Source organism: Trichococcus sp. (assembly GCF_055118575.1).
The window spans coordinates 1-57671 of record NZ_JBSQPW010000013.1 but is presented as its reverse complement, the minus strand read 5'-3'; the positions used below and the strand labels follow the sequence as shown (position 1 = coordinate 57671).

Below are 57671 nucleotides of genomic sequence, written 5' to 3'. Positions count from 1 at the left end.
ACATCGTAAAGCGCCCGGCTTTCGAAAGGCGTTCCGGCAGAATAGGAATAGCCTACTTTTTCGAAAGTAATGTCCATAGCCAGTTCACCATCCCTTCTTCGGTCAAATATTCTTCAGGCACTTCCAGCCCCTGCCTCTTCAATTGGTATTTCAGCTTCTCGGGGAACGGAATATCCAAACCGATATCGATGATTTCCTTGCCCAAACTGAATATCTCTTCCGGTGTGCCGATTCGTTTCAATTGCCCGGCTTCCATCACAAAGATGCGGTTCGCTTTCGCGGCCTCGTCGATGTCATGTGTGATCGAAATCACCGTCAAATTTTCTTTTTCCTTGATTTCCTGGATGGTCTCGATGACTTCATGACGGCCTTCCGGATCCAACATGGTCGTCGCCTCATCAAGGATGATGATGTCTGGAGACAGCGCCACGATTCCGGCGATCGCCACGCGTTGCTTCTGGCCGCCCGAAAGACGTGCCGGTTCCTTATCCATGAAGTTGGCCATATTGACAGCCGCAACCGCATCGGCTACCCGCTTGACCATTTCCTCACGGGGAATGCCGACATTCTCCAAACCAAAAGCAACGTCGTCCTGCACGGTCGAACCGACAAACTGATTATCCGGATTCTGGAAAACCATCCCGATTTTCTTGCGGACATCCCAAACCGTTTCCGCATTCAGTGTTGTCTCTTCAATGATCACTTCTCCTGAGTTCGCCTCAATCAAGCCGTTGATCGTTTTGGCCAGGGTTGACTTGCCTGAACCATTGGGTCCGATGATGGCAATCCATTCACCCTGATTGATCGTCAACGAAACGTTGTTCAAAGCCGGCCGTGCATCTTCTTCTGAATAGGAAAAAGTCACATTGCGCAACTCGATAATTTCATTCATAATTGCAGTCCTACTTTCTCTTAGTTGTATCTTTAAGTCCGTATGCCATCGCCATTACCGCAAAAGTGCTGAGGATAAAAAAAAGATGAAAATACGGAAAGGAAACGTCTACTTTAGTAAGTATAAACTACTCTCCCGTATTTTTCATCCACTGTCTTGACACAACACAAAAATAAAACGCTTTTATTTATATATCAAAAGAAACTAGAAAATTTATTGGCATTTTCTAGTTTCTTTTGATAAAAAAAGCACTTTTTTTGATGAAAAAATGCCCTCCCGAAGATCATGCGATCTTCGGAAGAACCTTGAGCTAGACTAGGGATGCCAGTGGCAAACCCATCATCATGACACTCTATTTCATCTAAAAGTGAACGTTTCATCTTTGTGCGATTGAATTATACTAATTCAATGATAACCATTTGTGCAGCATCGCCACGACGAGGTTCTGTCTTCAAGATACGTGTGTATCCGCCTTGACGTTCTGCATAGCGAGGTGCAATGTCAGTAAACAATTTTTGTAGAGCTGATTGAACGACGATTTTGTCATCTTCTTCACGTACAGCTGCTACTTCGTTACGAACGTATGCTGCAGCCAAACGACGAGCAGCTAAATCTCCACGTTTACCCAAAGTAATCATTTTTTCAGTAGTTGAACGGATTTCTTTAGCGCGAGCTTCAGTTGTAACGATGCGTTCGTTGATGATTAAGTCAGTAGTTAAATCACGAAGCATTGCTTTTCTTTGGGCGCTTGTGCGTCCTAATTTACGGTAAGCCATCCTAGGTTTTCCTCCTTTGCTACAGTACTAGTCGTCTTGACGCAAGCCTAGATTAAGATCATTCAGCTTGTTTTTCACTTCTTCAAGTGATTTGCGTCCTAGATTACGTACTTTGATCATCTCTGCTTCAGACTTGTCTGTCAATTCTTGGACTGTGTTGATGCCTGCGCGTTTCAAACAGTTATAAGAACGTACTGATAAATCCAATTCTTCGATAGTCATTTCCAGCATTTTCTCTTTATGTGTTTCTTCTTTTTCAACCATTATCTCGGCCTTGCGGGCTTCATCGGTCAGATTAACAAAAATATTCAGATGTTCAGTTAAAATTTTGGCAGCCAAGCTGACTGCTTCTTCTGGGCTGATGGAGCCATCTGTCCAGACATCCAACGTTAACTTGTCGTAAATATTTTTTTGTCCGATACGAGTGTTTTCAACCTGATAATTCACCTTGCTGATCGGAGTATAAATGGAGTCGACTGGTAAAACACCGATCGGCATATCTTCCGTTTTGTTATATTCGGAACGAACATATCCACGGCCATTTTTTACATCCAAGCGAACATGAAAATGTGCTCCCTCTGAAACTGTACATATATATAAATCAGGGTTTAAGATTTCCACATCGCTGTCATGGGTAATATCCGCTGCAGTCACGACTGCTGGACCTTTTACGTCAATCTCGATTGTTTTGTCTTCGTCCGTATACAATTTCAAAGCTAATTTTTTGATGTTCAGAATGATTTGTGTAACATCCTCGACAACACCATCAATCGTTGAAAATTCGTGTAGAACACCATCGATTTGGATAGTTGTTACAGCTGTACCAGGAAGTGAAGATAATAGAATTCGACGTAATGAGTTCCCAAGTGTTGTTCCATAACCGCGTTCTAGTGGTTCTACAACGAATTTACCGAATTTGGCATCTTCGCTGATCTCAATCGTTTCAATTCTTGGTTTTTCAATTTCGATCATTTATCAATTTACCCCTTTCAAAACGTGAAGTTCATGTTAGTGAGTCCATTGCGTTTCGTTACATATCAGTACAATTCTCAATTAAACACGACGACGTTTTGGTGGACGGCATCCATTATGAGGAATAGGCGTTACGTCGCGGATTGCGGTAACTTCCAAACCTGCTGCTTGTAATGAACGAATGGCAGCTTCACGTCCAGAACCAGGACCTTTAACAGCTACTTCAACTGTTTTCATGCCATGTTCCATAGAAACTTTAGCTGCTGCTTCTGCAGCCATTTGTGCAGCATAAGGAGTAGATTTACGTGAACCTCTGAATCCCAATGAACCTGCTGATGACCATGAAATAGCATTTCCATGAACATCTGTAATCATAACAATAGTATTATTAAAAGTTGAGCGGATATGTGCTACACCAGCTTCAACATTCTTTTTCACGCGGCGTTTGCGAGCTACTTTTTTAGCCATGAAGTTTTGACCTCCTTCACTTAATTATTATTTTTTCTTACCAGCGATTGCTTTAGCTGGGCCTTTACGAGTACGTGCATTGTTCTTAGTGTTTTGTCCGCGAACAGGCAAACCACGACGGTGACGCATTCCTCTGTAAGATCCAATTTCGATCAATCGTTTAATATTTAGGTTTACTTCACGACGAAGGTCACCTTCAACCTTTAATTTATCCACTTCAATACGGATACGGTCTAATTCATCATTCGTTAAATCACGAACACGTGTATCTTCTGAAACTTCAGCTGCAGCCAAAAGCTTTTGAGCTGTGTTCAATCCGATACCAAAAATATAAGTTAATGAAATAACTACACGTTTGTCACGCGGAATATCTACTCCTGCGATACGAGCCATTTATAGGCACCTCCTTGTTATTATCCTTGGCGTTGTTTGTGTTTGGGATTTTCGCAAATCACCATAACACGACCATTGCGGCGAATGACTTTGCATTTTTCGCAAATGGGTTTTACTGATGCTCTAACTTTCATTTAAATTCCCTCCTACTTTAGTGATGGAGTGCAATTATTTAAAGCGGTAAGTAATGCGTCCACGAGTAAGATCGTACGGAGATAATTCTACCGTAACTTTATCGCCTGGCAAAATGCGGATGTAATGCATTCTTATTTTACCAGATACGTGAGCTAATACTATGTGACCATTTTCAAGTTCGACTTTAAACATTGCATTGGGCAAAGTTTCAACGACTACTCCTTCAATCTCAATGACATCGTCTTTCGCCACGCCTGCTAACCTCCTAACATTCTGTTGAGCTGATTAATCTCATGTCTTGGCAATTTTTACTCTAACTGCTAGATTATATCATAGCAAGTATCGATTGAAAAGAAAAATTCGATTAACTTAAAATGACATCTGCAACTATTCTATAATCTTTTGGATTTCGGTAAACAAGTTGTCGATGCCGATTCCGCCATCCACATTATGTAACAATCCTTTTTCGCTGTAAAATGCAATGATTGGTTGAGACTGTTCAAGATTAATCTGAATGCGATTTTCTACGGTTTCAGGCTTGTCATCTTCGCGTTGATAGAAATCGTGTCCGCCACAACGATCGCACGTTCCTTCCACTTTAGGAGGATTGTTTGTTTTGTGGTAAGTCGCTCCGCAAGAGCGGCAAATGATTCTACCTGTAAGACGTTGCATCAAAACTTCAGGGTTCACATCAATGTTAATAACAGCATCGATTTTTTTGTCGAGTTCATCCATGATAGCTTCAAGTGCTTTTGCTTGTACGAGGGTTCTTGGAAAACCATCCAACAAAAAGCCTTTTTCAGTATCAGATTCTGCTAATCTCTCTTTAACGATTCCGTTTGTAACTTCATCTGGAACAAGTTCGCCTTTATCCATATATGATTTTGCTTCCAGGCCCAAGGCTGTTTCATTTTTCATGGCAGCTCGGAACATGTCCCCTGTAGAGATATGCGGAATATTGTATTTCGCGATGATCTTTTCAGCCTGTGTTCCTTTTCCAGCACCGGGAAGACCCATAATAATTAGGTTCATCATTTTACTGCCTCCTAAAGATGTAAGCATATGTGACGAGGAAATCACTTTCCCCCTCACAAACTTACTATTGAATAAATCCTTGGTAATTACGTTTAACCATTCGACCTTCAATTTGTCTTGCCGTTTCTAATGCAGTACCAACTACAATCAGAAGACTTGTACCGCCAAGGGCGAGCGAGTCCGGCAAATCCCACAAACCTGAGGCAATGATTGGCAATAGCGCAATCAGTCCAAGAAATAGCGCGCCGACCGTACTTAATCGCATAATCATGCCGGAAATGTAATCTTCTGTCCCTTTACCCGGGCGTACACTTGGAATATAGCCGCCTTGCTTTTGCAAGTTCTCTGCCATTTTTTCAGGATTTATCTGAATGAAGGCATAGAAGTAAGTGAAGACAACGATCAATACCGTATAGATTGTTGCACCGATGGGTTCACGGTAATTAAAGATGGTAGACAAAATTTGATACCAGCTGGCCTCACTTTGACTTGCCGCGAAAAACCCAAGGATCGTCTGCGGTGTCATCATGAAAGAACTGGCAAAGATTACTGGAATGACTCCAGCGGAATTGATTTTTAAAGGCAAATGCGCAGATTGATTAGATCCGGATGCACGTTTGGAATATTGAATGGGGATTTTACGTTCAGCTTGTTGAACGTACACAACGAGTATGACCACCAATAATATTGCTATCAATAGCGCAACCGAGAACAAAATGTTGTTCATCAAATCGGATCCTGCATCAACAAAACGATCATTGTAGTAAGTGTAAAGATCTGATGGGATTCTAGCGATGATACCTGAGAAAATGATCAATGAGGTTCCGTTTCCGATACCGTGCATTGAGATGGATTCTCCGATAAAAACAACCAGCATCGAACCTGCAGTCATCACTAACGCGATGATCATGTAGGTCGTCAGACCCGGATCATTTACCAGCCCAAATGCTGAGAGTTGGTTGAAACCGATCGAAAGACCGACAGATTGTACAAATGCTAAAATGACTGTTAAATACCTTGTAACTTGATTTAATTTTCTTCTACCTACTTCACCCTGTTTGGACCATTCCACAAATTTCGGAACAATGTCCATTTGTAACAATTGAACAACAATAGAAGAAGTGATGTATGGCGAGACACCCATAGCGAAAATGGAATACTGACTCAGTGCTCCACCTCCGAATGTGTCCAACAGACTGAACAAGCCCGTCGATGCCAAGTTTGCGATGGCACCCGCATCAACACCTGGTACAGTAATATGTGTTCCAAGACGGAACACAATCAACATACCTAGAGTAAAAAAGATTCTATTTCTAATGTCCTTCGCCTGAAATGCATTTTTCAGAAGAGCAAACATTAGATCACCTCAACAGTCCCACCTGCAGCTTCGATAGCTTTTTGTGCTGCTTCGGAGAATTTATTAGCTTTAACTGTCAGTTTTTTCTCAACGCTTCCGTTGCCTAAAACTTTGATGCCTGATTTTTCATCTTTGACAATACCAGTTTCAACTAATAAAGCTGGAGTAACTTCTGTACCATCTTCGAAACGGTTTAAGATTTCTAAGTTGATGACAGCATATTCCTTACGGTTGATGTTCGTGAATCCACGTTTTGGAAGACGACGGAACAATGGAGTTTGTCCACCCTCGAATCCAAGTCTCACACCGCCGCCTGAACGGGCTTTTTGGCCTTTGTGTCCACGACCGGATGTTTTACCATTACCGGATGAAGATCCGCGACCGACACGGTTACGTTCTTTGCGTGAGCCTTCAGCAGGTTTTAATTCATGAAGTTTCATAGTAACTTGGCACCTCCTTCAATCTGATATTTATTATTTAACTTCTTCTGATGTTACTAAGTGGCTTACTGTGTTGATCATGCCCAAGATAGCTGGGTTAGCTGGTTTAACAACAGTTTTGCCGATTTTGGACAATCCCAAAGCCTTGCAAGTATCTTTTTGGTTTTGAGGACGTCCGATCAAGCTGCGTGTTAAAGTGATTTTTACTTCTGCCATGATGTAGTCCTCCTTATCCTAGTAATTCTTCAACTGATTTGCCGCGTAGTTTCGCAACATCTTCAGCGTTTTTCAATTGTTTCAAGCCATCGATTGTAGCACGTACCATATTGATAGGTGTGTTCGAACCAAGGGACTTGCTTGTGATATCAGCGATACCAGCTAATTCAACAACGGCACGGACTGGTCCGCCTGCAGAAACTCCGGAACCGGATTTAGCAGGTTTCAACATTACGTTACCGCCACAGAAAGTTCCGATAACTTGGTGAGGGATTGTTGATTCGGACATTGGAACTTCAATAAGGCTCTTTTTAGCACTTTCGATAGCTTTACGAATAGCTTCTGGAACCTCGGCAGCTTTACCAGTACCGAATCCTACATGTCCGTTTCTGTCTCCTACAACAACTAAAGCAGCAAAACGCAGACGACGTCCACCTTTAACAACTTTTGTTACACGATTGATTGCAACAACGCGATCTTCTAATTCAATATGAGCTGGGTCAACATAAACCATGTGTGGTTATCCTCCTTTTCCTAGAAATCTAGTCCATTTTCGCGGGCAGCTTCAGCTAAAGCTTGCACACGACCATGGTACAGATAGCCACCACGGTCAAAGACTACTTCTTTAATTCCTTTTGCAGTAGCACGTTCAGCAATCAGTTTTCCAACTGCAGCAGCAGCTTCAGTTTTAGTACCGTTTGCGATTTCTGATTCTTTTGTAGAGGCACTTGCTAGCGTCACACCCGCTACGTCATCAATTAATTGAGCGTAGATGTTTTTGTTGGAACGAAAAACGTTCAAGCGTGGGCACTCTGCAGTACCAGAGATTTTTCTTCTTACTCGTGCGTGTCTAGCTTGGCGCACTTTGTTTTTATCTGGTTTAGTAATCACAATTGTCACCTCTTTATTTTTATTTTGTTCGGCCGTTCAGGAAGCAAGTAATAATAGCGGACTATTATTTACCTGTCTTACCTTCTTTACGACGGATGATTTCGTTAACGTATTTGATACCTTTACCTTTGTAAGGCTCTGGTGGGCGTACGCCACGGATGTTGGCTGCCAAAGCGCCAACTTTAGCTTTATCGTAACCTTTAACGATGATTTTAGTGTTAGTTGGTACTTCCACTTCAATGCCATCTTCAGGTGTGAATTCCACTGGATGAGAATATCCTACGTTCAATACAAGTTTTTTGCCTTGTAATTGAGCACGGTACCCAACCCCTACTAAGTCCAATTCTTTCGCGAATCCTTCAGATACACCTACAACCATGTTGTTCAACAATGCGCGTGTAGTACCGTGAATGGATTTAGTGAATTTCTCTTCGTTAGGACGAGTGAAAGTAACAGTGTTTCCTTCGATATTGATACCGATCATTTCATTAAATGTGCTAGTTAATTCGCCTTTAGGGCCTTTAACCGTAACAGTGTTACCTTGTTGAGTAACGGTTACGCCAGCTGGGATTTCGATTGCTTTATTACCAATACGACTCACAGGGCTGCACCTCCTTTATTTTCTCTGATTTTTTTAAAATTACCAAACGTAAGCTAATACTTCGCCGCCGACGTTTTTAGCTCTTGCTTCTTTATCGGTGATAACACCTTCAGAAGTAGACACGATTGCGATTCCTAAACCATTCAATACTTTAGGGATTTCGCCGGTTTTAGCGTAAACACGCAAACCTGGTTTAGAAATACGTTTCAGACCAGTGATAACGCGTTCGTTGTTTGGACCGTATTTTAAGAATACACGGATAACACCTTGTTTGTCGTCTGAAGTGTAATCAAAGTTTTTGATGAAACCTTCAGCCTTAAGAATGTTAGCGATCTCTAATTTTGTCTTTGATGCAGGCACTTCTAAAGATTCGTGACGTACCATGTTGGCATTACGAATACGAGTTAAGAAATCTGCGATTGGATCTGTCATGACCATTTACATTATACCTCCTTTTGCGAGTATGGTTAAATTACCAGCTAGCCTTTTTCACGCCGGGAATTTGTCCTTTATAGGCAAGTTCACGGAAGCAAATACGGCAAAGTTTGAATTTGCGATAAACTGAATGTGGACGTCCGCAACGTTCACAACGAGAGTAAGCTTGAGTAGAATGTTTTGCAGGACGTTTGTTTTTAGCAATCATGGATTTTTTAGCCAATTATTATTCGCCTCCTTAGCTTATTTTTGGAATGGCATTCCAAGTTGAGTCAATAATTCTCTTGATTCTTCGTCAGTGTTAGCAGTAGTTACGATAACGATATCCATACCACGTACTTTGTCGACTCTATCATAGTCAACTTCTGGGAAAATCAATTGTTCTTTGATACCTAAAGTATAGTTTCCACGACCATCAAAAGATTTTTTGCTGATCCCACGGAAGTCACGTACACGTGGTAATGAAACTGTAACTAGTTTATCCAAGAAGTCGTACATTCTTTCGCCACGTAAAGTAACTTTAGTGCCGATAGGCATACCTTCACGCAAACGGAATGCAGCGATTGATTTTTTAGCTAATGTGATGACTGGTTTTTGACCAGAGATCAAAGTTAGTTCTTCAACTGCTTTATCCAAGTTTTTTGTGTTTGAAACAGCATCACCCACACCCATGTTGATGACAATTTTGTCAATTTTAGGTGCTTGCATGATTGAGCTGTATTCAAATTTTTCCATCAATGATGGAACGATTTCTTTTGTATATTTTTCTTTTAAACGGTTCATTTAGAATATCCTCCTTCCTCTAATAATTAATCAATGATTTCGCCGGTTTTTTTGGAAACGCGGACTTTTTTGCCATCTACGACTTTAGATCCTACGCGTGTAGGTTCGCCAGTTTTAGCATCAATTAACATAATGTTAGAAACATGGATAGGTGCTGCTTCTTCAAGAATTCCACCTGTTGGGTTTGTTTGGGAAGCTTTGCGATGTTTCTTGACAATATTAATGCCTTCGACAATAACACGATCTTTTTTAGGGAAAGTTTTAAGGATGACTCCTTCTTTACCTTTATCTTTTCCAGTAATGACTTTAACTTTATCACCAGTTTTTACGTGCATGCTTTGTTGCACCTCCTTCATTTATGACAGTTGCTTACAATACTTCTGGAGCAAGGGAAACGATCTTCATGTAGTTGTTGTCACGCAATTCACGTGCAACTGGTCCAAAGATACGTGTTCCACGAGGGCTCTTGTCGTCACGAATGATTACACAAGCATTTTCGTCGAATTTGATGTAAGAACCATCTTTGCGGTGTGCGCCGTGTTTCGTACGAACGATAACAGCTTTAACTACATCACCTTTTTTGACAACACCACCGGGTGTAGCTTGTTTTACTGTGCAGACGATTGTATCACCAATTCCTGCAAATTTGCGGTTTGAACCACCTAAAACTTTGATAGTTAACACTTCTTTAGCGCCTGAATTATCGGCAACTCTTAAGCGGGATTCTGTTTGTATCACGTCAGTATCCTCCTTCCGGATATAAAAATATTTATTTGTCTGATTAGATGATTACTGATTCTTCAACAACTTCCAGTAAGCGGAAGTTTTTAGTAGCAGATAGAGGACGAGTCTCCATAATTCTAACTACATCTCCCATTTTAGCTTGGTTGTTTTCATCATGTGCTTTGTACTTTTTAGAGTACTTAACGCGTTTGCCGTAAGTAGGATGTGTCTTTGTTGTAGATACTTCTACAACGATTGTTTTGTCCATCTTATCGGAAACAACAACACCTTGGTAGACTTTACGTTGGTTACGTTGTTCAGTCATTTCGTTGTGACCTCCTTTGCTGATCTACTATTTTTGCAATTCTTGTTGTCGCAATACAGTTTTAATACGTGCAATTGATTTGCGTACTTCTTTCAAGCGGGCAGTATTTTCTAACTGGCCGGTTGCAAGTTGGAATCGTAGATTGAATAATTCATCTTTGAATTGTTTTTCTTTTTCAATCATTTCAGCAGTGGATAACTCTTTAAGTTCATTAGCCTTCATTCGATTCACCACCAATTTCTTTACGTTTTACAATTTTTGTTTTAACTGGCAATTTGTGGGATGCTAGACGTAGAGCTTCACGTGCCACTTCTTCAGGGACGCCTGCTACTTCGAACATGATCTTGCCGCGTTTAACTGGAGATACCCAACCTTCAGGTGCCCCTTTACCAGAACCCATACGGACTCCGATAGCTTTGGATGTATATGATTTGTGAGGGAATATTTTGATCCAAACTTTCCCGCCACGTTTCATGTAACGAGTCATAGCGATACGAGCTGCTTCGATCTGACGGTTTGTGATCCAGTGTGAATCCACTGCTTGCAAACCAAATTCACCGAAAACTACTTCTTTTCCGCCTTTAGCTTCTCCGCGCATTTTTCCACGGAACTCACGACGGTGTTTTACACGTTTAGGTACTAACATTGGTTATTTCCCTCCTTTCTCAGTTGTTTTTTTTGCTGGTAAAACTTCACCACGGTAAATCCAAACTTTAACGCCTAATTTACCATAAGTTGTGTCTGCTTCTTCCCAAGCGTAGTCGATGTCCGCACGCAATGTATGCAATGGAACAGTTCCTTCAGAGTGAGTTTCAGCACGAGCGATATCTGCACCATTCAAACGACCAGAAACTTGCGTTTTGATCCCTTTAGCGCCAGATCTCATTGTACGTTGGATAGCTTGTTTTTGCGCACGACGGAAAGCTACACGGTTTTCCAACTGTTTAGCGATACCTTCAGCAACCAATTTAGCATCCAAGTCTGGTCTTTTGATTTCCACGATGTTGATGTGTACTTTTTTACCAGTCAGTTCATTTAACTCTTTACGAGTTTTTTCTACTTCAGAACCGCCTTTACCGATTACCATACCAGGTTTGGCAGTATGGATTGAAACGTTCACGCGGTTAGCGGCACGTTCGATTTCGATTTTAGAAACAGAAGCTTCGCTTAAGTTCTTTTCGATATATTTACGGATACGTAAATCTTCATGTAAGAAAGCTGCGAAATCTTTTTCAGCGTACCATTTAGCATCCCAGTCACGGATGATGCCGACACGCAATCCTAATGGATGAATTTTTTGACCCACAGATTATCCCTCCTTCTTTTCTGATACCACGATTGTGATGTGGCTAGTACGTTTTAAGATTGGTGAAGCTGATCCTTTTGCACGTGGACGGAAACGTTTCATCGTTGGTCCTTCGTTAACATAAGCCTCGCTTACTACCAAGTTTTCGATATCTAAATCATAATTATGTTCTGCATTAGCAATTGCTGACATCAACACTTTTTCTACAACGGGCGAAGCGCCACGCGGTGTGAATTTCAGAATGGAGATTGCTTCTCCGATGCTCTTGCCTCTGATAAGATCCACTACTAAACGAACCTTACGAGCGGCAATGCGAACAGTTTGTGCAGATGCTTTTGCAGCTGTGATTTGTTCTGGCATGTTATTTCCTCCCCTCGTAATTAACGGCGACCTGTTTTCTTGTCGTCTGCGGCATGGCCACGGTATGTTCTTGTTGGAGCGAATTCTCCTAATTTGTGTCCTACCATGTCTTCTTGAATGTAAACTGGAACGTGTTTTCTTCCATCATAAACTGCAATCGTTTGTCCGATGAATTGTGGGAAAATTGTAGAGCGGCGAGACCAAGTTTTGATTACTTGTTTCTTTTCGCTAGCTAGAGCAGCTTCAACTTTCTTAATTAAATGTTCATCGACAAAAGGTCCTTTTTTCAAACTACGACCCATGGTGAAGCCTCCTTTCGATTATGTGTTGCTTCAGTCAATTATTGTTGTGATAATTATTTTTTGCGTCCACGAACGATCAGCTTGCTAGATTTAGCTTTCTTGCTGCGAGTTTTGTAACCCAGAGCAGGTTTACCCCAAGGAGTAACTGGCGCTTTGCGTCCGATTGGAGATTTACCTTCACCACCACCGTGTGGGTGATCGTTAGGGTTCATTACAGAACCGCGGACAGTAGGGCGTTTACCCAACCAACGGTTACGTCCGGCTTTACCGATGTTGATCAATTCGTGTTGTTCGTTACCTACTGAACCGATTGTCGCACGGCAAGTTGAAAGGATTAAACGTACTTCGCTTGAGTTCAAACGAACTAATGTATATTTACCTTCTTGTCCAAGTACTTGAGCACTTGTACCAGCTGAACGGATCAATTGACCGCCTTTACCTGGTTTTGTTTCGATGTTATGGATAACAGTACCGACTGGGATGTTTGCCAATGGCATTGCGTTTCCGATTTTGATATCAGATCCTACTCCAGATTCGATTTGTTGGCCTACCTCGATGCCTTTAGGGGCAATAATGTAAGTTTTGATTCCATCAACATATTGGATCAACGCGATGTTTGCAGTGCGGTTTGGATCGTACTCGACAGCTTTGACGATACCAATAACTCCATCTTTATTACGTTTGAAGTCGATCACACGGTAAGCACGTTTGTGTCCACCAGCTTGATGACGAACGGTAATTTTACCTTGGTTGTTACGACCGGCTTTTCTTTTGATTGGTTCGATCAAAGATTTCTCAGGTGTTGTTTTTGTGATCTCTGCGAAATCAGAACCAGTCATATTACGACGGCCGTTTGTGGTAGGTTTGTATTTCTTAATCGCCACGTTTTTTCCCCTCCTATTTGATTATTTCAGAAAATTAATTTTCGAATAATTCGATTGTTTTAGAATTTTCAGTCAAAGTGATGATTGCTTTACGGCGTTTTTTTGTATAGCCTTTGTATTTGCCCATACGTTTAAGTTTGCCGCGGACATTCATGATGTTCACGTTTTTAACATCTACGCCGAACAATGCTTCGACAGATTGTTTAACTAACGTTTTGTTAGCACGTACATCTACTTCAAAGGTATATTTCTTTTCATCCATCGCAAGCATAGAAGCTTCCGTGATGATTGGGCGTTTGATAACGTCTGTTGCTTCCATTATTTAAGAGCCTCCTCTACCTTAGAAAGAGCAGCTTGTGTCAAGACTAATTTGTTGTTTGAAACAACATCCAATACGTTGATTCCTGTTTCGTTAACGACTGTTACGCCAGGAATGTTACGTGCAGATAATGCTGCAAAATCGTTGTCGTTTTCAACAACAACCAATACTTTCGTATCAACGTTAAGGTTTTTCAACACATTTGCAAATTCTTTTGTTTTTGGTGCATCGAAGTTCAATGTTTCAACTACGATCAAGTCTCCTTCAGCAACTTTCGTTGAAAGAACTGATTTGATAGCTAAGCGACGAACTTTCTTGTTTAATTTATAGCTGTAAGAACGAGGTGTTGGTCCAAAGACAACTCCACCGCCAACCCATTGTGGTGAACGGATTGAACCTTGGCGTGCACGGCCTGTTCCTTTTTGTTTCCATGGTTTACGACCACCACCGCTGACAGCGCTGCGGTTTTTCACTGCGTGAGTTCCTTGTCTTAATGAAGCGCGTTGCATGATGATTGCATCGTAAACAACGTTCTCGTTAGGCTCAATCCCAAAGATTTCTTCATTCAAAGTCACTTCACCGTTTTGTGTTCCATCTTGTTTAAATAAGGCTACGTTTGGCATTATTCTCGTTCCTCCTCTCTTTTTTTATTATTTTTTAACAGCTTTGCGAGCTGCTTTGATTTCGATTAATGATTTTTTAGAACCAGGTACGTTACCTTTGATCAGGATAACGTTTTTCTCAACGTCAACCATAACGATTTCAAGGTTTTGGATAGTAACGCGATCGTTACCCATACGTCCTGCTAATTTTTTGCCTTTGAATACGCGGGATGGGAATGAAGCAGCACCCATTGAACCAGGACGACGGTGGTAACGAGATCCGTGGGCCATTGGTCCGCGGCTTTGTCCGTGACGTTTGATTACGCCTTGGAAACCATGTCCTTTAGTGGTACCAGTGACATCAACAATGTCGCCTGCTTCAAAGATATCAACTTTGATTTCTTTTCCTACTTCGTATTCTCCCAGCTCAACATTGTTAAATTCACGAATGAAGCGCTTAGGAGCAGTTTTTGCTTTTGCTGCATGACCCTTAGCAGGTTTGTTTGACAATACTTCACGCATTTCTTGGTAGCCTAGTTGTACCGCTTCGTAGCCGTCTGTTTCGTTGGTTTTAACTTGTAAAACAACGTTTGGAGTAGCTTCGATAACTGTAACTGGTACTAACTCACCGTTTGCAGTAAAGAATTGAGTCATTCCTACTTTTTTGCCTAAGATTCCTTTGGTCATGGTAACACCTCCGTTTGTTTTTTATATGATAGGTTTGATTATAATTTGATTTCGATGTCTACGCCGCTTGGTAAGTCAAGCTTCATCAAAGCGTCAACAGTTTTTGTTGTTGGGTTGATGATGTCGATTAGACGTTTGTGTGTAAGCATTTCGAACTGCTCACGAGAATCTTTGTACTTGTGAGTAGCACGGATCACTGTGTATAGTTGTCTTTCAGTCGGCAATGGAATCGGACCAGAAACGGTAGCTCCCGTTCTTTTTGCTGTTTCCACGATTTTATCCGCTGATTGATCAAGAGCACGGTGTTCATATGCTTTTAAACGAATACGTATTTTTTGTTTTGCCATGTTGTTCCCTCCTTCGTCAGATGTAATTCATAAGACTAGCTCCACGAAAATTCCCCGGCACACCCGCCGTGACAAAGCGACCGGGTGTGTCGCAACCTCTCGTCTCTTAGCTGCGGTTTCCGTTTGAACGGTCACCAATACATTATTCATAAACATGAATGCCGTACCAATATATTATACATAATCCCCTCAGTTAAAGCAAGTCTTTTCTGAAAATAATCTGCAATTTCCATTCTTGCCTAAAAGACCAGTATCGCCGGCGCACTAAGAAGCATTTAGTCCCTTAACTATTATACTGAACGGCAAGAAGAATGCAAGTCCATTAGTAACGTTCCTTACTCATGATTGTCTTTTTCTTTTCGGTTGCCCTCTCTGCCAATCTCGAATTGCCTATATAATAGAAGAAACAGGATGTCCGGATCAGTTCGCTGGGTTTATCCATCGGCAGGACGCATGAAATTTGCTGATATATTGCTCTTTTTTCAGTCTTTTTAATTGGGGAACCGTTTCATGTCAGCTATCTTCGCGCATTTCACACGCTCAAACCGGTTTTATGACGTCCACGCAGGACTTATTGCGCGCGCATTGGTCTTTTTTTACTGCAAGCGCATCTCGCAGCACATCCAGCCGCAACAGCGCCTCGTTCATGTAACATTTCATGACGCGACTCGTCATCATTAGGATGCTTTTATATTTTTCAGGGTGTAAAGTAAGGAACATCACAAAGTACTCAAAAAAATATTAAGCAGCAGAAGGAGAATCTACATGGAGAACATTAATTATGCCGACACAACTTTCGTCTTCCTCGCAACGATCTTAGTCATGATGATGACGCCCGCTTTATCCCTATTCTACGGAGGGATGGTCCGGAAGAAAAATATCCTTAGCACAACGATGCACAGTTATACAGCCATAGCCGTCGTTTCCATCCAATGGATTCTGTTCGGTTATTCATTTGTATTCGGCGGACACGGGCCGCTGATCGGTGACGGCTCTTTCGCGCTGCTCAACAATGTAAACTTTGCGCCGATCGACTATGCACCCACGATTCCCCATCAGCTATTCCTGATGTTCCAATTGGCATTCGCCATTATCACACCGGCTTTGATATCCGGAAGTATCGCGGAGCGCATGAAGTTCCCTGCATTCCTTTCCTTCATCCTGTTATGGACGACATTCGTCTATGATCCGATTGCACACTGGATTTGGGGAAATGGCGGCTGGATCCGTGAATTGGATGCACTTGATTTTGCAGGCGGTAGTGTCATCCATATCAGTTCAGGTGTTTCGGCGTTGGTGGCAGCCATCTATATCGGCAAACGAAACAACCATGATTCAATCAAACCTCACAATATTCCAATGACGATGATCGGTGCCGGTCTTCTGCTCTTTGGTTGGTACGGTTTCAATTCGGGAAGCGCCCTGGCCATCAACGATATCGCCTTGAACGCCTTCATCACAACGAACACTTCCGCAGCTGCCGCAGGATTGAGCTGGATGGTGTGCGAATGGACGCTCCACAAGAAGCCGACTGCACTGGGATTTGTCAGCGGAATCGTGGCAGGCCTCGTTTCCATCACTCCAGCCGCAGGTTTCGTCAGCCCGTTTGCTTCCCTTTTGATCGGACTCATCGGTGGGATTGTTTGTTTCTATGGTGTCACTGTTCTAAAGAAAAAATTCGATTATGATGATGCGCTGGACGCATTCGGTTGCCACGGCATCGGCGGAATCTGGGGCGGAATCGCAACAGGAATATTCGCTACAAGCGCAATCAACCCTGCTATCGAAGGTGGCTTAGTGGACGGAAATTTCAAACTGCTTATCGCAGAAGTCATCAGCATCGCTGCCGTAGTTGCTTACGCCGGCATCGTATCCTACCTCTTGTTGAAATTGATCAGCCAATTTATGCAACTGCGCGTCTCTGCTGAAGAAGAAGAAATCGGATTGGATTATGCCATCCACGGCGAAACTGCGTACGGCAGCATCGCTATAGCCTTGAGCGAACCGACTCATTCAAATAAAGATAGATCTGTCGTGCCTGGCGAATTGAGAACGGCCTTTCAAAAATTCCAGGAGCGCGCTTTCGCAGGCAATGGTCCCGAACTGGCTTTCGCAAATCCATCCCTTGAAGACCTGAACAAATCAGTGGTTGTTGAGTACCAGGCATCCGGCGCCACAACAGGGGTCTACGATGCAGATAATAAAATCACCAAACTAGAAATCATCACGAACGAAAGCAAATTCGAGAGTCTGAAAAAAGCGCTGAACAGCATCGGTATCACTGGAATGACTGTTTTCGACGTATTCGGCTATGGCATGCAAAAAGGCCACTCCACTTATTACCGGGGTGTCGAAACCGAAGCCGACCTGCTGCCGAAGATCCGTGTCGAAGTCGTTGTCAGCACAGTACCAGTCCAAGAGGTTGTCGACGCTGCCAGAAAAGCATTGTACACCGGCAACATCGGTGACGGAAAAATCTTCATCTATAATGTAGAGAACGTCATCCGAGTCAGCACCGGGGATGTAGGCAAGGAAGCGTTGGAATATCCAAACGAATGAGCAACACAAAAAGAAGATCATCGGGTCAGCCCTGATAATCTTCTTTTTGTCTTATATCCTGAATTCGGTTGATGAATACTCCATTTTTACGGTCGGCCAGCATCTGACTTAAGATGAACCTTCCCGCTTAACCCATGACTGAATTAACGAGAGTGCGGCGGCACTTATTTCAAGTTAAGCACGATAGCGCTGAACAGCACTGCAACTAATGCAGCGACATTCGAACCAGTCATAATCACGAACATATATTTCATCGCATTTTTATGATTGAGTTTGCAAACCGCAAAGAATGTCAACACGATGCCACTATGAGGCATCGCAGTAAAAGCAGCTGATGCAATCGCAACTACACGGTGGATAACTTCAGGATGTATCCCCATATCAATATAGTTCTGGGCAAAAGCAGGAACGATGATAGCCGATGTTCCTGATGATGATCCAGTTATGATCGACATCAATGCTGTCGCTATCGACAAGCTGATGAGCGGATTTCCAGGTATAGACAATATATATTGGGAAATAATTTCAAATCCTGCAGCGGCAGTGACGACAGTACCAAAACCAACCGCTGCAGCAGTCAATCCGCCTGATCCGATGATTCCCAAGCCACCCGCTTCTGATACAGGACCGGCTAATGCGGCGGTAGCGATACGAGCCATGGCTCCTTGGAAAATTGGATATTCGATTCCTAATAAGTTTTTTAGTGACATTTTTCATTCCTCTTTCTGTTCAGATTTATTTTTTGAGATTTACTTATTTTGATAACAAGGTTGTCTTTTCTCTCGGAAAGCAGCAATACCTTCATGTGCATCATGGGTATGGAAATTTTCAACAAAATGACTTGTTTCGATCCGTAGCGCCGCTTCTATAGTGGCATTCCGTCCTTCTTGAATCGCGCGTTTTGCAGCCTGCAGAGCAAGCGGAGAAGTCATTGCCATTTTTTTGGCAAAAACTAGAGCATCTTCCAACAAAGTCTCAGAGGGATATACTGCATTCACGATATTCAATGCCTTCAATTCGTCCGATTTCAATGCTCGACCAGTCATGATAATTTCTTTCGCTTTGGCCTCTCCGATCAAGCGGGTCAAAGTTTGTGTTCCGCCACCACCAGGGATGATCCCAATAGTTATTTCAGGCAGTGCGATATTTGTTGTTTCCCCGCAGAACCGGAAATCAGCAAAAAGCGACATTTCAAACGAGCCACCACGGACAATCCCATCATAGACATAGATGGTTGGTTTTTTGACCGCTTGGAGCGTAGCGAATATTTCTTTTGATACTTCGCAGTATTTTCGGATGTTTTCGTAGGCCAGCATTTCATCCAGATCCATCCCTGCGCAAAACACTTTTTTCTGCATCGGCATCGAGTACAGGATGACATGTGCCTCCGGATCTCTATCCGCTCGTCTGAATACTTCTTGTAATTCGGCCAGACCAGCCATCGTCAAGATATTGAGCGGCGGGTTCGAATACATGACCACACCTACATGGTCCTTCACTTCATAATTAACAGTATGCATAACTTCACTCCTTTGTGTTTTAATTCACATTCGTTATGTACTTATTATCATCCGAAAAGGCTAAAGAGTAAAATTCATAATACAGCATTCTTTAATGATAATTTGGTTATGGTATTCGTTATTTTTTTCAATAAAATCCATTGTACAATAGTTTTTTATGGGACCATTTTCACAAAAACTATTCGTAAGGATAAACAGGCATAACAAAAGATTCCAAAAATCAATTACAAAAAAGTTATGTCAGAGATGAAATTGTTCATTTACGCACTAATGGAATTCGACATCTGAACGAAGAAAAAAGACTGCCTCGAGGGCAGTCTTTTTTTCGTGTTAAATTTTATTCGGAAATAAAATTATTTAGAGATTGAAGCTACAACGCCAGCGCCTACAGTACGGCCGCCTTCACGAATAGAGAACTTAGTTCCTTCTTCGATAGCGATTGGGTGGATCAGTTCAACTTCCATAGTAACGTTATCGCCAGGCATTACCATTTCAACGCCTTCTGGTAAGTTACATACGCCTGTAACGTCAGTTGTACGGAAGTAGAATTGTGGACGGTAGTTTGTGAAGAATGGAGTGTGACGTCCGCCTTCTTCTTTTGAAAGTACGTATACTTCAGCAGAGAAAGTTGTATGTGGAGTGATTGAACCTGGTTTAGCCAATACTTGACCACGTTGGATTTGATCACGTGTAACACCACGCAACAAAGCTCCTACGTTATCGCCAGCTTCAGCGTAATCCAATAATTTACGGAACATTTCAACACCGGTAACAACTGTTTTCTTAGTTTCTTCAGCAATACCGACGATTTCAACTTCGTCACCAACGCGAACTTGTCCACGTTCAACACGGCCTGTAGCAACAGTACCACGTCCAGTGATTGAGAATACGTCTTCGATAGGCATCATGAATGGTTTGTCAGTGTCACGAGTTGGAGTTGGGATGTACTCATCAACTGCAGCCATCAATTCCAAGATTTTTTCTTCGTAAGACTCGTCGCCTTCAAGAGCTCTCAAAGCTGAACCAGCGATTACAGGAACATCGTCGCCAGGGAAATCGTATTCTGTTAACAGGTCACGAACTTCCATTTCAACTAATTCCAATAATTCTTCGTCGTCAACCATGTCGACTTTGTTCAAGAATACTACGATGTAAGGAACACCAACTTGACGAGACAACAGGATGTGCTCGCGAGTTTGTGGCATTGGACCATCAGCAGCAGATACTACTAAGATAGCGCCGTCCATTTGTGCAGCACCAGTGATCATGTTTTTAACATAATCCGCGTGGCCTGGGCAGTCTACGTGAGCGTAGTGGCGAGTTTCAGTTTGGTATTCCACGTGAGAAGTGTTGATCGTGATACCACGTTCTCTTTCTTCTGGAGCGTTATCGATTGCAGCATAGTTAGATGCCTCAGCGAAACCTTTTTTAGCTAAAACTGTAGTGATAGCTGCTGTTAAAGTTGTTTTACCATGGTCAACGTGTCCGATTGTACCAACGTTAACATGGGGTTTTGAACGGTCGAATTTTTCTTTTGCCATTTTAAATCATTTCCTCCTCATATTGAGTGCTTATAATTTGTCTAGACTCTAATCGTCTATCGTATAAAGTATACCGATTTGTGCTTGAAAAAGCAATATACAAGCTAAGCAACAGCGAGATTACTCTTCGCTATTTTTTCCGCTCTTCTTGATGATTTCCTCTTGAACAGCTTTAGGAACAGCTTCGTAATGATCGAATGTCATTGAGAATGTTCCACGGCCTTGTGTAGAAGAACGTAAAGTCGTAGCATATCCAAACATTTCTGATAATGGAATGCTGCTCTTAACGATTTGTGCGTTTCCGCGTGCTTCAGTACCTTCGATACGTCCACGACGAGAACTTACGTGTCCCATTACATCTCCCAAATAATCATCAGGAACTGTAATTTCTACAGCCATCATTGGTTCCAAGATTGCTGGATCAGCTTTTTTGGCTGCGTTACGCAAAGCAAGTGAAGCAGCAACTTTAAATGCTGTTTCAGATGAATCGACATCATGGTATGAACCATCATACAATTTAGTCTTAACGTCAACCAATGGGAAGCCCGCCAAAACACCATTTTCCATAGCGTCTCTCAAACCAGCTTCAACTGCAGGGATGTATTCACGAGGAACAACCCCACCGACGATAGCATTTTCGAACTCAAAGCCTTTTCCTTCTTCATTAGGAGTAAACTCAACCCATACGTGACCGAATTGACCTTTACCACCTGATTGACGAACGAATTTACCTTCAGCTTGAACGGATTGACGGAATGTTTCACGGTAAGATACTTGAGGAGCACCTACTGTAGCTTCAACTTTGAACTCACGTTTCATACGGTCAACGATGATGTCCAAGTGCAACTCACCCATACCAGCGATGATCGTTTGACCAGTCTCTGGGTTAGTGGAAGCACGGAAAGTAGGATCTTCTTCAGAAAGCTTCTGTAGCGCGATACCCATTTTATCTTGGTCAGCTTTTGATTTAGGCTCAATAGCAACTTCGATAACTGGTTCCGGGAAAATCATGGATTCAAGGATTACTTGTTTCTTTTCATCACACAAAGTATCTCCTGTAGTCGTATCTTTCAAACCAACTGCAGCAGCGATATCTCCAGCAAATACTTCTGGGATTTCGTTACGGTGGTTAGCATGCATCTGCAGGATACGGCCTACACGTTCGCGTTTGCCTTTAGTAGCATTCTGAACGTAAGAACCACTTTGTAAAGTACCAGCATATACGCGGAAGAACGTCAGACGGCCCACAAACGGGTCAGTCATAACTTTAAATGCTAAAGCTGCAAATGGCGCTTCGTCGCTTGCAGGGACAGCAATTGGTTCTTCAGTGTCTACGTCAGTACCTGTGATGGCAGCAACATCCAATGGTGACGGAAGGTAGTCAATGACTGCATCAAGCAATAATTGAACGCCTTTATTTTTGAAAGCAGAACCGCAAAGCATCGGGAAGAACTCTACATTACATGTAGCAGTACGGATACCTTGTTTCAATTCTTCTTTCGTAATTTCTTCACCATCAAGATATTTTTCCATCAAAGCTTCATCAGTTTCAGCGACAGCTTCAACTAATTTTGTATGCCATTCTTCAGCTGTTTCAAGATATTCCGCAGGGATATCTTCTTCATGGTATTCAGTACCTTCATCGTTGTCATAGATTTCAGCCTTCATTTCGACTAAATCGATGATCCCTTTGAATGTATCTTCTGAACCAATCGGCAATTGAATCGGATGCGCATTAGCATTCAGACGGTCGTGGAGAGTGCCTAAAGAGTATAAGAAATCTGCACCCATTTTATCCATTTTGTTAGCGAATATGATACGAGGAACACCATAAGTTGTAGCTTGACGCCAAACTGTTTCAGTTTGAGGTTCTACACCTGATTGTGCATCAAGTAAAGCGACAGCGCCATCCAATACACGCAGGGAACGTTCAACTTCGATAGTGAAGTCAACGTGTCCAGGAGTATCGATGATGTTTACGCGATACCCTTTCCATTGTGCAGTAGTAGCAGCTGAAGTGATGGTGATACCACGTTCTTGTTCTTGTTCCATCCAGTCCATTTGTGAAGCACCCTCGTGGGTCTCACCGATCTTATGGATTTTACCGGTATAGTACAAAATACGTTCAGTTGCCGTTGTTTTACCAGCGTCAATATGAGCCATGATACCGATATTTCTCGTATTATGTAGAGAAAATTCTCTTTGTGCCATCTTCTTCAAACACCTCTTTCTTTTAAAAGTAATTGCAAGTCCATTTTATTGGAAAAATGGGGACTTACGCAACCATAAAGCAAATTTCTTGCAAGAAAAAATTCTTGCAAGAAAATTTTACCAACGGTAGTGAGCGAAAGCTTTGTTAGCTTCTGCCATTTTATGTGTATCTTCACGTTTCTTAACTGAAGCACCAGAGTTGTTAGCAGCGTCCATGATTTCTTTAGCAAGACGCTCTTCCATAGTATCTTCACCGCGTAGACGAGAGTAGTTTACCAACCAACGCAAGCCTAAAGCCATACGACGATCTGGACGTACTTCGATAGGAACTTGGTAGTTAGAACCCCCTACACGACGTGCTTTTACTTCTAAAACAGGCATGATGTTTTTCATAGCTTGTTCGAAAACTTCCAACGGGTCGTTTCCTGTAGATTCTTTAATCATTTCAAATGCGTTATATAAAATGGTAGCAGCTTTACCACGTTTTCCGTCAACCATGATACGGTTGATCAAACGAGTCACCAATTTAGAATTGTAAATCGGATCTGGCATTACTTCACGTTTTGTGACTGGACCTTTACGAGGCATTCAAATTCCTCCTTCCTTAACTTTTCTTTTTTCGTTTATTGTTTAATTATTTTTTCTTAGGTCTCTTAGCACCGTATTTAGAACGGCTTTGCAGACGGTTGTTTACGCCGGCTGTATCAAGAGCTCCACGAACGATATGGTAACGTACCCCTGGCAAGTCTTTTACACGGCCGCCGCGGATAAGCACCACGCTGTGTTCTTGTAGGTTATGTCCGATACCAGGAATGTAAGCTGTAACTTCCAATAAGTTGGACAGACGTACACGAGCGTACTTACGTAACGCTGAGTTAGGTTTTTTCGGAGTCATTGTACCCACACGAGTACAAACACCACGTTTTTGAGGTGAGTTTGTATTTGTTTGAGATTTTTTGAAGCTATTGTAACCTTTTCCTAAAGCAGGAGATTTTGATTTTTCAATAGCGGATTGGCGTGGTTTACGCACTAATTGATTGATTGTAGGCATTGATTTTCCTCCTTCCTCGATGGGATAGCTAGGTCCACACATCCAGGTGGTTCCTTTTTTGTCAAAAAAATAAATAAATCGAATATTTCGACCTACTATTCTTTCTGTGACTCTCATACACCAGTCAGCACGACTGAAAGATATGTTCAGGGATCTGTGTATAAAATCACCTTTTGAATCATAACATGTATATTTCTGTCCGTCAACAGTTTGTCTTGTTTTATTTGAAATAATTCTCGTTTTTCCATTGATTCACGCGCGTTGCTGCCCACAAACGAAAGAAGGGCTGACGCGATTTTGCGGCAGCCCCTCACTTATGTACTATTGAATATCCAAATTTCTCATTGTCGGGAACAGCAGGACGTCTCTGATTGATTGACTGTCCGTCAACATCATCACGAATCTGTCGATACCGATGCCCAAACCGCCTGTCGGAGGCATACCGTATTCCAAAGCCTCGATGAAGTCTTCGTCAACGCCATGCGCTTCGTCATTGCCTTGTTCTTTTTCCATCGCTTGTGCTTCGAAACGCTCTCTTTGATCGATCGGATCCGTAAGCTCAGTAAAGGCATTCCCGTACTCCTTGCCCATGATGAAGATTTCAAAACGGTCCGTGAAGCGCGGATCTTCTTCATTTTTGCGCGCCAATGGAGAAATCGCCAGCGGATGACCATAAATGAAAGTCGGTTGAACCAACGTATCTTCCACAAACGCCTCGAAGAATTCATTGATGATGTGCCCTACTGTCATGTTCTTCGTGAACGGCACATTGTGTTTTTCCGCCAAAGCTTGCGCTTCTGCGTCCGTCATCGGAGCCCAGAAATCAACACCCGTAACTGCTTTGACTGCATCAACCATGTGGATGCGCGGGTATGGTCCGGCCAAGTTGATTTCGGTACCGTCATAGACAACTGTTGAGGATCCTTTGACTTTTGTCGTAACCGTCTCAAAGATGCCTTCAACCACTTCCATTACATCGTGGAAATCGGTATAAGCTGTGTACATCTCGAGCATCGTAAACTCAGGATTGTGAGTCGTATCGATCCCTTCGTTACGGAACACACGACCGATTTCATAAACCTTTTCCATGCCGCCGATCACAAGGCGTTTCAGGTGCAACTCCAACGCAATGCGCATGTAAAGTTCCATATCCAGCGCGTTGTGGTGCGTTATGAACGGTCTTGCGGTTGCGCCACCAGCCATATTGTGCAAAGTCGGTGTTTCGACTTCCAAATAGCCGAGTCCGTTCAGGTAGGTTCTGATTTCGCTGATGATCTGGCTGCGTTGCACGAACTTATTGAAGCTCTCTTTGTTGCTGATCAAGTCAAGATAACGTTGACGGTATTTCTGTTCAACGTTTGTCAAACCGTGATATTTGTCAGGCAAAGGACGCAACGCTTTTGTCAAATGCACAAGCTGCGTCGGTTTGATGGTTACTTCACCGGCATCCGTTTTCATGATCGGCCCCGTTACGCCAATGATATCGCCGAGATCGGCTTGCTTGAAGATTGCATAATTTTCTTCCCCTACAGTGTCTTTGCGCACGTAAATTTGGATTTGGCCTTTGCTGTCCTGCAAATGCGCAAACCCTACTTTCCCTTTACCGCGTTTTGTCATGATTCTGCCGGCTACGGAAACGATGGTTTCATCTTTTGCTTCGATTTCCTCTTTTGTAAAAGCATCGAAATCTTGATGGATAGTTGCGGATAAATGTGTTCTTACAAAACCATTTTGAAAGGGTTCAATTCCTTCTTCGCGTAAAGTCTGCATTTTTTCGCGGCGAATCAGCAATTGGTCATTCATTTCTTCTGAATGTTTTTCTTGACTCAATGAGGTCACTCCGTTCTTAAATCTTCTTGATTCATAATCTTCTTAATATTGCCAATAAAAGAGTGAAAAATCAAGCCGTCTTAGCCATTTATTTCGATTTTCTCGAATGTACGCGCTTCTTTCGAAGCTTCGCGTTCCTCAATTTCAAAAATGAAGCGATCCAACAAGTCGACAACTTCTTGTTGTTTGGAAGCAGACGTGACTGCTGCTTTTGTTTTTGAAGCGCGCGGAATGCCTTTCAGGTAGTAAGCCGCGATGCTGCGGAACTCTTTGACAGCGACTGTTTCGCCCTTAAGATCGGTCAATCTGCCCAAGTGGAGCTTGGCGATTTCCAGCTTCTCACGCGGGGTCGATTGCGGCAGCATTTCTCCGGTTTCAAGATAGTGGACTGTCTGTTTGATCATCCAAGGGTTGCTTAAAGCAGCCCTGCCGATCATGACACCGTCCACGCCCGTTTCGTCCATCATCCGCTTCGCATCTTCGGGCGTCTTCACATCGCCGTTACCCAACAATGGAATCCGCGTCAAGGCTTGTTTGACATCCTTGAAGATATTCCAGTCGGCTTTACCTTCATACATCTGTACGCGCGTGCGTCCATGCATCGCAACGGCAGATGCACCAGCGCGTTCTGCAGCCAAAGCATTCTCCACTGCAAACAGATGATCGGAATCCCAACCCGTCCGCATTTTCACGGTAACCGGCTTTTCCACAGCATCCACAACTGCAGAAACCATCTCATAGACTTTGCCCGGATCCAACAACCATTTGGCCCCCGCCTCCGCCTTGATGACTTTGCTGACAGGGCAGCCCATGTTGATGTCGATGATGGCCGCTTCCGTGTTTTCCGCCACATATTTTGCGGCTTCCACTAGCGTATCCTTGTTGCCGCCCATGATCTGGACGCTCAATGGGTATTCATTCGGTTCGATGTGCAGCATCCGCAAGGTCTTCTCATTGCGGAATTGGATACCCTTATCGCTGATCATCTCGCAGACGACCAAACCTGCACCCATCTCTTTGACGGTGACACGGAAGGCAGCGTTGCTGATTCCGGCCATTGGTGCCACTGCGACTGGATTATTGATTTCAATATTGCCGATTTTATACATTTTTTACTTCCTTTGTTGTTTATTTATGTTGATCCCATCCGTTTTTTGGATGCTTAAAAAACTCTTGGACCATTCTATCATCTTACAATCCGTAAGAAAAGAAAAATATCTTATCCGATTATGTTTGTTGACTCTCCAATAATAAAAAGAGGACAAGCCGTACGATCGGCCTGCCCTTCTTTTCCATTTATTATTCTACGCTGAACAGAGGCGTCGACAGGTAGCGTTCTCCGTTATCCGGCGCCACAGTCACGACGGACTTCCCTTTGCCTAAACGGATGGCCACTTCGATGGCACCAGCGATGGCAGCTCCGCCTGAAATGCCTACCAGAATGCCTTCTTCCCTTGCAACACGGCGAGCCATTTCGAAGGCTTGATCATTGGATACTTGGACGATGCCATTATATAGGGTAGTATCCAATACGGACGGGATAAAGCCCGCACCGATACCCTGAATTTTGTGGGGGCCTTTCGGCTTCCCGCTCAATACAGCCGAATCGGTCGGCTCCAACGCATATATCTCTACATTCGGATTGACTTTGCGCAGAGCCTTGCCGACTCCGGTCACGGTTCCGCCCGTTCCGACTCCGGCGATAAAGGCATCCGGTGTCTTGCCTTCAAATGCCTCGATGATTTCGGGACCGGTGATGGCTTCGTGGACAGCAGGATTGGCGCGGTTATCGAATTGCATCGGCATAAAGTGATTCGGTTGCGCAGCGATTTCCCTCGCCTTTGCAATCGAGCCATTCATCCCCTCAGCACCCGGGGTCAAAACCAACTCTGCGCCATAAGCTGCCAACAACAGGCGTCTTTCCATGCTCATCGTATCAGGCATCACAAAAATGGATTTGTAGCCCTTTGCCGCAGCCAGCATAGCCAATCCTACACCTGTATTCCCGCTGGTCGGTTCAACGATTGTGTATCCGGGCTTCAGAAGACCTTCTTCTTCAGCCACTTCAATCATATTCAGAGCAATGCGATCTTTCACACTTCCGCCCGCATTGAACGACTCCAGCTTGACGTAGACATCAGCCCCGCCCTCAGGCACCACTTTATTCAGTTTGATCATCGGCGTTTCCCCGATCAGACTCGCAATTGATGAGACTATTTTTACCATGTCGATTCCTCCAGCTCAGATAGATTTTACTGATCCGTAAAAACGGATAGATTACATTCATTGTAGGTTACGTGAAACCGCATTACAAGCGAAACGCCGGTGTCATCAGATATTGGCAGCGCGTTTTTCATCAATGGCCGTCACGAGTTCCTGCAGGTCTGCTTCCGAATAGTGGTATTTTTCGCCGCAGAAATGGCAGACAACCTCAGCCCCGTGATCCTCATCGATCATTTCCTGCAACTCGCTTTTACCGATCGAACTTAACCCGCCACCGAAACGTTCTCTTGAACAATCGCAGTGAAAACGTACCGGCATCTTCTCTAATACTTCAACGTTTTCTTCGCCCAATATGCGCGCCAAAATCTCTTCAGGGGTTTCCCCATTTTCCATCAACCTGGAGACTAACGGAATGGCTGCGATATTCTGTTCCACTTTCGTGATGGCTACATCACTGGCGTCGGGCATAACCTGAATCATGAATCCGCCAGCCGCTTTGATCGAATCATCCGTATCTACCAATACGCTCAACCCAACCGCTGAAGGGATCTGCTCAGAATTTGCCATGTAGTAAGTGAAATCCTCGCCCAATTCACCGCTGACCAAGGAAACTTGTCCTGTGAATGGTTCTTTCATACCTAAATCTTTGATGACGGTCAAAGTGCCTTCAGTCCCAACGACTGCGCGTACATCCAGCTTGCCATGATCGTTCAATGCAAGGTTGACGTTTGGGTTTGAAATATAGGCTTTGATATCGCCTTTCCCGTTCGCGTCAGCAAGGATGCGGCCTCCAAGGCCATCCCCATTCACGATGACGGTCATTTTTTCTTCATTTTTCAACCCGGCTGCAGCCAGCAACAAGGTTCCTACCATTGTACGGCCTAAAGCGGCAGAAGAGGCACTCCATGTATCATGCCTTCTTTGAGCCTCAGCAACCGCTTGTGTGGCGTCGATCGCATAGGCACGGAATTGTCCTTCGTAGGCCAATTCCTTAATTAAATAGTCAGTCATGTATAATCCTCCATTGTATTCTTAAATTGTTTCTCTCTTATTCTACTATAGGTCGGTACGAAAGCAACCACACTTTGCTCACTTACTTTTGAGCAGCTGAACGAGTGATGACAAAAAGTCTGGGATGGCCATCCCAGACTTTTTGTAAAACTATATTTTATTGTTCGGTGTCTGTTGCTTCATCCTCTGCTTTTTCACCAACAGCGGGTGATCCGACTTCGGGTGACGTTTCGGTTTCGTCATTAGCAAGCATTTGCTCTTCCTGACGAATTTTTTCAGCCTCTTTCTTTTCAAGAGCCCGTTTGGCCTCTTCAAAAGACTGCGCTTTTTCACTTGGATATTCTTCAGAATTTGAGTCCGAAGGCATTTGACCTGTTTCAAACAGACTACGGATGGTTTTCTCATCCAATGTTTCCAGTTCCAACAATTTCCCAGCGATCAAATTCAGTTGTTCACGGTGTTCTTCGATGATTTGACGCGCTCTGATATGCGCTTCACTCATCATACGACGGACTTCCGAGTCAATTTGGTATGCAATATCTTCAGAGTAAGCTTTGGTTTGTCCATAGTCACGTCCGACGAATACTTGATGATTTCCTTCATACTGAACAGTACCCAATTTTTCGCTCATACCGTATTCGGTAACCATGCTTCTGATCAAGCCGGTAGCTTGTTCGAAGTCGTTGCTGGCGCCCGTAGTTTGGACGTTGAAGACAACTTCCTCCGCCACGCGTCCACCAAGCAAGCCGACAACTTGTTCCAACAACTCATCCTTCGTCATAAGGAATCGATCCTCTTTTGGAAGCATGATTGCATATCCTCCAGCGCGACCGCGCGGAACGATCGTAACTTTGTGGACAATGCGTGCATCGCTCAAGACCATACCCACAATCGTGTGACCGGCTTCATGGTAAGCAACCATTTCGCGTTCGCGTTTGCTGATGACACGATCCCGCTTGGCAGGACCGGCAATGACGCGGTCATGCGCTTCATCCACATCAAGTGCATCGATTTTTGTTTTGTTCCGTCTGGCCGCGACCAGGGCAGCTTCGTTCAACAAGTTTTCCAAATCCGCTCCGGAGAAACCTGGTGTCTGTTGCGCTACAACCTTCAGATTAACATTGCTTGCCAACGGTTTATTGCGGGAATGTACTTTCAGTATCGCTTCTCGGCCTTTAACGTCCGGTCTTCCGACCAAAATTTGGCGGTCAAAACGGCCTGGACGAAGCAATGCCGGATCAAGTACGTCCGAACGGTTGGTAGCGGCAATTACGATGATGCCTTCATTGCCGGAAAAACCGTCCATCTCGACCAATAATTGGTTCAGTGTCTGTTCGCGTTCATCATGTCCGCCACCCATACCGGCGCCACGCTGACGTCCAACCGCATCGATTTCATCGATGAAGATGATTGCAGGAGCAGCTTTCTTGGCTTGATCGAACAAATCACGCACACGGCTGGCGCCGACACCGACGAACATCTCCACGAATTCCGAACCGGAAATCGAGAAGAAAGGCACACCGGCTTCACCTGCGACAGCTTTGGCCAACAAGGTCTTACCTGTTCCAGGAGGTCCTTCAAGCAAAACCCCTGCCGGAATCCTTGCTCCAAGGGCCGTGAAACGACGTGGATCCTTCAGGAATTCCACAACTTCGACAAGTTCTTGTTTTTCTTCCTCTGCACCGGCGACGTCAGAAAAACGTACTTTGATCGGTTTCTTGGTAGCATCTTCAGACTTCGTCTTGCCGAAGTTCATGACATTGCGGTTACCGCCTTGTCCGCCTCCAGCTTGACCCATCATCATGTACATGAAGAAGATAAAGATTACGATCGGCAATACGCTGAACAGAATGCTGATCCATGCGCCGGACTGATCTTCTTCCAACGGCACCATCTGTGTATCCGTCGTTTCAGCGATATCAGTGATCTGTTTCAGAGTTTCATCATTCGGTAAAACTCTGGTTGTGAAATTCTTCGTGGTTGTACTGGTCGTATCGTCGAACAACAGCAGATCGCTGGATGAATCACTTACTTCCAGTTCTTGCTCAGTGCGGTATTCACCGCTGATTTCATAAACGCCTGCACCCGGTTGGATCGTAAAGTTATCCACCTCTTCCGAGTTCAAGGCATCCATAAATTCGCTTGATGAAATTTCTTGGCTCGTCTCTGTCTCCATGCCGCCTGTAATCATCGAAACCACTGCAATGATCGCAAGGAAGATCAGCACATAAAAGCCGCTGCTTTTAAGAAAATTATTTTTTTTCATTAGAACCTCCTCGTCAGATATCGTTCTTCGCAGACTTTATCTTACGTCTCATCTTTTTTGTTTGCTCAATATACTGGTATCTCATTAATCATATCATATCTGACCAATTTTAACGAATGATTTTACTCATAAACTTCGCTTTTTAAAATCCCGATATAAGGGAGATTCCGGTACTTTTCGTTGAAATCCAATCCGTATCCGACAACGAACTCGTTCGGAACATTGATACCAATGTAATCCGCTTCCAATTCCACGACGCGGCGTTCTTTTTTGTCCATCAAAGTGACCACTTTGATGGATTTGGCTTTACGGTACTTAAATATTTCGATCAGGTAGCTCAAAGTCCGTCCGGTGTCGATGATGTCCTCCACTATCAACAAATCGCGTCCGTCCACTGTCGTATCCAAATCTTTCAGGATCTTCACATCGCCGCTTGATTCCATTCCGGCTCCGTAGCTGGAAACATCCATGAAATCCAATTCCAGATCGCAGGCCATGGCGCGCGACAAGTCGGTCATGAACATGACGGCACCTTTCAGTACGCCGATCACCAATGGATTTTTCCCTTCATATTCTTTCGTCAATTGCGCGCCCAAGTCTTTGACTACTGCGCTGATTTCTTCTTCACTGTATAATACTTCCTTGATATCAGGATGCAACATTTCTTTCACCTCAAAAATTTATTTAATGTAAATCAATCTGTAATGCGTTTGTTCCTCTTCATTCTCGGACAACCAGACGGACTGGGCGTAGCCCGGCACCCATAAAATACGTCCCTCGCCATCAGTGACAATACAGGCTTTTCGTCTTTCTTCATCCGGAATTTTTTTATCCACAAAAAGCCGGCTCACTTTTTTTGTGAATGGCTTGTTTCTGTTCAAAACGATCTTGTCGCCAGAACGCCGGGAACGTACGATTAAAGGCATAAGTGCCGATTCATCCATGATTCCTAAGCTTTGGGCATCCAAAGGCAGTCCTTTTGAAAACGCATTATCGCTATGAAATAACCCTATTCTACCATGAGATGGCAAGGTTACCCATTTATTTAGCTCCAATTCCTCAGAAAATTCAGAAAAATCGTTCTTGGCCGCATCAGGGGATAAGAAAATAAGTTTATCATACCTTTTTCTGGCCTGCCACCCTCCCGTCAAAGATATTTGCTTTTGGGGGGCTTGGTTTTCGGCAAGATCCATCACAGCAGTCAGTTGGCTCCTTCGGAAGTCATGGCCTGCCGGAATCATCTGCTCCGTCACAAAATGACTGAGTACAAGCCGTTGCAAGGAAACATCACACGCTTGCCATGCGTTCAGATCCAATACCCAGTCCGAATCAACCTTGGTGAACAACGAGTGAAACGCCTGCGCTATGATCGGTTGGACGACTTTCAATACATCCTGCAGATCTTCCGAAAAATCGCCGAAATGTCTGGCTGCTTGCTTATTTTCCGACTTCAGGAGCGGAATGATGCGGTTGCGGTATCTGTTCCGCGTGAAAGTCAGCTCTGAATTGGTGCTGTCTTCCCGATAAGGGATCCCGGCTATTCCGCAAATCTGATAGAGTTCGTCTTTTTGGAAAGATAACAAAGGGCGAACGAGCTGACCACGACCAAAAGCGCGTGAAAAAGCGATTCCGGAGATGCCATTGAGCGTGCTTCCCCTCACCAAACGCATCAGAATCGTCTCCAGTTGATCATCCGCATGATGCGCTGTCGCCAAGTGGGTCGCTTGCCATTTTCCCATTATGTCGGCAAAGAAGGCATAGCGGAATTCCCTCGCCGCCATTTCGAGGTTTGACTTGGGATGGTCCTCTTCGTACCAGTGTTCTGCAAAAAAAACTATCCCTTGGCTCCGGCAGTACTCTTGGATTATCCGGAATTCCTCATCTGACTCTTCCCTAAGATGATGATGGACATGCACTACCGCAAACTGCGGTTGCCATTCCGACGGTAGCTGTTGGACAAGCCCCAGCAACGCCATGGAATCTGCGCCCCCGGATACCGCCAAAAGTACGCGGCTTTCTTTTTCCCAAATCTGCTGGCGTTCCAACTCTTTGCATAGACGCAGAATATATTCTTGCATAACACCCCTGCTCTCTTTCTTCGTAAAGCAAAAAAGAGGGTGCGACAATCGGTTTCCCTTTTGCCCATCCTCTAGAAATTACTGTGTTCTATCCACGTCTGCCGCCACGGCCGCCGCGTTTGCCTTCCGTATTGCGCTTGATGGAAGTCAAACGGTCTTCGCTGTCCTTCAAGAAGCTGCTCATCAAGGAGTCGAAGTCATTTTTAAGACCTTTATCCTGATGTGCTGAGAAATCTTTTCTGCCTTTAGAAAAAGAGCCTTCCGGACGAGGAGTTGTACTTTTTTGATAAGGTCTGCTTTCTCGTTGAGGTCTGGAAACTTCCCCTGCTGGCTTGTCCACAGCTTTGCGGATGGATAAGCCGATCTTCCCATCATCTGCAATGGACATTACCTTTACGGTCACTTCATCGCCAACCTTCAAAACGTCCTTTATTTCCTTAACGAAAGTATCAGAAATTTCACTAATATGAACTAGTCCTGTCTTACCGCCGCCTAAATCAATGAATGCACCAAAATTTGTAATCCCTGTAACTTTTCCTGATACTTTGTTCCCAACTTCTATTGACATAAAAAAAAAGTTCCTCCTTCATTTTTGCTCAGCTAATTATACCACGGATTTTGCAGAAAAAAATAGAATCTTTATTCATTGGCGTATTCATGAATCTGAATCCGCCGCGTTCTCTTGTTTTTCGGCCATTTTTGTCTGATTATCTTCAGGCAGACTGAAAATGATTTCGCCGTCTTTACTTAAATAATATTTACCGCGTGCCAATTTGGCGATGTATTCATCATCCTGCAGCAATTTGACTTCATAGGTCAATTGCGTGTTTTCGTCCTCAGCTTGCTTTTTCTCTGTTTTGGCCAAAGCGATGGCAGCATCCAGTTTCCGGATCTCCAGCCAGTTTCCGACCGTTTTCCACAGGCAAGGCACAATCAGGGCAGCTGCGACGAAAAAAATCAGGGACAATCTTCTCATATGGGCTTTCTTTTCCCTCTGAAATATACGTTTCTGACTATGCTGCGCCTTCGTAAAATCATTTTGCATCACGGTTACGTTGTCAGCTGTCTTTTTTTGCGTCTTTCCCTTCACCCTGATCGCCTCCTTGAAACTTCCATAATCCCATTATCTCCGAACAGTCTTGCTCATGTAAAAGTATAGAAGAAACAACCCGGATTGTCCATGGCCTTTCGCAGCATCAGAAGCGATTTTCTTCCGTTCTGGGTGCAGCCGTTTCGCTGATGAGCGTGTACATTTCCTGCGCCTCATCCTTTTTGGTCGTTTCCACAATTTTGTCAACGCGCACGACGACGGTTTTATTCCCGAATTGCAGCGTCATTTCATCTCCAGCTTTGACAGTCGAACTCGACTTTGCTTGCTTGCCGTTGATCAGGATGCGTCCCTTATCTGCAACCTCTTTAGCGACCGATCTGCGTTTGATCAAGCGGGATACTTTCAAAAATTTATCTAGTCTCATCGGAATTCCTCTTTTCTTTTGCTTTTATCGCTTGCCACATCTTATCGATTTCTTCGATCGTATCAGCCTTCACCCCGTCAAAAACGTGCGGATGGCGCCTGCGCAATTTTCTGTTCAATGTTTCCAGAATATCCTCCATCGTGAAAAAGCCTTCCCGTTCGCCAAACGAAGCATGATAAAAAACTTGAAGCATGACATCGCCCAACTCTTCGATCAGGTTATCGATATCATCGTTCTGGATTGCTTCGGCCACTTCATCACATTCTTCCTTCAGATAGGGCAACAGGCTTTCGTGCGTCTGCGATTGCACCCAAACATCTTTTTCTGCTATGGCATCCATGTAGGCTTGGGTCAACTCAAAACTTTTGGTACGCTCATCCATCTGCAGCGGTGGAACGTACAAGGAGAGCAAGTTGTGCACGCCCTCTAGTCTGTCCATCTCATACAATGGGCACCAGGTCACTTTTTGCAGTTTGGTTCCTGCCGCATCGACCAATGCCACCTGATGCTCATCCGGATATTTCTCCATCAGCTTCAATTTTACATCGCTGGCCACAAATTCATTGAAAACTTGCATGATGATCAAGTGATTACCCAGATTCAGCTGATCCTGATGGAAGGACAGCCCATCCAATAATTGAAAGCCCTCGATCGGATCGATGGCTACAGCCTGAAAGAAATCATCGATGAAACTTTTGCCCCCGACAATCTCCACTTTGATTCCGGCTTGGTTCTGCAATAAATGCTTGACGGAATCCTCTGCAACCAACGGATGTCCCGGCACTGCATAAATGAGATCCTGCGTCTTTGCCTTTTCCAATAAATAGTCTGCAATCTGACGGTATACATCATCAAACTTATCCTTAGCTTCATACACTGCATCAAAGCTTTCGAACTGCACGCCTGCAGCCTTCAGATTCTCGACGACCGGATGTTCCTTGGTCCGCAGATGGACGAATTCAGCTGCCAGCAATCGGCTGTATACGCCGTACGGCAATTGTTCCAAGTCACCGGCTCCAAGGCCCATTATTTGAATTTTACCCATACATTTCTCCTTCTGTACCATTTTTCTATTTTGTGTCATTCGTTTAATCCGGCAATTTGCGCAGCAGTTTTTTCCCGAACGGAATACTTACCCACTCGCGTAACGTAAAGAGTTTCACTTTTAGAATATACCATAAGAATACGACCACACCAGCACAAACTGTCACAGCGGCGATTATGGAATCCATCAGCCGACCTCCATCCGTAAACATATACCTTTCCAGGCCAATCCGGAGCGCCCCAACCGTAACATACAGAACAACGCAGCCGGAGACAAGTTTCAAGAGGAAACGATCACTGGACCAGACATCCCGCAAGGCACGCTCACTCTTGAACCAAAGCACCCACAGCATGGCAGCCAACCCAGCTGTCAAAGCGATGCTTGCCCCCATCGTCCCCAACGGTTCCACCAAGAGCAAATTGCCGAAGAATTTGACCGCCAGACCCGCAGCCAAGGCGAGCAAGGAAATTTTGTACTGACCCAAGCTTTGGAGGATGGAATGATAGGCGGTCATGACAGAAGCCGCAAAAATGGCCAAAATATATACGGAAAGAACAGCGATTCCTTCCCTGTCGCCGAAGAGCATGTTGTTGACGTTCGGTAAAATAGCCAGCAAACCCGTCACTGCGGCTGCCGAAAAGACGCTAGTCATCCGCAACAATGACACGGCGGATCGGGTGAATTCGCTTTGACGATTTTGTGCATGGGCTTGGCTCATCATGGGAATGAAGCTGGCCGAAAACCCGGTCCCCACCACCATACCCAACTGTACAAGTGGTTGCCCACGGTCATAGATCCCCTTGATATTTTTTGCCCAATCGCTCGCCATGCCGCCCTCCAACAAGCCGTTGTAGAGCGTAAATGAATCGATGAGCTGGAACAGGACCAGGACAGCACTCAGGAGGCAAATTGTCGCCCCTTCAGTCGCATAGCGGCGGATCAAGCGTCCCCATCGTGCGGCGGGAGCCTCCTGCTCCAGTCGTTGCCCATCAAGCAATGGTGCAGCCAGATTCCGCCTTTCTTTGTAATAGGCCGCCAACAGGATCAGGCTGCCCAAGATTGCACCGACAGTCGCTCCGCTCATGGCTTGAGCGCCCATCGCATAAAGGTCCCCTTTTGATTTCGTATACACATAAGCCGCAAAAAGGATCGCGCCGACCCGCACGAGCTGCTCCAACACTTGCGAAATGGCAGTCGGTTCCATGCGGTAGTTGCCTTGGAAGTATCCTCGCAACGTTGCCAATATCGGCATCCACAGAAACATCCAGGATACCGACTGCAAAATCGGTTTCAAATCCGGGTCCCCCATCAACACTGCCAGTTGAGCGGAAAAGCCATAGATGCTTACGAACAGGATGCATCCGAAGATACCGAGGATGATCAAACTGCGCTTCAACACCATTCTGCGGGTCCCGCTATCCGGCGTTTCCGCAATCATCTTGGAGAGAAATACTGGAAAGCCAGATAAAGCGAACGTCATACCGATGCCATATATGGGATAGACTTGCTGATAGACATAAAAGCCTGTGTTACCCACCATATTTTGAAACGGCACACGATAGATCGCGCTGAGTATCTTGCTGATGAAGGCAGCCACAGACAACAACAGCGCACCCTTCATCATCTGCTTCAAGCGATTATTTTCCATCTGTCTCTCCCGCTGTTTCGTCCGGTTCAGCTACACAGGCTTTGACGAATGCGTTGAGATGGTTCAGCCATTGACGGTTCGGTAATTTCCCTATGGCCAGGCTGACCACCAATCTGGCATTATTCAGATTGATCTGCGCTTTCAACGGCATTTTGCTGAGGGCTTCGAATACTGCCGGCCCCTGCAAGCGGACGGTTGCTTCCTGCGAGAAGGTGATGGCGATCGTTTCGCCTAAGCGTTTGATCATTTCGATTTGGCTCTTCTCGGCGTAATTTTTGATCAGACCGACCTCCAGCAAATCGGAAACCTCCTGCGGATAATCTCCGAAGCGATCGATAAGATCCGCATCGATTTCATCATAATCAGCTACACTGTCGATACGCTGGATCCGTTTGTAGAAATCGATTTTCTGGCGCTCATCCTCTATATAATCAGCAGGTATGTAAGCATCTATGCTCAAATCGATTTCAACGATGGAACGCTTCGTTCTCGCTTTCATGCCACGTTTGGCTGCGACCGCCTCTCCCAGCATCTCTGAGTAGAGATCGAATCCGACCGAATCAATGAAGCCATGCTGTTGCGCACCCAAAAGATTCCCTGCCCCGCGGATCGACAAATCACGCATAGCGATTTTGAAACCCGCGCCCAGTTCCGTGAATTCTTTGATGGACTGCAACCTTTTCTCGCTAACTTCGGTCAGCATTTTGTTCGGTTGGTACATCAAATAGGCATAGGCAATCCGATTTGTTCTGCCGACACGTCCGCGCAGTTGGTAAAGCTGCGACAAGCCCATCCGATCAGCATTTTCGATGAAGAGCGTATTAACGTTCGGGATGTCCACACCCGTTTCGATGATGGTTGTAGTGACCAAGACATCGTAGCGCCCTTCGATGAAATCCATGATGACATTCTCGAGCTGTACCTCCGTCATCTGTCCATGCGCTACTGCGACGCGGACATCAGGGACGAGTTCGCGTATCTCCTCGGCTTTCTTCTCGATTGTTTCCACTCGATTGTAGAGATAGAAGGCTTGACCTCCGCGGGCCATCTCCCTTTCGATTGCATCCCGGACAGCTCCGTTATTCTGTTCCATGACGTATGTCTGAACCGGATAGCGGTTTGCCGGCGGTGTTTCGATGACAGAAAGATCTCTGACCCCCAGCATCGACATGTGCAGTGTCCGCGGAATCGGGGTTGCCGTCAAAGTCAGGACATCTACTGAAGCTTTCAGCTGTTTCAGGCGTTCTTTATGCTTCACACCGAAGCGTTGCTCTTCGTCGACCACCAACAATCCCAAATCAGCGAAAACGACGTCCTTCGATAAAATCCGGTGCGTGCCGATGACGATATCAACCGTGCCCTTGCGGATGCCGGCCAATGTTTCATCTTGTTGTTTTTTTGTGCGGAAGCGACTCAACAACCCAATTTCAAACGGGTATTCCTCAAAACGTTGCGTCAATGACTCGTAGTGCTGTTGTGCCAAGATGGTCGTAGGGACAAGGAATGCGGCTTGCTTTCCTTCCTGTACCGCTTTGAAGATGGCGCGCATCGCAACTTCCGTTTTGCCGTAACCGACATCACCGACCAACAAACGGTCCATCGGCTTGATGCTCTCCATGTCTGCCTTGATTTCAGCGGCGCTGCGCAGTTGGTCATCGGTTTCAGTATAAGGGAAGGCATTTTCGAATTCTATCTGCTCCGGTGTATCCGGTTGATAGGCATAGCCTTTTTCGGATTCCCGATTGGCGTACAACTCAATCAATTCATCCGCAATATCCTCGATTTTTGAAGCGACTTTCTTTTTCGTTTTCGTCCATTCCGTTCCGCCCAACTTGTGCATTTTTGGCGTTTTGGCATCAGAGGACACATACTTTTGAATCAGGTGGATCTGCGTCACAGGAATGAATAATTTGGCCCCTTCCTGATAGGCGATCGACATGTAATCCTGATGGACGCCGCCGACTTCGATGGTTTCCATCCCTGTGTAAAGCCCGATTCCGTGATTTACGTGGACGACGTAATCGCCAGGATTCAGTTCTGTGTAGCTCTTCAATCGCTCCGCATTCGTCATTTTCTGACGACGCGGCTGCTTCTTCGTAACTTTGTTGAAAAGCTCCTTTTCGGTGACGAACACCATTCTTTCCTGCGGCAATTCAAACCCGTTCGCCATTCCACCGACCAGAATATTCACTTTGTTCTCAATAATAGGGGCGTTCCCTTTAATGTAACTGTGGATGCCGAAATCCGCGAATATCCGTTGCACCTTTTCGGCCCGTTCCGCAGACGGTACCATGACGAAAACTGACATATGCTGTTTGAGCCAACGTTCCATTTCCAGTTTGACTTGCGGCATCTGACTGAAGAAATTGTTCAGTGTGCGGTATTGGAAAGAATAGACTCCTTGGAAACGCATATTTCCGAAACCTCTATGGAAAAGCGCGTAATAGATGCGATGCTGTTTGGACTTTTTGATCACCTCGCGGATATCGGCGCTGAAGTCCTGTGAAGGCAGGAACACGCCTTCCGACACCTTAGCCAACTTCCATTCCGATGATTCACTTTCAATCGTCCTTTCAACCTCAAGGATACGGCTGTAATCGTCCACTATCAGCAGCGCATCTTCGGCGATATAGTCCAAAACCGTAGGCTGTTCCGGATAGACCAAACTTGTGTAGAGTTGCGGGTCTCTGGGCAGTTCGCCGCGCTTCATCCTATCTGTCATCTCGGAGAATACACGGGTCATGCTTTCTTTGGCCTGTTGATTCTTGATGCCTTTGATGGCCTTTTCGGCTTTTTTCTCCACCGCGCTTGCCTGCTGCATAATTCCCTCTTTCGTGAAGATTGTGTCATGCGCCGGCAAAATCCGGACACTTTCGATAGAGTCGCTGGACTTTTGGGTGTAGGCATCAAAAAAGCGCAATGTATCGACTTCGGTATCAAACAGTTCCATTCGCAAGGGGTTCTCCTCGTTCAGAGCGTAGATATCGATGATTCCTCCGCGAATGCTGAACTCGCCCGGGCTGGCAACCATCCGCTCACGGGTATAGCCCATTGCGACCAATTTCTCAGGCAGTCCGTCCAAATCCAAATCCATGCCAACGGAAAAATCAAGGCAATGTGTTTCCCAGATTGAAGCGGGAGAGAGGATTTTTTTGAATCCTGCAGTTGGAATCACGATGATCCCTTTTTTGCCGCTCTTCAAAAAATCCAATGTTTCCACCCGTTGACTGCGGTATTCGGGTGATGAGAAAGCCAGTTCCGCTGCGACCGATTCCTCCACAGGGAAGACATGGAGCGGAACATCCGGCGCCAGTTGGCTGATGTCTTCGTAAACTTGAGTCGCTTGAAGCAAATTCGGGGTCAAGACGATGATCGGCTTCTGCAATTCCTCGAACAGGATACTTGTCAGCAGATTGCGGCCTGACCCAGAGAGCCCCGCCACCAACTGCGGCAGTTCGGCGTTGACTTCAGATAATAATGTCTGTATATTTTTCGAGCTCTTCAAATATTTTTCTATATCTTTCATGAATATTCTCCTCGTTCATGGTGTATTCTGCAGAAAAAGTTATCGCTTTCATAGCGAGCTGCCTGTGCTGTTTGGGGGCAGACACAAAAGAGGTCCAGCTGAAGCTGAACCTAACCTTTTTTATTGAATTGATTCATGGTCTCCAAAAAATTGTTCCCTTTAATGAAATGATCGATCGCATCCACACTTTCTTTTACGGAGTGCAACATTTCGGCGTGTTCATCTTTCGGAAAAGGACTCAATACGTGCTGAATGACCGTCATATTGTGATGAGGCCTTCCGACCCCGATGCGGATCCGGTTGAAATCCTGCGTCCCTAAATGCTGAATCAAGCTTTTGATGCCATTATGTCCGCCGGCCCCACCTTTTTGGCGAAGCCTTATTTTTCCTACAGGCATATCCATATCATCGTATACGACAACCAGATCTTCGATTGCGATGTTGTAGTAGTCCATCAACGGCCTTACCGATCTTCCCGAATCATTCATGAATGTCAGCGGTTTGACGAATAAAACTTTTTCGCCATTTACGGTGGTCTCTATGTATAACGCTTCAAATTTATTTTTATTGTACTTCTCTTTATTCTGAAAGGCCCACTCGTCTAAAGTAATAAAACCGACATTGTGCTTCGTATCGGTATACTTAGGACCTGGGTTCCCCAATCCAACAATCATTTTCATTTGTTTTCCCCTATATTTTCCAGTCGTAGTTATGTCCGCAAGGGACCAAGCGCATGCTTTCCGTCCCTTTACGCCAAAAAAGGCCGCACGGATGTCATCCGCACAGTTTGCTTTTGAACAGTATACCACATCCTTCATATATTCGTAAGCAATCGGATCGGGAGCCGCTAAAAAATATTGTGAAAGAATTCGCAGCTATCCATTGAAAACGACAGCATTTTATTTTATAATATTTTTATATAATATTTCACAGGTTGTTCACTGTTTATCTCTCTCGTGCAATCATCGCTGGTTCTGAAAATCTTTGCCGAGCGGGATAGGCCCAAAGAGTAATCACCTTTGTTTAGTGTTATAATAGAATCAGCAAATAGTGAGAGGAGCATTATAATGGCAGAATTGAGTGGAAGTACAGGACAAAAAATTATTTTAGTCGGTGACGGCGCGGTAGGATCAAGTTATGCGTTTGCGTTGGTTACACAAAACATTGGTCATGAATTGGGTATCATCGATATCAACAAAGCAAAAACAGAGGGAGACGCCATCGACCTTTCCCACGCTTTAGCTTATACCTCACCCAAGAAAATTTATGCAGCATCATACGCAGATTGCCACGACGCTGATATCGTAGTATTGACTGCAGGAGCTGCCCAAAAGCCTGGTGAAACACGTCTCGATTTGGTAAGCAAAAACTTGCGCATCTTCAAGTCGATCATCGGAGAAATCATGGCGAGCGGTTTCGACGGTATTTTCTTGGTAGCATCCAATCCAGTGGATATCCTCACTTATGCAACTTGGAAATTTTCAGGGCTTCCTGCTAACCGCGTCATCGGTTCTGGTACTTCCCTGGACAGCGCCCGCTTCCGTCAAAGCATCTCTGCGCTTGTAGGCGTAGATGCCCGTAATGTTCACGCCTATATCCTAGGGGAACATGGCGACACTGAATTCCCAGTATGGTCCCACGCCAACGTTGGTGGCTTGCAGATTTACGAATGGGTAAAACAAACTTCCGCTGTGGATGAAAAAGCTTTGGTCGATGTATTCTTCAAAGTGCGCGATGCCGCATATGAAATCATCGAGAAAAAAGGAGCGACCTTCTACGGTATCGCCGTAGCCTTAGCCCGTATCACTAAAGCTATCCTGAATGACGAAAATGCGATCATGCCTTTATCCGTCTATTTAGATGGTGAATATGAACACAAAGACATCTTCATCGGCGTGCCGGCAGTCATCAACCGTTCCGGTATCCGCAACATCATCGAAATTCCTTTATCCGATGCAGAACAGGAAAAAATGGATCTATCCGCTACAACACTGAAAAAAGTATTGGAAGAAGGATTCGCCAGCCTGGAAGCAGACGCAAAATAATACTTTACAATCTCAAGCACCCGCCGCCCGTCAGGGCCGGCAGGTGTTTTTTGACATAACTAGGAAAGTATAAATTTTTTCGGAAATTAGATAAATCTGTCCTATTGCGCTCTTCGATGCTCAGTCGGACAGATTTCCTAAATTTCTTTCAGGGCTGTACGAACCCGTTCAGCTTTTTTTATTTTTTCGGGGTGCGGGTGCTGAGGGTGCGGGTTGTCCGCCCCTGGAAGCATGAATTATTGGGCATTATCCATCTTTTCCGGCCACGCTCGGGCTCGGAAAGATGGATTCTTTCGGGGCATTCATCTTTTCCAGACTCTCCAGCCCAACCCCAAAACCAAAAAAGCCCTCCCATGGGAGGACTTTTTTGGGTTAACGGATTCTTAGTCGATGATCACGAATTTTTCTTGGAACAACGGGCTTACTGAACGGTTTTCGTGGATACGTTTGATTGCTTCGGCGATCAATTGTGACACGGATACCTGTACGATTTTCTCGCTGACTTTTTCAGCAGGAATATTGATTGAATCAGTAACAATCAATTCTTTGATTACGGAGTTGTTGATGCGGTCCATTGCTGGGCCTGACAATACAGCATGTGTGCAGCAAGCATAGACATCCAATGCACCCGCATCCTGCAATGCTTGGGCAGCCAATGTGATTGTGCCTGCAGTATCGATCATGTCGTCGATCAGGATACATTTTTTGCCTTCGACATTCCCGATGATGTTCATGACTTCTGCTACGTTCGCTTTCGGTCTTCTCTTATCGATGATGGCGATCGGAGCTTTGATGAATTCAGCCAGTTTGCGGGCTCTTGTCACGCCGCCATGATCTGGGGAAACAACGACTACGTCATGGTTTAGAACTTCGTGATCCAAGAAGTAACTTGCCAATAACGGAGCTCCCAACAGATGATCGACTGGAATATCGAAGAAACCTTGAATTTGAGGAGCATGCATATCAAGTGTCAACAATCTGTCAGCGCCGGCATTGGTGATCATATTCGCCACTAATTTAGCTGTGATCGGCTCACGTGATTGCGCCTTACGGTCTTGGCGTGCATAACCATAATAAGGCAATACGATGTTGATTGTTTTGGCGCTCGCGCGCTTCAAAGCATCGATCATGATCAAAAGTTCCATCAAGTGGTCGTTTACCGGAGAGCTAGTTGATTGGATGACGTAAACGTGGCAACCACGGATACTTTCGTCGATGTTGATCTTGATTTCACCATCGCTGAATTGGGATGATGAAAGGGTTCCTAACTCGACACCAACGTCAGCCGCAATTTTCTCAGCCAAAGGGCGATTTGAACTTAAGGAAAAAATCTTAAGTTTTGGATCTTTGTAATGTTCTGTCATGATAATCCTCCGTTAATCTTTTGTTTTTACCAAATTAAACACATACTGATATTGTATTTTCAAAATCATTCTACCATACATGTATAAGGTTTTGCTTTATTTTTTGGCTGGCGGCAATTTTTCCCAATAGCCGGGTTTGTTCTCCTGGCGGCTGCGGGCGATGCCCATCGCGCCTTCAGGCACATCTTTTGTGATGGTCGAACCTGCGGCTAGGAATGTGTTGGCCTCGACTTTTACAGGAGCCACAATGTTCACGTTGCAGCCGATGAACGTATTGTCACCGATGCTGGAACGGTGTTTGTGTTTGCCGTCATAATTCACGAAGACGGTACCGCAACCGACGTTGATGTTTTTACCAAGATCCGCGTCTCCAACATATGTCAGATGTCCGACTTTTGTGTCTTCGTTCAATACCGCGTTCTTCACTTCCACAAAATTTCCGATGTGGACGCGTTTTCCGATGTGGCTGTTCGGTCTCAAGTGGCTGAAAGGACCGATGTTGCTGTCCGATTCCATCACAGACTCTTCCAAGTTGGAGCTTCTGATCTGGACGCAATCACCGATTGTTGTGTTGCTCAGTTCTGATCCTGAGCCGATGAAACAATCTTCACCGATGATCGTTTTCCCTTTCAGGAATACGTTCGGTTCAATGACTGTGTCGCTTCCGATGATCACATCCGCCTCGATGTAGGTATTATCCGGGTCAATCAAGGTAACGCCGTTGCGCATGTGTTTTTCATTGATGCGTCTCTTCATGTAGACAGAAGCTTCAGCCAAAGCGACACGATCGTTCACGCCCAAGGCCTCACCCATATCGCTCATCTGATAAGCCGTCACGATTTCCCCTTGGTTCTTCAGGATTTCGATGACATCTGGTAAATAATATTCGCCTTGCGCATTGTTGTTGCCCACTGATTGCAGCGCGGCAAACAAATATTTGTTATCAAAAGCATATGTTCCGGTATTGATTTCCTGCACAAGCGCTTCTTCCGGAGAAGCGTCTTTTTGTTCCACAATTTTTTCTACGTTATCTGAAGCATTTCTGATGATGCGGCCATAACCGGTCGGATCGTCAGCATGCGCAGTCAGGATAGTTGCTTTCGCTTTTTTCTCTTCATGGTACTGCAATAAGGATTCCAACGTCTCTGCAGTCAGGAGCGGTGTATCTCCGCAGATGACCAACGTAGTGCCCTCTTTGTTCTCCAGCACAGCTTGCGCTTGCAGGACAGCGTGCCCTGTTCCCAATTGTTGTGCCTGCAATACATATTCCGAACGATTCCCCAAGCATCCTTTGACAGTATCCGCACCATGCCCTACAATTGTCACTACCTTCTCAATGCCAGCAGCCTCTACTTGATCCACGACGTGCTCAACCATTGGTTTTCCGCAAACGGCATGCAGCACTTTATAAAGTTTGCTTTTCATGCGCGTTCCTTGACCAGCAGCAAGTATGATTGCAAAACGATTAGCCATAAGCAACTCCTATCTTTTCAATTTATTCCTTCAACTAAATTATCTTAGCCTAAAAACTTGCTTTTTTCAATATGATGTCGGACATAAATACAGACTTCTTTTCATTTTCTAATGGAAATACGAAGAATGCGGATACATTATTTCTTATTGACCGGTTTTTTGGTTATACTTGTAAACAGGAAGACACAACGAAAGGATTGATTCCAATGACAAAACCGACTGCATCATTTTGGATACAGGAATTGTTGCTTCAGCCACACGCGGAAGGCGGTTATTTTCGCGAAACCGGTCATTCTCCCGAATTGATCGTTACCGAAGACCAGAGAGAACGCTACCTCTTCAGTAATATTCTTTTTCTGTTGACTGCAGACAACCCCTCGCATTTTCACCGTTTGAAGTCTGATGAGGCCTGGTACTTCCATGAAGGCAGTACGTTGACCATTCATCTGTTGCATCCTGATGGCCGTTATGAGGCGATTAAGCTAGGGCGTCATCCCGAAAAAGGAGAACTTTTCCAATTTACGGTTCCGAAAGGAGTCATCTTCGGGAGCAGTATCGAAGGCTCATCAGGAGACTACGCTCTCGTGAGTTGCATGGTTTCCCCAGCATTCGATTACCGTGATTTTGAATTGTTGTCTTATGATGCGCTGATCAAAGTCTATCCTGATTGTGGAGGCGTTTTGGAAAAATTGGCCTACAAAACACTGCCGGAGACTTCTTTCCGGAACGACCAAGTGTGAGTTCCTCAGAACCCCACTGTGTGAAACCCGCTTTTCCCAACACAAGCCAAAGAGCCGGCCCTTAAACTTAAGGGCCAGCTCTTTTTTCATGGCTACTTTCTCACTCGGTGCTTGAATCGAAATAATTGCCCAAACCTACACTGATGGAGTGATCTTTCAAGTCGATATTGTTCACGCGAATCAGCGATGTATAATCGAATACTTCACGCTTGGAATTATAGCCTGCTTCAGCGAATACGGTTACGCCGACTGTCTCCGATTCGAACTCGGAAATCATGCTGCGCATACCATTGATGGTGCCGCCGCCTTTCAGGAAATCATCGACAATCAGAACTTTTGAACCGCGCGCCAAGCTGCGCTTGGAAAGCTCCATCTTTTCGACGCGATCGGATGAACCGGAAACGTAGTTGATGCTCACTGTAGAGCCTTCAGTAATTTTTGAATCCCGGCGTACGATGACGAACGGCACATTCAGATAAGTGGCTACCGCTTGCGCGATCGGAACCCCTTTTGTCGCGACAGTCATGACTGCATCGACTTTTTTGTCGACGTACTGGGCTGCGATAACACGTCCGATTTTCTGCAACAATTCCGGATTGCCCAACATATCAGAAAGATAAACGTATCCTCCCGGCAATAAACGATCTTTGCTGTTCATGATTTCGCACATTTCTTCTATAATTTCACGGGCGTTTTCTTTGGTGATTGTCGGAATGTATTTGACGCCCCCTGCTGCTCCCGGAAGCGTTTCGACAATCCCTGTTCCCCGATCTTCAAATGTTTTTTTGATGATGGATAGGTCTTCGCTGATGGATGATTTCGCTGATTCATAACGTTTAGCGAAATAAGTCAATGAAATCAACCGATGCGGTCTTTCTAGTAAGTAACGGGTCATGTCAACTAACCGTTCACTGCGTTTAATTTTCAATCCAAATCTCTCCTCATATTGCGTTCTTTTCCCTATTATATAGTTGATTCCTGAAAAATGAAAGCATTTAATTGCGTATTGTTCGTTTTTAATTGAATTTTAGCAAAAAAAACAAGAGCATTGTTCTGCTCTTGTCGATATATCTTATTGTTAAGATTCTACTTCTTTTCTGTGATGACCTTATAGATGCTGGTCAAAACGAACATGCCCACGAAAACCAAGCTGATGGTGGCACCGGGAGGCGTTCCATACTGGTAGGAAGCGAACAATCCTCCGTACATTCCCGTCAAGCCGATTCCAATCCCAAGCAAGATGACACCGTTGAAGGTATGCACCAATCGCATCGAGATGGCTGCCGGAAGGATCATGATCGAAGAAACCAGCAAGGAGCCGGTGATCGGCATCACCACGCTGATGGCGACCCCGGTGATCACGGATACCAACAGCGACATCATGCGGACCGGCAAGCCCGCCGTATGAGCTGTGTCTTCATCAAATGTCAACACATACAACGGTTTACGGAAAACCAAATATAATAAGACAACAATGATTGCCAACGCCAACAAGATGAGGATCTGCTCATCATTGATTGTGATGATCGACCCGAATAGGAACTGCTCCACACTTGCATTCTGCTTCCCCGACACGAAACTCATCAGCACCAACGCTACCGCCATCCCCGTAGCCATCAGAATCGCGACGGATATTTCCGAATAGCCTTTGAAGATGACTCGCAAATATTCGATTCCGATAGCTGCCAAAATGACGATGCCCAATGTTGTAAGCGTCGGATTGATGTTAAGCAGCATGCCTAAAGCAACGCCTGCTAAGGAAACATGGGACAACGTATCCGCCATCAAGGACTGCCGGCGCAAAATCAACAGCAGACCCAAAACGGGCGCCATGATCGCGATCAATGTTGATGCTTGGAAGGCTCTTTGCATAAATCCATAGAGAAACATCTCCACGGCGAATCCTCCTTTCTGACTAACTGAATATGGGTATCCACAAATTCTTTGATGTCTTCATGCTCATGGGTAACCATGATGATCGCTTTATTGTGGACTTGCGAATTGTGTTTCAGTAAACGATAAAACCGTTCGCGCGACTCCTTGTCCATCCCGGTTGTCGGCTCATCGAGCACGAACAGGTCCGGATCTGTTGCAAAAATACGTGCCAAGGCGATACGTTGTTTTTGCCCACCGGAAAGTTCTCCGATCTTTTTGTTGCGCATTTCCCACATGCCCACTGATTCCAAGGCTTTTTTTACATGGGTATGATCTTCTTCGTCCAATTTTTTGAACCATCTGCCTTTTTGGTATCTGCCCGACTCCACAAACTCAAGGACCCTACTCGGAAACCCTATATTGAACGACGAAATTTGTTGCGGTGCGTAACCGATCGTAAGCTTTTCTCCTCGATAGTTCACCTTCGAAATCGTCGCACTGCCTTCCCGGGGATTCAACAATCCCAGAACGCTCTTCAATAAAGTGGATTTCGCTGCGCCATTCTCGCCTGTAAGGATGACAAATTCGCCTTCGTGCACTTGAAATGTGATATCCTGCAGGACAGGTTCATCATCGTAATAGAACGACAGATGCTGTACATCGATGTACTCCACTTGAATCCCTCTTTTCTCCTACTGGATTACTTTTTTCAAAGCGCTCAAATTTTCTTCCATCACACTCAGATAATCTTTGCCCGCTTCTTGATCCTCTTCTGTTATCCCTTCAAGCGGACTCAACACTTCCAGAGAGGCCCCTGCTCCTTCGGCGAGCGTTTCTGCGGTTTTTGAAGACGCGCTGTCCGAATAATAAACGGTAGTAATCTGATTATCAATCATAAATTGCTGCAGTTCAGCCAGTTTGGCAGGATTCGGTTCCGCATCGGATGATACATCAGAGACCGCCACTTCAGTCAGATCGTAGCGTCGGGCGATGTAGCCGAAAGCGGCATGTTGTACGACGAACGTGCGGTTTTCAGCAACCTCAAAGGCACTCTGATAAGCTGCATCCAGATCCGCCAATTTTCCTTTAAAGGCAGCGGCATTCGCTTCATAACTCTCTTGGTTGGCTTCATCCGCCTCAACTACTCCGGCCAAAATGGCTTCGACTTCCGCTTGTGCATACACCGGATCCAACCAGACATGCGGATCGACGCTGTGGGCATCCTCACCTTCTTCATCACTGTGTTCTTCTTCGGTAGCTGTATCCTCTTCCAGCTCAAAAAGCGCGATATCCTCGGCAGCTTCGACAACGATCACATCGCTGGATTCAATGGATTCCAATACGCTGGGCACCCATGTTTCCATTTCATCGCTGTTATAGACGAATACATCAGCTTCAGTGATTGCTGCGATATCCTGCGGTGTCGGCTCATAACCATGCGATTCTTGTCCGGCATCCAACAAAACAGACACTTCGCCATTATCCCCCACCACATTTTTCGCGAAGTCATACATCGGATAGAAGGTTGTGACGACCGTGATCCCCTCCTCGGAAACACTTGATTCGCTGCTTCCGCCCGTTCCGCAACCAACAAGAACAAGGGCGGCCGCAGACAATATGCCTGTCATTTTCAGTCTATTTATCATAATTTATTATTCCTCCAAAACGTAATGATTACTATTTAAGTCCCGATAGACACTTTATCATAACTCAACGGAACGCGTCAACCTTTTCGCTTCCGTTTCGCAGCAAAAACCGCGAACACTCCAAGGAGTTTCGCGGTTGCGTCAGGGCGGGATTGTTCAGCTATTCTTATCATTCTTCATTGAGTAGTCGGACCATGTATACTTCTTCGCAGAACCCGCGCAGACTGTTGTAGACTCTTTTGATGCGCGACGTGTTTCTGCTGAATCCGATGATGGTAGGGCCGCTGCCGCTCATCGTAACGCCGTCAAGGCCGTATTTTTCCATCCGGTCTTTCAATTTGCGCAGTTCCGGATGCTTATTGAATGTCACTTGCTCCAAAGCATTCCCTACGTTCTGGCACATCCGTTCGTAGTCACCTTCTTCAATGGCTTGCGCCACGATGCGGGAAGTCGGATTGTGCTGCAGTTCCTCAACAGCCAGAAGACGGAAAATTGTCTTCGTAGAGACGCTCAAGCGCGGTTTCGCCAAAATCACCCAACAGGATGGCATCGGGTGCAATTTCCGGACGATTTCCCCTCGGCCTGATACAAAAGCAGTGCCGCCCACTATGCTGTAAGGAACATCCGAGCCCACCTGGTTACCGATCGCGATGAGCTCTTCAACAGAAAGCTGCAGATCCCAGATTTTGTTCAGCGCGCGCAGCGCTGCAGCGGCATCAGTGCTGCCGCCACCTAATCCGGCTGCAACAGGGATTTTCTTATCGATTTCAATTTTGATTCCCTTATTTATTCCGTAACGGTCTTTGAGAAGCTTCACCGCTTGATAGACATGATTCCGCGTATCAACAGGCAGAAACACTTTATTTGTGTATATCCTGATTTCATCTTCTTCGAGAGGAGTAAAAGTAAGATGGTCCGCGAGGTCGACTGAAGCCATCACCATTTCGAGTTCATGATAATAATCATCCCGCTTATACAGTACATCTAACGCCAAATTTATTTTTGCCGGCGCCCGCTCAATCCATTCCACCGCTCCACGCTCCTCCCCACTGTTCTTATAATACAATACTAGCGTAAGCGTGCGCTTTTTAAAAGAAATATATGTCAACAAACAAGAATTAGTTTCTGAATGATCACCATCTCATCGCTCAATGCCCGGAACCGGTTTGTTATTCGCACGATTCCGCGGACATCAAGCGATTTTTCGATAAAAAAAAACAGACATTCGCTGTCTGTTTGATTTATTTGGAATATGTTCTTACATCATTTAAGCGTACTGGCATTTTTCTTCATCGTAAAATAAAATCTCTACAGCTTCGGTTAAAACATCTGCATAACTGTATGATACACGTTCAAATGCATTTTCGTTTTGGTCTAGATCAACTACAAATACAGCATGATACGTTTCCCGTAAAATACCTTTTCGTTCCGTCTTACGTTTGCGTCCTGCTTGCGCAGTCAGCATAACTTTTTGGCCTAAGTGACATTCCAGTTGTTCCTTAATCTGACTCAAATTATCCGGCATTCTGTTTCACCTCACTGAGTCCAATTATAACACAGATAAATTAAATTAACAAGTATATCACAGAGGACGAATGCGCGCAACTATGAAACGGACAAAATTTTAAAGAAATCTTATCATCTTTTTTTACTTTTTTTTTAGTAAAACTGCTGACAAAAAAACGGCATCTTCCGTTCTGAATGAACTCCGGAAGATGCCGTGACTGCGTCGTCGATTGTCTGAAAGCTTAAATATCAGACGATTTTTATTTTTTATTGCACATCTAAATATTTAACCAAAGCATTCGCAAGGTCGGCAAATTGTTCGATGCTCAAAGCTTCTGCCCGCTTCGAAGGCTCGATACCGGCTTCTTCAAGTCCCGCTGTCAATGCCGCCTTGACTTCCTCCGTTTTACCGTAGCGGGACAGCAGATTGTTCCAGAGTGTTTTTCTGCGTTGATTGAAACCAGCCCGGACCAGATCGAAAAAGAATTTTTCATCCGTAACCTTCACTTTCGGTTCCGCTCTGCGTTGCAGCTTCAGGATTGCCGAATCGACATTCGGTTGCGGCACAAAAACGGTCTTCGGCACAATGAAGGCAATCTCGGCTTCCGTATAGTAGTCGATCGCAATCGTCAATGAACCGAAGGCTTTCGTTCCGGGCTTCGCCGTCATACGCTGCGCGACTTCCTTTTGCATCATCATCACGAACGTATCGATCGGCAGATCCGTTTCGATGAAATTCATGATGATAGGCGTTGTGATGTAGTAAGGCAGATTCGCTGCCACCACCAAGCGTTCAGCCGGTTCAAAATGCTCCTCGATCACTTGCGGAACGTTCGCCTGCAGAATATCCTGAAAAATAATTTCGATATTATCGTATTCCGCAAGTTCTGTCTTCAAAATAGGCGCCAATCGTCTGTCCACTTCAAACGCTACTACTTTCTTGGCTTCTCTGGCCAGACGCTCCGTCAATGCTCCGATACCGGGTCCGATCTCAATCGCATTGGTGTTTTTGTCGATTCCGGCCGCAGCCACCATCTTCGTCAATATATTCGGTTCCACCAGAAAGTTTTGACCCAGGCTTTTCTTCATGGTCAGATGGTATTTTTTTAAGATGGCGTTTGTTCTGCTTGGTGTTGCTATATCCTTATGGTGTTCTAATGCAGTCATCTATTTTCCTCCTCCTGCCGCAGGGCGGTCAGGCTATCCTTTTCATCCAGTTCTTTCAAAATGGCCGTCATCGCTGTGTTGACATCTTCTTTTTCAAGTTGGAACATGCGCAGGCGCTTCAACAACTGTTTTCCGTTCGTATGCCCGATTCCCAGTGCATCTCCCAGCAATTCCCGATAGCGCCCTGAATCGGCATGTCCGACCAAGTGCCATTCATCCAGGAATTTCCTGTCGATATCGCTTGTTTCAGCTTGTCTTTGCGTGTAGACATTCTTCAGCGCTTCCCTGATGTTTTCGGGGGATGCATGCTCGATTCCGAGGCTTCCGCCTTTCGGAGATTGCGCGTCATCCTTACGCAGAAATGCATGCTTGACGCCAGGGATCCTCTCCACGATCATCGCCCGGATCTTGCCGCCCGGAAAATCCGGATCGGTGAAGACGATGACTCCCCGTGTCGCTTGCGCATGAGCAATCAGCCGCAACGTTTCTTCGTTGATTGCCGATCCGTTTGTTTCGATCGTATCAGCCTCCACCGCTTCCTTGATCCGTTTGGTATCGTCTTTCCCCTCAACCACTATAATCTCTTCTATTTTCATTTGTCATCCAATCCGAATAATGTATTCGCGTTTTTGGTTGCCTGCAGCGCGATCCGTTCGAAGGTCTCTCCGCGTAATTCCGCGATTTTTTCGGCTACATAGCGTACATAGGCCGGCTCGTTCCGCTTTCCGCGGAAAGGGACGGGCGCCAGATACGGCGCATCTGTTTCGACAAGCAGTTTCTCGATCGGAACAACTTTTGCCACTTCATGCACTTCCGTCGCTTTTTTGAAGGTGACGACGCCGCTAATCGAAATGTGCATACCCAAATCCAAAAATTTCTTCATGTAATCGGCATCACCGCTGAAACTGTGCATGATGCCGCCGATGTCGCGTACATCCTCTTCCTTCAGGATGCGGTAGGTGTCTTCGATGGCATCCCGCATATGGATGCTGATCGGCAGTTCCAACTCTTTGGCGATCGCGATTTGCCTTCTGAATACTTTCGCCTGGACATCATGCGGCGCAGTGTCCCAGTGATAATCCAGACCCATTTCGCCCATGGCAACAACCTTTTTTTCTTCAAGCAATGCCATCAGACTGTCTTCCACTGCAGCGGTATAGGTTGCTGCTTCCGTAGGATGCCAGCCGATGATGCTGTAGATTTCAGAATATTTCGCGCTCAATTCGAGCGATTTTTTTATTGTGTCCGCATCGAAGCCCACTACTGCAAATCTTGCGACACCGGCTTCGTGAGCCCTTGTGATGGCCGCGTCCACGTCATCCGCAAAAGCGTCCACATTCAGATGCGTGTGTGTGTCAAATAATAGTTTATCCATAATTTCCTTTCCGATTCCTGCGGGAAGACCATTGTCCGCCCTGATTCTTCTGCATCTAAAATGGACAAAGGAGTCCAGGACAACTGCCCCAGGCTCCTTGAATCACAAAAACCTTTATGCCACTGTAGAACCATTTGCTGCCGCTTCAGGTGCGAGTATGACTTGTAGGACGCCATCCTTTTCAGCAGAAAGGATCATCCCTTGGCTGATTTCGCCTTTCATTTTACGCGCTTTCAGGTTAGCGACGATGATGACTTTCTTGCCGATGAAATACGCTGGATCCGGATACCATTGCGCGATACCCGACAGGATTTGGCGATGACCTTCATCACCCGCATCCAGACGGAATTTCAGCAATTTATCCGCGCCTTCGACTTTCTGGCAATCGATGACCTCGGCTACCTTCAGCTCGACTTTATCGAAATCTTCATACTTGATCTGTTTTTCTTTTTCGGAAGCCAATACGGTATTCGAGGGATCCCACTCGGCCGCGACTGCTTCCTCTTCCACTAGGGCCGTTTCGCCCATTTGTTCCTTAATGTAGGCGACTTCTTCTTCCGTGACCAAACGAGGGAAAATCGGTGTGCCTTTTTCGACTACCTTTACGTCCGCCGGGAATGTTCCGAAAGTCACGTTTTCCCAAGTGCCTTGTTTTTCGAAGTCCAGTCCGAGTTGTTCATATATTCTGAACGGTGCCTGTGTCATGAACGGAGACAAGAGAATGCCGACGACGCGCAACGTTTCCGCCAAATGGGCCATAACGCTGCCCAATTCCGCTTGCTTGGACTCGTCCTTCGCCAAGACCCAGGGAGCTGTCTCGTCGATGTATTTGTTCGCGCGGGAAATGAGGCGCCAAGTTTCGGATAGTGCCGAACTGAACTGCATGTTGTCCATTTCCCTCACGTAATTCTCGGTCACTTCCGCTGCCATCGCTTTGAGTTCCGCGTCGAAAGCCGTTTCCTCCGCAAGCGCGGATGGAATGTTTCCTCCGAAATATTTGTTGATCATGGCAATCGTTCTGTTCAACAAATTGCCCAAATCATTCGCCAGATCATAATTGATCCGGTTCACGTAGTCCTCAGGCGTAAAGATGCCGTCGCTTCCGAAAGTCACTTCGCGCATCAGATAGTAGCGTAAAGCATCCAAACCGAAACGTTCCACCAGCATATCCGGATACACAACGTTGCCTTTTGATTTGGACATTTTACCTTCCTTCATCAGCAACCAACCATGCCCGAAGATTTTCTTCGGAAGCGGCAGATCCAAAGCCATCAGCATGATCGGCCAATAGATGGTGTGGAAGCGCACAATTTCTTTTCCGACCATGTGCACATCAGCCGGCCAATATTTTTGGTAAAGCGAGTCATCAGCTGACCCATATCCCAACGCAGTGATGTAGTTCGCCAATGCATCAATCCAAACATAGACCACGTGCTTGGGATTACTCTTAACCGGAATCCCCCAGGTAAATGTCGTCCGTGAAACAGCCAAATCCTCAAGGCCCGGTTTGATGAAATTATTGACCATCTCGTTTTTGCGCGACTCCGGTTGGATGAAATCAGGATGCTCCTCGTAATAAGCCAACAGACGATCCGCGTATTTGCTCATGCGGAAGAAGTAGGACTCCTCTTTCACCAATTCGACCTCATGTCCGCTTGGAGCAACCCCTCCGATGATCTTTCCGTCGGCATCGCGGTACACTTCAGCTAATTGCGTTTCTGTGAAGAATTCTTCGTCGGAAACGGAATACCAGCCTTCGTATTCGCCAAGATAGATATCGCCCTGTGCCAATAATTGTTCGAATATTTGCTGAACTGCCTGCACATGATCATCGTCTGTCGTACGGATAAATTTGTTGTTGGAGATGTCCAGACGTTTCCATAATTCCTGCATATCCTGGGCCATTCCGTCCACATATTCTTTCGGCGTGATGCCCAATTCTGCTGCCTTGTTTTCGATTTTCTGTCCGTGCTCATCTGAACCCGTCAGGTAGAACACATCGAATCCCATCAGTTTTTTATAGCGCGCCATGACATCGCATGCGATAGTCGAATATGCATTACCGATGTGGAGCTTACCGCTCGGATAATAGATTGGAGTAGTGATATAAAATGTATTTTTGTCTTTAGCCACGAATGAGTGCCTCCCTGAATTCTAAGTTCTTTGCGAATGTACGCAACTTACCGTACCATTCTACCACAAAAGTCAAGAGTTGGGGGGGCGAAATTCGAAACATGCGGCAACACTGCACCATCACCGGCGGCTCAAGATCCCCGCAAAAAAGCCGAAAGCGCATTACAGCTTCCGGCCAAGCCAGTGTCATTCATCATTTGTCCGTGTGGTTGTGGATCGCATCCCGCAAAAAGGCTGCGGCCCCTTTGCCGGATGATTTGTCGTAGTAAGCAGTGAACCTTTCGTCGTCGACATACATCTGGGCCAGCCCGCGGTGCGCTTCCGGCGAGTAGGTCGGCCAAGTGTAGCTCAGCCACTGTTTGTGCAAGGCGGCAACCGCCAAAGCACCTTCCCCAGCGGCGTCCCCCGTAGCCATCGCTTCCGTCAGCAGTTTCTGCAATCGCACAGCCATCTCCTGCATCGCATCAAAATCTGCTTCGCTCATTCCGGCGAATTTCTTGTTTGATGCTTCTACGCTCGTTTTGCCATATTTATCGCGGATTTCCTGCCCGAAGCGGGTTTCGTTCTCGTCGAGCAACTCCCTTTTCAAACCTTTAAATTTTTCCTTGTCGCTCATTTTTTTGCCTCCTCTTGTTTCTTCCAACGTAGCATCCACCGTTTTGATCAGCAATTCAATTTCTTTCTTTTTCTCCAACAGTACCTGTTTGTGAGCGACCAATGATTGTTCCGCATCATATTCAGGATCATCCATCGCTGATTTGATCTCGTCAAGCGAAAAGGACAGCTGTTTGAAGAACAGAATCTGTTGCAGCCTGTCCACCTCTGCCTCCCCGTAGATGCGATAGCCAGAGGTGCTGGTGCGTTTGGGCTTCAGCAGACCGATTTCGTCATAGAAACGCAACGTACTCGTGCTGACACCGGCCAACCTGCTCAATTTTTGGATTGTGTATTCCATCCTATCCCCTCCGATGCTTTCATCTTACACCTTGACGCCGCGTCAAGGTCAATAGATTGTATAAGAAAAGCTGAACGGGTTCGTTCAGCCCTGAAAGAAATTTAGGAAATCTGTCCGACTGAGCATCGAAGAGCGCAATTGCTGAGAGACTTCCTGCGT

66 protein-coding genes and 1 pseudogene (1 of these 67 running past the window's edge) are annotated in these 57671 nt (G+C 45.2%); 3 read left to right on the top strand and 64 right to left on the bottom strand.

Translation table 11 applies throughout. The features are described from left to right. The 31 genes from ACTCCX_RS05355 to rpsJ form a co-directional block, all read right to left on the bottom strand. Positions 1–77 carry the 5' end (the start) of an energy-coupling factor ABC transporter ATP-binding protein gene (locus ACTCCX_RS05355; protein ID WP_463275059.1) on the bottom strand. Its footprint begins 835 nt before the window's first position, so only the first 77 of its 912 coding nucleotides appear in the window; the start codon lies at positions 75–77; its stop codon lies beyond the left edge, outside the window. Then, complete coding sequence (locus tag ACTCCX_RS05350; RefSeq protein WP_463275058.1) at positions 53–892, bottom strand: energy-coupling factor ABC transporter ATP-binding protein; 840 nt, start codon at positions 890–892, stop codon at positions 53–55. The genes ACTCCX_RS05355 and ACTCCX_RS05350 overlap by 25 nt, the downstream gene beginning before the upstream one ends. Before the next feature lie 395 nt (positions 893–1287). Next, positions 1288–1668, bottom strand: a complete 381-nt coding sequence (gene rplQ, locus ACTCCX_RS05345; RefSeq protein WP_086942219.1) for a 50S ribosomal protein L17 — start codon at positions 1666–1668, stop codon at positions 1288–1290. 27 nt (positions 1669–1695) lie between these two features. Next, positions 1696–2640, bottom strand: a complete 945-nt coding sequence (locus ACTCCX_RS05340; protein WP_068558946.1) for a DNA-directed RNA polymerase subunit alpha — start codon at positions 2638–2640, stop codon at positions 1696–1698. A gap of 81 nt (positions 2641–2721) precedes the next feature. Beyond that, positions 2722–3108, bottom strand: a complete 387-nt coding sequence (gene rpsK / locus ACTCCX_RS05335) for a 30S ribosomal protein S11 (RefSeq protein WP_068623076.1) — start codon at positions 3106–3108, stop codon at positions 2722–2724. A 27-nt stretch (positions 3109–3135) separates the two neighbouring features. Further along, positions 3136–3501 (bottom strand): 30S ribosomal protein S13, encoded by a 366-nt coding sequence (gene rpsM / locus ACTCCX_RS05330; RefSeq protein WP_463275057.1) that lies wholly within the window; start codon positions 3499–3501, stop codon positions 3136–3138. 20 nt (positions 3502–3521) lie between these two features. Beyond that, positions 3522–3635: a 50S ribosomal protein L36 gene (rpmJ, locus tag ACTCCX_RS05325; RefSeq protein ID WP_062470716.1), complete on the bottom strand. Its 114-nt coding sequence runs from the start codon at positions 3633–3635 to the stop codon at positions 3522–3524. A gap of 34 nt (positions 3636–3669) precedes the next feature. Further along, positions 3670–3888 (bottom strand): translation initiation factor IF-1, encoded by a 219-nt coding sequence (gene infA / locus ACTCCX_RS05320; protein ID WP_068558953.1) that lies wholly within the window; start codon positions 3886–3888, stop codon positions 3670–3672. Positions 3889–4023: 135 nt separating this feature from the next. Next, entirely contained in the window at positions 4024–4668 is a 645-nt protein-coding gene (locus ACTCCX_RS05315; protein WP_463275071.1) for an adenylate kinase, read from the bottom strand. 67 nt (positions 4669–4735) lie between these two features. Next, positions 4736–6028 carry a preprotein translocase subunit SecY gene (secY, locus tag ACTCCX_RS05310; protein ID WP_463275056.1) on the bottom strand — a complete coding sequence of 431 codons (1293 nt, stop codon included), beginning with the start codon at positions 6026–6028 and terminating at the stop codon, positions 4736–4738. Then, positions 6028–6468 carry a 50S ribosomal protein L15 gene (gene rplO, locus ACTCCX_RS05305; RefSeq protein WP_068558958.1) on the bottom strand — a complete coding sequence of 147 codons (441 nt, stop codon included), beginning with the start codon at positions 6466–6468 and terminating at the stop codon, positions 6028–6030. The genes secY and rplO overlap by 1 nt, the downstream gene beginning before the upstream one ends. Before the next feature lie 33 nt (positions 6469–6501). Continuing rightward, complete coding sequence (gene rpmD, locus ACTCCX_RS05300) at positions 6502–6684, bottom strand: 50S ribosomal protein L30 (RefSeq protein WP_068558960.1); 183 nt, start codon at positions 6682–6684, stop codon at positions 6502–6504. 13 nt (positions 6685–6697) lie between these two features. Beyond that, positions 6698–7198, bottom strand: a complete 501-nt coding sequence (gene rpsE, locus ACTCCX_RS05295; protein WP_068558962.1) for a 30S ribosomal protein S5 — start codon at positions 7196–7198, stop codon at positions 6698–6700. A gap of 20 nt (positions 7199–7218) precedes the next feature. Then, a complete protein-coding gene (rplR, locus tag ACTCCX_RS05290) occupies positions 7219–7575 on the bottom strand; it encodes a 50S ribosomal protein L18 (RefSeq protein ID WP_463275055.1) in 357 nt (118 codons plus the stop codon). Between the two features lie 64 nt (positions 7576–7639). After that, complete coding sequence (gene rplF / locus ACTCCX_RS05285; RefSeq protein ID WP_086942213.1) at positions 7640–8176, bottom strand: 50S ribosomal protein L6; 537 nt, start codon at positions 8174–8176, stop codon at positions 7640–7642. A gap of 39 nt (positions 8177–8215) precedes the next feature. Next, positions 8216–8614, bottom strand: coding sequence for a 30S ribosomal protein S8 (gene rpsH, locus ACTCCX_RS05280; RefSeq protein ID WP_463275054.1), 399 nt, complete (start codon positions 8612–8614; stop codon positions 8216–8218). A gap of 34 nt (positions 8615–8648) precedes the next feature. After that, positions 8649–8834, bottom strand: coding sequence for a type Z 30S ribosomal protein S14 (locus ACTCCX_RS05275; protein WP_072763659.1), 186 nt, complete (start codon positions 8832–8834; stop codon positions 8649–8651). A gap of 20 nt (positions 8835–8854) precedes the next feature. Then, positions 8855–9394 (bottom strand): 50S ribosomal protein L5, encoded by a 540-nt coding sequence (rplE, locus tag ACTCCX_RS05270; RefSeq protein ID WP_463275053.1) that lies wholly within the window; start codon positions 9392–9394, stop codon positions 8855–8857. A 26-nt stretch (positions 9395–9420) separates the two neighbouring features. Continuing rightward, on the bottom strand, positions 9421–9729 hold the full coding sequence (gene rplX / locus ACTCCX_RS05265) for a 50S ribosomal protein L24 (RefSeq protein ID WP_068558971.1): 309 nt from the start codon (positions 9727–9729) through the stop codon (positions 9421–9423). 34 nt (positions 9730–9763) lie between these two features. Beyond that, on the bottom strand, positions 9764–10132 hold the full coding sequence (gene rplN / locus ACTCCX_RS05260; protein ID WP_068558973.1) for a 50S ribosomal protein L14: 369 nt from the start codon (positions 10130–10132) through the stop codon (positions 9764–9766). Between the two features lie 43 nt (positions 10133–10175). After that, positions 10176–10442: a 30S ribosomal protein S17 gene (rpsQ, locus tag ACTCCX_RS05255; RefSeq protein ID WP_068558975.1), complete on the bottom strand. Its 267-nt coding sequence runs from the start codon at positions 10440–10442 to the stop codon at positions 10176–10178. A gap of 27 nt (positions 10443–10469) precedes the next feature. Then, positions 10470–10664: a 50S ribosomal protein L29 gene (gene rpmC, locus ACTCCX_RS05250; RefSeq protein WP_068558977.1), complete on the bottom strand. Its 195-nt coding sequence runs from the start codon at positions 10662–10664 to the stop codon at positions 10470–10472. Then, positions 10654–11088, bottom strand: a complete 435-nt coding sequence (gene rplP, locus ACTCCX_RS05245) for a 50S ribosomal protein L16 (RefSeq protein ID WP_068623089.1) — start codon at positions 11086–11088, stop codon at positions 10654–10656. The genes rpmC and rplP overlap by 11 nt, the downstream gene beginning before the upstream one ends. A gap of 3 nt (positions 11089–11091) precedes the next feature. Next, positions 11092–11748 carry a 30S ribosomal protein S3 gene (gene rpsC, locus ACTCCX_RS05240; RefSeq protein ID WP_463275052.1) on the bottom strand — a complete coding sequence of 219 codons (657 nt, stop codon included), beginning with the start codon at positions 11746–11748 and terminating at the stop codon, positions 11092–11094. A gap of 3 nt (positions 11749–11751) precedes the next feature. Next, positions 11752–12108, bottom strand: coding sequence for a 50S ribosomal protein L22 (rplV, locus tag ACTCCX_RS05235; RefSeq protein ID WP_068558983.1), 357 nt, complete (start codon positions 12106–12108; stop codon positions 11752–11754). 20 nt (positions 12109–12128) lie between these two features. Further along, positions 12129–12410: a 30S ribosomal protein S19 gene (rpsS, locus tag ACTCCX_RS05230; protein WP_068558985.1), complete on the bottom strand. Its 282-nt coding sequence runs from the start codon at positions 12408–12410 to the stop codon at positions 12129–12131. A gap of 53 nt (positions 12411–12463) precedes the next feature. After that, positions 12464–13294, bottom strand: a complete 831-nt coding sequence (rplB, locus tag ACTCCX_RS05225) for a 50S ribosomal protein L2 (protein ID WP_086942211.1) — start codon at positions 13292–13294, stop codon at positions 12464–12466. 34 nt (positions 13295–13328) lie between these two features. After that, positions 13329–13613, bottom strand: a complete 285-nt coding sequence (gene rplW / locus ACTCCX_RS05220) for a 50S ribosomal protein L23 (protein WP_086942210.1) — start codon at positions 13611–13613, stop codon at positions 13329–13331. Beyond that, complete coding sequence (rplD, locus tag ACTCCX_RS05215; RefSeq protein ID WP_463275051.1) at positions 13613–14236, bottom strand: 50S ribosomal protein L4; 624 nt, start codon at positions 14234–14236, stop codon at positions 13613–13615. Before rplD ends, rplW begins: the two co-directional genes overlap by 1 nt. A gap of 27 nt (positions 14237–14263) precedes the next feature. Continuing rightward, complete coding sequence (rplC, locus tag ACTCCX_RS05210) at positions 14264–14902, bottom strand: 50S ribosomal protein L3 (RefSeq protein WP_086942208.1); 639 nt, start codon at positions 14900–14902, stop codon at positions 14264–14266. Positions 14903–14940: 38 nt separating this feature from the next. Further along, a complete protein-coding gene (rpsJ, locus tag ACTCCX_RS05205; RefSeq protein WP_068623097.1) occupies positions 14941–15249 on the bottom strand; it encodes a 30S ribosomal protein S10 in 309 nt (102 codons plus the stop codon). 765 nt (positions 15250–16014) lie between these two features. On the opposite strand from rpsJ, the gene ACTCCX_RS05200 reads away from it, so the two are divergent. Then, positions 16015–17808 (top strand): ammonium transporter, encoded by a 1794-nt coding sequence (locus tag ACTCCX_RS05200; RefSeq protein WP_463275050.1) that lies wholly within the window; start codon positions 16015–16017, stop codon positions 17806–17808. Between the two features lie 575 nt (positions 17809–18383). Here the strand turns inward: ACTCCX_RS05200 and ACTCCX_RS05195 are convergent. The 20 genes and pseudogenes from ACTCCX_RS05195 to pth form a co-directional block, all read right to left on the bottom strand. Then, positions 18384–18518 (bottom strand): annotated as a pseudogene (locus tag ACTCCX_RS05195) (nitronate monooxygenase); the annotation flags it as partial. Positions 18519–18557: 39 nt separating this feature from the next. Next, a complete protein-coding gene (locus ACTCCX_RS05190) occupies positions 18558–19328 on the bottom strand; it encodes an enoyl-CoA hydratase/isomerase family protein (protein WP_463275049.1) in 771 nt (256 codons plus the stop codon). A gap of 353 nt (positions 19329–19681) precedes the next feature. Next, positions 19682–20869, bottom strand: coding sequence for an elongation factor Tu (gene tuf / locus ACTCCX_RS05185; RefSeq protein WP_463275048.1), 1188 nt, complete (start codon positions 20867–20869; stop codon positions 19682–19684). A 120-nt stretch (positions 20870–20989) separates the two neighbouring features. Beyond that, entirely contained in the window at positions 20990–23080 is a 2091-nt protein-coding gene (gene fusA, locus ACTCCX_RS05180) for an elongation factor G (RefSeq protein ID WP_463275047.1), read from the bottom strand. 117 nt (positions 23081–23197) lie between these two features. Beyond that, positions 23198–23668, bottom strand: a complete 471-nt coding sequence (gene rpsG, locus ACTCCX_RS05175) for a 30S ribosomal protein S7 (protein WP_068559002.1) — start codon at positions 23666–23668, stop codon at positions 23198–23200. Between the two features lie 46 nt (positions 23669–23714). Continuing rightward, a complete protein-coding gene (gene rpsL, locus ACTCCX_RS05170) occupies positions 23715–24131 on the bottom strand; it encodes a 30S ribosomal protein S12 (RefSeq protein ID WP_068623373.1) in 417 nt (138 codons plus the stop codon). Between the two features lie 321 nt (positions 24132–24452). Then, on the bottom strand, positions 24453–25934 hold the full coding sequence (gene lysS / locus ACTCCX_RS05165; protein ID WP_463275070.1) for a lysine--tRNA ligase: 1482 nt from the start codon (positions 25932–25934) through the stop codon (positions 24453–24455). A gap of 107 nt (positions 25935–26041) precedes the next feature. After that, positions 26042–27070 carry a tRNA dihydrouridine synthase DusB gene (gene dusB / locus ACTCCX_RS05160; protein WP_463275046.1) on the bottom strand — a complete coding sequence of 343 codons (1029 nt, stop codon included), beginning with the start codon at positions 27068–27070 and terminating at the stop codon, positions 26042–26044. Between the two features lie 190 nt (positions 27071–27260). After that, entirely contained in the window at positions 27261–28187 is a 927-nt protein-coding gene (cysK, locus tag ACTCCX_RS05155) for a cysteine synthase A (protein ID WP_463275045.1), read from the bottom strand. A 105-nt stretch (positions 28188–28292) separates the two neighbouring features. Then, the gene (gene hslO / locus ACTCCX_RS05150) at positions 28293–29195 is read right to left on the bottom strand and encodes an Hsp33 family molecular chaperone HslO (protein ID WP_463275044.1); all 903 of its coding nucleotides are present in this window, start codon (positions 29193–29195) and stop codon (positions 28293–28295) included. Between the two features lie 157 nt (positions 29196–29352). Then, positions 29353–31461 carry an ATP-dependent zinc metalloprotease FtsH gene (gene ftsH / locus ACTCCX_RS05145; RefSeq protein ID WP_463275043.1) on the bottom strand — a complete coding sequence of 703 codons (2109 nt, stop codon included), beginning with the start codon at positions 31459–31461 and terminating at the stop codon, positions 29353–29355. A gap of 122 nt (positions 31462–31583) precedes the next feature. Continuing rightward, positions 31584–32123 (bottom strand): hypoxanthine phosphoribosyltransferase, encoded by a 540-nt coding sequence (gene hpt / locus ACTCCX_RS05140; protein WP_463275042.1) that lies wholly within the window; start codon positions 32121–32123, stop codon positions 31584–31586. An 18-nt stretch (positions 32124–32141) separates the two neighbouring features. Further along, positions 32142–33539 carry a tRNA lysidine(34) synthetase TilS gene (gene tilS / locus ACTCCX_RS05135; RefSeq protein WP_463275041.1) on the bottom strand — a complete coding sequence of 466 codons (1398 nt, stop codon included), beginning with the start codon at positions 33537–33539 and terminating at the stop codon, positions 32142–32144. A gap of 88 nt (positions 33540–33627) precedes the next feature. Further along, entirely contained in the window at positions 33628–34107 is a 480-nt protein-coding gene (locus ACTCCX_RS05130) for a S1 domain-containing RNA-binding protein (protein WP_068559014.1), read from the bottom strand. Between the two features lie 87 nt (positions 34108–34194). Then, positions 34195–34629 (bottom strand): FtsB family cell division protein, encoded by a 435-nt coding sequence (locus tag ACTCCX_RS05125; protein ID WP_463275040.1) that lies wholly within the window; start codon positions 34627–34629, stop codon positions 34195–34197. 106 nt (positions 34630–34735) lie between these two features. Then, on the bottom strand, positions 34736–35014 hold the full coding sequence (locus tag ACTCCX_RS05120) for an RNA-binding S4 domain-containing protein (RefSeq protein WP_463275039.1): 279 nt from the start codon (positions 35012–35014) through the stop codon (positions 34736–34738). Next, positions 35001–36059, bottom strand: coding sequence for a MazG nucleotide pyrophosphohydrolase domain-containing protein (locus ACTCCX_RS05115; RefSeq protein ID WP_463275038.1), 1059 nt, complete (start codon positions 36057–36059; stop codon positions 35001–35003). The genes ACTCCX_RS05120 and ACTCCX_RS05115 overlap by 14 nt, the downstream gene beginning before the upstream one ends. Positions 36060–36102: 43 nt before the next feature. Next, complete coding sequence (locus ACTCCX_RS05110; protein ID WP_463275037.1) at positions 36103–37707, bottom strand: putative polysaccharide biosynthesis protein; 1605 nt, start codon at positions 37705–37707, stop codon at positions 36103–36105. Continuing rightward, positions 37697–41233 carry a transcription-repair coupling factor gene (gene mfd / locus ACTCCX_RS05105; protein ID WP_463275036.1) on the bottom strand — a complete coding sequence of 1179 codons (3537 nt, stop codon included), beginning with the start codon at positions 41231–41233 and terminating at the stop codon, positions 37697–37699. The genes ACTCCX_RS05110 and mfd overlap by 11 nt, the downstream gene beginning before the upstream one ends. Positions 41234–41343: 110 nt before the next feature. Further along, on the bottom strand, positions 41344–41913 hold the full coding sequence (gene pth, locus ACTCCX_RS05100; RefSeq protein WP_463275035.1) for an aminoacyl-tRNA hydrolase: 570 nt from the start codon (positions 41911–41913) through the stop codon (positions 41344–41346). A gap of 387 nt (positions 41914–42300) precedes the next feature. Between pth and ACTCCX_RS05095 the strand changes: the two genes are divergently transcribed. Beyond that, on the top strand, positions 42301–43278 hold the full coding sequence (locus ACTCCX_RS05095; protein ID WP_463275034.1) for an L-lactate dehydrogenase: 978 nt from the start codon (positions 42301–42303) through the stop codon (positions 43276–43278). A 383-nt stretch (positions 43279–43661) separates the two neighbouring features. Here the strand turns inward: ACTCCX_RS05095 and ACTCCX_RS05090 are convergent, their stop codons facing one another. Both ACTCCX_RS05090 and glmU read right to left on the bottom strand, forming a co-directional pair. Continuing rightward, positions 43662–44642: a ribose-phosphate diphosphokinase gene (locus tag ACTCCX_RS05090; protein ID WP_463275033.1), complete on the bottom strand. Its 981-nt coding sequence runs from the start codon at positions 44640–44642 to the stop codon at positions 43662–43664. Positions 44643–44738: 96 nt separating this feature from the next. Continuing rightward, on the bottom strand, positions 44739–46115 hold the full coding sequence (gene glmU, locus ACTCCX_RS05085; RefSeq protein WP_463275032.1) for a bifunctional UDP-N-acetylglucosamine diphosphorylase/glucosamine-1-phosphate N-acetyltransferase GlmU: 1377 nt from the start codon (positions 46113–46115) through the stop codon (positions 44739–44741). A gap of 206 nt (positions 46116–46321) precedes the next feature. On the opposite strand from glmU, the gene ACTCCX_RS05080 reads away from it, so the two are divergent. Beyond that, positions 46322–46855, top strand: a complete 534-nt coding sequence (locus ACTCCX_RS05080) for a cupin domain-containing protein (protein ID WP_463275031.1) — start codon at positions 46322–46324, stop codon at positions 46853–46855. 100 nt (positions 46856–46955) lie between these two features. Here ACTCCX_RS05080 and purR read toward each other — a convergent pair whose 3' ends face one another. The 11 genes from purR to ACTCCX_RS05025 form a co-directional block, all read right to left on the bottom strand. Then, positions 46956–47783 carry a pur operon repressor gene (gene purR / locus ACTCCX_RS05075; protein ID WP_463275030.1) on the bottom strand — a complete coding sequence of 276 codons (828 nt, stop codon included), beginning with the start codon at positions 47781–47783 and terminating at the stop codon, positions 46956–46958. Between the two features lie 158 nt (positions 47784–47941). Beyond that, on the bottom strand, positions 47942–48751 hold the full coding sequence (locus ACTCCX_RS05070; RefSeq protein WP_463275029.1) for a metal ABC transporter permease: 810 nt from the start codon (positions 48749–48751) through the stop codon (positions 47942–47944). After that, on the bottom strand, positions 48697–49404 hold the full coding sequence (locus tag ACTCCX_RS05065) for a metal ABC transporter ATP-binding protein (protein ID WP_463275028.1): 708 nt from the start codon (positions 49402–49404) through the stop codon (positions 48697–48699). Before ACTCCX_RS05065 ends, ACTCCX_RS05070 begins: the two co-directional genes overlap by 55 nt. Before the next feature lie 18 nt (positions 49405–49422). After that, positions 49423–50376 carry a metal ABC transporter solute-binding protein, Zn/Mn family gene (locus tag ACTCCX_RS05060; RefSeq protein WP_463275027.1) on the bottom strand — a complete coding sequence of 318 codons (954 nt, stop codon included), beginning with the start codon at positions 50374–50376 and terminating at the stop codon, positions 49423–49425. A 169-nt stretch (positions 50377–50545) separates the two neighbouring features. Continuing rightward, on the bottom strand, positions 50546–51406 hold the full coding sequence (gene ispE / locus ACTCCX_RS05055; protein WP_463275026.1) for a 4-(cytidine 5'-diphospho)-2-C-methyl-D-erythritol kinase: 861 nt from the start codon (positions 51404–51406) through the stop codon (positions 50546–50548). Between the two features lie 237 nt (positions 51407–51643). Then, the gene (locus tag ACTCCX_RS05050) at positions 51644–51901 is read right to left on the bottom strand and encodes a Veg family protein (RefSeq protein ID WP_068559042.1); all 258 of its coding nucleotides are present in this window, start codon (positions 51899–51901) and stop codon (positions 51644–51646) included. Positions 51902–52149: 248 nt separating this feature from the next. Continuing rightward, complete coding sequence (rsmA, locus tag ACTCCX_RS05045; protein WP_463275025.1) at positions 52150–53049, bottom strand: 16S rRNA (adenine(1518)-N(6)/adenine(1519)-N(6))-dimethyltransferase RsmA; 900 nt, start codon at positions 53047–53049, stop codon at positions 52150–52152. Further along, positions 53046–53645 carry a ribonuclease M5 gene (gene rnmV / locus ACTCCX_RS05040; protein WP_463275024.1) on the bottom strand — a complete coding sequence of 200 codons (600 nt, stop codon included), beginning with the start codon at positions 53643–53645 and terminating at the stop codon, positions 53046–53048. Before rnmV ends, rsmA begins: the two co-directional genes overlap by 4 nt. Next, positions 53642–54424, bottom strand: a complete 783-nt coding sequence (locus ACTCCX_RS05035; protein WP_463275023.1) for a TatD family hydrolase — start codon at positions 54422–54424, stop codon at positions 53642–53644. Before ACTCCX_RS05035 ends, rnmV begins: the two co-directional genes overlap by 4 nt. A gap of 114 nt (positions 54425–54538) precedes the next feature. Further along, positions 54539–56557: a methionine--tRNA ligase gene (gene metG, locus ACTCCX_RS05030; RefSeq protein WP_463275022.1), complete on the bottom strand. Its 2019-nt coding sequence runs from the start codon at positions 56555–56557 to the stop codon at positions 54539–54541. Positions 56558–56750: 193 nt separating this feature from the next. After that, positions 56751–57512, bottom strand: coding sequence for a MerR family transcriptional regulator (locus ACTCCX_RS05025; RefSeq protein ID WP_463275021.1), 762 nt, complete (start codon positions 57510–57512; stop codon positions 56751–56753). Positions 57513–57671: the final 159 nt, after the last annotated feature.

Bases quoted from the DNA above. Each gene is read 5' to 3' on its own strand.
- ACTCCX_RS05315 (WP_463275071.1), bottom strand. From the start codon at position 4,668: ATGAACCTAATTATTATGGGTCTTCCCGGTGCTGGAAAAGGAACACAG.
- ACTCCX_RS05200 (WP_463275050.1), top strand. From the start codon at position 16,015: ATGGAGAACATTAATTATGCCGACACAACTTTCGTCTTCCTCGCAACG.
- fusA (WP_463275047.1), bottom strand. From the start codon at position 23,080: ATGGCACAAAGAGAATTTTCTCTACATAATACGAGAAATATCGGTATC.
- rpsH (WP_463275054.1), bottom strand. From the start codon at position 8,614: ATGGTCATGACAGATCCAATCGCAGATTTCTTAACTCGTATTCGTAAT.
- mfd (WP_463275036.1), bottom strand. From the start codon at position 41,233: ATGAAAGATATAGAAAAATATTTGAAGAGCTCGAAAAATATACAGACA.
- rpsM (WP_463275057.1), bottom strand. From the start codon at position 3,501: ATGGCTCGTATCGCAGGAGTAGATATTCCGCGTGACAAACGTGTAGTT.
- hpt (WP_463275042.1), bottom strand. From the start codon at position 32,123: ATGTTGCATCCTGATATCAAGGAAGTATTATACAGTGAAGAAGAAATC.
- ACTCCX_RS05340 (WP_068558946.1), bottom strand. From the start codon at position 2,640: ATGATCGAAATTGAAAAACCAAGAATTGAAACGATTGAGATCAGCGAA.
- tilS (WP_463275041.1), bottom strand. From the start codon at position 33,539: ATGCAAGAATATATTCTGCGTCTATGCAAAGAGTTGGAACGCCAGCAG.
- ACTCCX_RS05190 (WP_463275049.1), bottom strand. From the start codon at position 19,328: ATGCATACTGTTAATTATGAAGTGAAGGACCATGTAGGTGTGGTCATG.
- tuf (WP_463275048.1), bottom strand. From the start codon at position 20,869: ATGGCAAAAGAAAAATTCGACCGTTCAAAACCCCATGTTAACGTTGGT.
- rplC (WP_086942208.1), bottom strand. From the start codon at position 14,902: ATGACCAAAGGAATCTTAGGCAAAAAAGTAGGAATGACTCAATTCTTT.
- ACTCCX_RS05115 (WP_463275038.1), bottom strand. From the start codon at position 36,059: ATGGGTAAAATTCAAATAATGGGCCTTGGAGCCGGTGACTTGGAACAA.
- rsmA (WP_463275025.1), bottom strand. From the start codon at position 53,049: ATGACTGCATTAGAACACCATAAGGATATAGCAACACCAAGCAGAACA.
- rplP (WP_068623089.1), bottom strand. From the start codon at position 11,088: ATGTTAGTACCTAAACGTGTAAAACACCGTCGTGAGTTCCGTGGAAAA.
- dusB (WP_463275046.1), bottom strand. From the start codon at position 27,070: ATGTATAAAATCGGCAATATTGAAATCAATAATCCAGTCGCAGTGGCA.
- ACTCCX_RS05060 (WP_463275027.1), bottom strand. From the start codon at position 50,376: ATGATAAATAGACTGAAAATGACAGGCATATTGTCTGCGGCCGCCCTT.
- ACTCCX_RS05080 (WP_463275031.1), top strand. From the start codon at position 46,322: ATGACAAAACCGACTGCATCATTTTGGATACAGGAATTGTTGCTTCAG.
- rpsQ (WP_068558975.1), bottom strand. From the start codon at position 10,442: ATGACTGAACAACGTAACCAACGTAAAGTCTACCAAGGTGTTGTTGTT.
- ACTCCX_RS05090 (WP_463275033.1), bottom strand. From the start codon at position 44,642: ATGACAGAACATTACAAAGATCCAAAACTTAAGATTTTTTCCTTAAGT.
- rplX (WP_068558971.1), bottom strand. From the start codon at position 9,729: ATGCACGTAAAAACTGGTGATAAAGTTAAAGTCATTACTGGAAAAGAT.
- ACTCCX_RS05050 (WP_068559042.1), bottom strand. From the start codon at position 51,901: ATGCCGGATAATTTGAGTCAGATTAAGGAACAACTGGAATGTCACTTA.
- secY (WP_463275056.1), bottom strand. From the start codon at position 6,028: ATGTTTGCTCTTCTGAAAAATGCATTTCAGGCGAAGGACATTAGAAAT.
- rplD (WP_463275051.1), bottom strand. From the start codon at position 14,236: ATGCCAAACGTAGCCTTATTTAAACAAGATGGAACACAAAACGGTGAA.
- rplW (WP_086942210.1), bottom strand. From the start codon at position 13,613: ATGGAAGCAACAGACGTTATCAAACGCCCAATCATCACGGAAGCTTCT.
- ftsH (WP_463275043.1), bottom strand. From the start codon at position 31,461: ATGAAAAAAAATAATTTTCTTAAAAGCAGCGGCTTTTATGTGCTGATC.
- ACTCCX_RS05095 (WP_463275034.1), top strand. From the start codon at position 42,301: ATGGCAGAATTGAGTGGAAGTACAGGACAAAAAATTATTTTAGTCGGT.
- rplO (WP_068558958.1), bottom strand. From the start codon at position 6,468: ATGAAACTTCATGAATTAAAACCTGCTGAAGGCTCACGCAAAGAACGT.
- rpsL (WP_068623373.1), bottom strand. From the start codon at position 24,131: ATGCCTACAATCAATCAATTAGTGCGTAAACCACGCCAATCCGCTATT.
- ACTCCX_RS05120 (WP_463275039.1), bottom strand. From the start codon at position 35,014: ATGAGACTAGATAAATTTTTGAAAGTATCCCGCTTGATCAAACGCAGA.
- glmU (WP_463275032.1), bottom strand. From the start codon at position 46,115: ATGGCTAATCGTTTTGCAATCATACTTGCTGCTGGTCAAGGAACGCGC.
- ACTCCX_RS05350 (WP_463275058.1), bottom strand. From the start codon at position 892: ATGAATGAAATTATCGAGTTGCGCAATGTGACTTTTTCCTATTCAGAA.
- ACTCCX_RS05110 (WP_463275037.1), bottom strand. From the start codon at position 37,707: ATGGAAAATAATCGCTTGAAGCAGATGATGAAGGGTGCGCTGTTGTTG.
- rplE (WP_463275053.1), bottom strand. From the start codon at position 9,394: ATGAACCGTTTAAAAGAAAAATATACAAAAGAAATCGTTCCATCATTG.
- rplQ (WP_086942219.1), bottom strand. From the start codon at position 1,668: ATGGCTTACCGTAAATTAGGACGCACAAGCGCCCAAAGAAAAGCAATG.
- cysK (WP_463275045.1), bottom strand. From the start codon at position 28,187: ATGGTAAAAATAGTCTCATCAATTGCGAGTCTGATCGGGGAAACGCCG.
- rpmD (WP_068558960.1), bottom strand. From the start codon at position 6,684: ATGGCAGAAGTAAAAATCACTTTAACACGCAGCTTGATCGGACGTCCT.
- ACTCCX_RS05035 (WP_463275023.1), bottom strand. From the start codon at position 54,424: ATGGATAAACTATTATTTGACACACACACGCATCTGAATGTGGACGCT.
- rpsG (WP_068559002.1), bottom strand. From the start codon at position 23,668: ATGCCTCGTAAAGGTCCAGTCACAAAACGTGAAGTAATGCCAGATCCG.
- rpsS (WP_068558985.1), bottom strand. From the start codon at position 12,410: ATGGGTCGTAGTTTGAAAAAAGGACCTTTTGTCGATGAACATTTAATT.
- rplV (WP_068558983.1), bottom strand. From the start codon at position 12,108: ATGCCAGAACAAATCACAGCTGCAAAAGCATCTGCACAAACTGTTCGC.
- rpsJ (WP_068623097.1), bottom strand. From the start codon at position 15,249: ATGGCAAAACAAAAAATACGTATTCGTTTAAAAGCATATGAACACCGT.
- ACTCCX_RS05130 (WP_068559014.1), bottom strand. From the start codon at position 34,107: ATGTCAATAGAAGTTGGGAACAAAGTATCAGGAAAAGTTACAGGGATT.
- lysS (WP_463275070.1), bottom strand. From the start codon at position 25,934: ATGAATGACCAATTGCTGATTCGCCGCGAAAAAATGCAGACTTTACGC.
- rpsK (WP_068623076.1), bottom strand. From the start codon at position 3,108: ATGGCTAAAAAAGTAGCTCGCAAACGCCGCGTGAAAAAGAATGTTGAA.
- hslO (WP_463275044.1), bottom strand. From the start codon at position 29,195: ATGACTGACTATTTAATTAAGGAATTGGCCTACGAAGGACAATTCCGT.
- rpmJ (WP_062470716.1), bottom strand. From the start codon at position 3,635: ATGAAAGTTAGAGCATCAGTAAAACCCATTTGCGAAAAATGCAAAGTC.
- ACTCCX_RS05025 (WP_463275021.1), bottom strand. From the start codon at position 57,512: ATGGAATACACAATCCAAAAATTGAGCAGGTTGGCCGGTGTCAGCACG.
- pth (WP_463275035.1), bottom strand. From the start codon at position 41,913: ATGAAAATGATTGTTGGATTGGGGAACCCAGGTCCTAAGTATACCGAT.
- rpmC (WP_068558977.1), bottom strand. From the start codon at position 10,664: ATGAAGGCTAATGAACTTAAAGAGTTATCCACTGCTGAAATGATTGAA.
- rpsE (WP_068558962.1), bottom strand. From the start codon at position 7,198: ATGGTTTATGTTGACCCAGCTCATATTGAATTAGAAGATCGCGTTGTT.
- rnmV (WP_463275024.1), bottom strand. From the start codon at position 53,645: ATGAAAATAGAAGAGATTATAGTGGTTGAGGGGAAAGACGATACCAAA.